The sequence below is a fragment of the Gardnerella sp. KA00771 genome (genome assembly GCF_049244045.1).
Classification (GTDB): Bacteria; Actinomycetota; Actinomycetes; order Actinomycetales; family Bifidobacteriaceae; genus Bifidobacterium; species Bifidobacterium swidsinskii.
The window spans coordinates 346,028-403,698 of the sequence record NZ_CP058368.1 but is presented as its reverse complement, the minus strand read 5'-3'; the positions used below and the strand labels follow the sequence as shown (position 1 = coordinate 403,698).

49 protein-coding genes and 3 tRNA genes (2 of these 52 running past the window's edge) are annotated in these 57,671 nt (G+C 47.2%); 12 read left to right on the top strand and 40 right to left on the bottom strand.

All coding sequences use genetic code 11. The features are described 5' to 3' along the window. The 9 genes from HXT57_RS01860 to HXT57_RS01820 form a co-directional block, all read right to left on the bottom strand. A tRNA-Arg gene (locus HXT57_RS01860) sits at nt 1–38 on the bottom strand (it extends 35 nt beyond the left edge of the window). Nucleotides 39–532: 494 nt separating this feature from the next. Continuing rightward, nucleotides 533–3,220, bottom strand: coding sequence for an ATP-binding cassette domain-containing protein (locus tag HXT57_RS01855; protein ID WP_102703394.1), 2,688 nt, complete (start codon nt 3,218–3,220; stop codon nt 533–535). 54 nt (nt 3,221–3,274) lie between these two features. Beyond that, the gene (locus HXT57_RS01850; protein ID WP_004105192.1) at nt 3,275–3,883 is read right to left on the bottom strand and encodes an ECF transporter S component; all 609 of its coding nucleotides are present in this window, start codon (nt 3,881–3,883) and stop codon (nt 3,275–3,277) included. A 442-nt stretch (nt 3,884–4,325) separates the two neighbouring features. After that, on the bottom strand, nt 4,326–5,099 hold the full coding sequence (locus HXT57_RS01845; RefSeq protein WP_076003139.1) for a DUF4191 domain-containing protein: 774 nt from the start codon (nt 5,097–5,099) through the stop codon (nt 4,326–4,328). Between the two features lie 189 nt (nt 5,100–5,288). Continuing rightward, on the bottom strand, nt 5,289–5,927 hold the full coding sequence (locus HXT57_RS01840; protein WP_004105197.1) for a DUF3043 domain-containing protein: 639 nt from the start codon (nt 5,925–5,927) through the stop codon (nt 5,289–5,291). Nucleotides 5,928–6,135: 208 nt separating this feature from the next. Next, a complete protein-coding gene (locus HXT57_RS01835) occupies nt 6,136–7,503 on the bottom strand; it encodes a dipeptidase (protein WP_421783643.1) in 1,368 nt (455 codons plus the stop codon). A gap of 151 nt (nt 7,504–7,654) precedes the next feature. Next, nucleotides 7,655–8,206: a low molecular weight protein-tyrosine-phosphatase gene (locus HXT57_RS01830; RefSeq protein WP_050770725.1), complete on the bottom strand. Its 552-nt coding sequence runs from the start codon at nt 8,204–8,206 to the stop codon at nt 7,655–7,657. A 45-nt stretch (nt 8,207–8,251) separates the two neighbouring features. Then, nucleotides 8,252–8,899 carry a dihydrofolate reductase gene (locus tag HXT57_RS01825; protein ID WP_119504570.1) on the bottom strand — a complete coding sequence of 216 codons (648 nt, stop codon included), beginning with the start codon at nt 8,897–8,899 and terminating at the stop codon, nt 8,252–8,254. A gap of 82 nt (nt 8,900–8,981) precedes the next feature. Further along, nucleotides 8,982–9,854 carry a thymidylate synthase gene (locus tag HXT57_RS01820; protein WP_119504571.1) on the bottom strand — a complete coding sequence of 291 codons (873 nt, stop codon included), beginning with the start codon at nt 9,852–9,854 and terminating at the stop codon, nt 8,982–8,984. Nucleotides 9,855–10,005: 151 nt separating this feature from the next. Here HXT57_RS01820 and HXT57_RS01815 point away from each other — a divergent pair, with 151 nt between their 5' ends. Together HXT57_RS01815 and HXT57_RS01810 are read left to right on the top strand one after the other, a co-directional pair. Continuing rightward, nucleotides 10,006–10,425, top strand: a complete 420-nt coding sequence (locus tag HXT57_RS01815) for an OsmC family protein (protein ID WP_004119211.1) — start codon at nt 10,006–10,008, stop codon at nt 10,423–10,425. A 112-nt stretch (nt 10,426–10,537) separates the two neighbouring features. Continuing rightward, nucleotides 10,538–11,839 carry a glycosyltransferase gene (locus HXT57_RS01810; protein ID WP_421783641.1) on the top strand — a complete coding sequence of 434 codons (1,302 nt, stop codon included), beginning with the start codon at nt 10,538–10,540 and terminating at the stop codon, nt 11,837–11,839. Between the two features lie 668 nt (nt 11,840–12,507). Here HXT57_RS01810 and HXT57_RS01805 read toward each other — a convergent pair. From HXT57_RS01805 to HXT57_RS01795, 3 genes are all read right to left on the bottom strand, one after another. Further along, the gene (locus HXT57_RS01805) at nt 12,508–13,533 is read right to left on the bottom strand and encodes a universal stress protein (protein WP_004105206.1); all 1,026 of its coding nucleotides are present in this window, start codon (nt 13,531–13,533) and stop codon (nt 12,508–12,510) included. Nucleotides 13,534–13,674: 141 nt separating this feature from the next. Further along, nucleotides 13,675–14,397 (bottom strand): C40 family peptidase, encoded by a 723-nt coding sequence (locus HXT57_RS01800; RefSeq protein WP_012913909.1) that lies wholly within the window; start codon nt 14,395–14,397, stop codon nt 13,675–13,677. Nucleotides 14,398–14,510: 113 nt separating this feature from the next. Further along, a complete protein-coding gene (locus tag HXT57_RS01795) occupies nt 14,511–15,656 on the bottom strand; it encodes a CHAP domain-containing protein (RefSeq protein WP_004110625.1) in 1,146 nt (381 codons plus the stop codon). Between the two features lie 186 nt (nt 15,657–15,842). Between HXT57_RS01795 and HXT57_RS01790 the strand changes: the two genes are divergently transcribed. Next, entirely contained in the window at nt 15,843–16,109 is a 267-nt protein-coding gene (locus HXT57_RS01790) for a DUF2530 domain-containing protein (protein ID WP_103013927.1), read from the top strand. Nucleotides 16,110–16,160: 51 nt separating this feature from the next. Here the strand turns inward: HXT57_RS01790 and HXT57_RS01785 are convergent, their stop codons facing one another. Next, the gene (locus HXT57_RS01785) at nt 16,161–17,429 is read right to left on the bottom strand and encodes a sensor histidine kinase (protein ID WP_116440380.1); all 1,269 of its coding nucleotides are present in this window, start codon (nt 17,427–17,429) and stop codon (nt 16,161–16,163) included. Between the two features lie 189 nt (nt 17,430–17,618). On the opposite strand from HXT57_RS01785, the gene phoU reads away from it, so the two are divergent. Then, nucleotides 17,619–18,299, top strand: coding sequence for a phosphate signaling complex protein PhoU (phoU, locus tag HXT57_RS01780; protein ID WP_103013925.1), 681 nt, complete (start codon nt 17,619–17,621; stop codon nt 18,297–18,299). Nucleotides 18,300–18,451: 152 nt separating this feature from the next. Here phoU and HXT57_RS01775 read toward each other — a convergent pair whose 3' ends face one another. Continuing rightward, nucleotides 18,452–19,192, bottom strand: coding sequence for a phosphoglyceromutase (locus HXT57_RS01775; RefSeq protein ID WP_004112459.1), 741 nt, complete (start codon nt 19,190–19,192; stop codon nt 18,452–18,454). Nucleotides 19,193–19,347: 155 nt separating this feature from the next. Then, entirely contained in the window at nt 19,348–21,045 is a 1,698-nt protein-coding gene (gene lysS / locus HXT57_RS01770; RefSeq protein ID WP_004110641.1) for a lysine--tRNA ligase, read from the bottom strand. 238 nt (nt 21,046–21,283) lie between these two features. On the opposite strand from lysS, the gene HXT57_RS01765 reads away from it, so the two are divergent. From HXT57_RS01765 to HXT57_RS01755, 3 genes are all read left to right on the top strand, one after another. After that, nucleotides 21,284–21,357 (top strand) — tRNA-Pro (locus HXT57_RS01765). Between the two features lie 221 nt (nt 21,358–21,578). Further along, a complete protein-coding gene (locus HXT57_RS01760; RefSeq protein ID WP_415697948.1) occupies nt 21,579–23,591 on the top strand; it encodes a DUF4037 domain-containing protein in 2,013 nt (670 codons plus the stop codon). Continuing rightward, nucleotides 23,588–24,256, top strand: coding sequence for a DUF4125 family protein (locus tag HXT57_RS01755; protein WP_415697947.1), 669 nt, complete (start codon nt 23,588–23,590; stop codon nt 24,254–24,256). The genes HXT57_RS01760 and HXT57_RS01755 overlap by 4 nt, the downstream gene beginning before the upstream one ends. Here HXT57_RS01755 and HXT57_RS01750 read toward each other — a convergent pair. The 23 genes from HXT57_RS01750 to HXT57_RS01640 form a co-directional block, all read right to left on the bottom strand. Further along, nucleotides 24,253–24,897 carry an alpha/beta hydrolase gene (locus tag HXT57_RS01750; RefSeq protein WP_196768820.1) on the bottom strand — a complete coding sequence of 215 codons (645 nt, stop codon included), beginning with the start codon at nt 24,895–24,897 and terminating at the stop codon, nt 24,253–24,255. The genes HXT57_RS01755 and HXT57_RS01750 overlap by 4 nt on opposite strands. Nucleotides 24,898–24,954: 57 nt before the next feature. Further along, nucleotides 24,955–25,428, bottom strand: coding sequence for a metal-sulfur cluster assembly factor (locus HXT57_RS01745; protein ID WP_076002660.1), 474 nt, complete (start codon nt 25,426–25,428; stop codon nt 24,955–24,957). 35 nt (nt 25,429–25,463) lie between these two features. Next, the gene (sufU, locus tag HXT57_RS01740) at nt 25,464–26,132 is read right to left on the bottom strand and encodes a Fe-S cluster assembly sulfur transfer protein SufU (RefSeq protein ID WP_415697946.1); all 669 of its coding nucleotides are present in this window, start codon (nt 26,130–26,132) and stop codon (nt 25,464–25,466) included. An 86-nt stretch (nt 26,133–26,218) separates the two neighbouring features. Next, nucleotides 26,219–27,550: a SufS family cysteine desulfurase gene (locus HXT57_RS01735; RefSeq protein ID WP_415693370.1), complete on the bottom strand. Its 1,332-nt coding sequence runs from the start codon at nt 27,548–27,550 to the stop codon at nt 26,219–26,221. Between the two features lie 103 nt (nt 27,551–27,653). After that, complete coding sequence (sufC, locus tag HXT57_RS01730; RefSeq protein ID WP_004110671.1) at nt 27,654–28,430, bottom strand: Fe-S cluster assembly ATPase SufC; 777 nt, start codon at nt 28,428–28,430, stop codon at nt 27,654–27,656. A 9-nt stretch (nt 28,431–28,439) separates the two neighbouring features. Continuing rightward, a complete protein-coding gene (gene sufD, locus HXT57_RS01725; RefSeq protein WP_421783636.1) occupies nt 28,440–29,687 on the bottom strand; it encodes a Fe-S cluster assembly protein SufD in 1,248 nt (415 codons plus the stop codon). Next, on the bottom strand, nt 29,687–31,225 hold the full coding sequence (sufB, locus tag HXT57_RS01720; protein ID WP_049762345.1) for a Fe-S cluster assembly protein SufB: 1,539 nt from the start codon (nt 31,223–31,225) through the stop codon (nt 29,687–29,689). The genes sufD and sufB overlap by 1 nt, the downstream gene beginning before the upstream one ends. A 332-nt stretch (nt 31,226–31,557) precedes the next feature. Continuing rightward, complete coding sequence (locus tag HXT57_RS01715; RefSeq protein ID WP_012913898.1) at nt 31,558–33,240, bottom strand: CTP synthase; 1,683 nt, start codon at nt 33,238–33,240, stop codon at nt 31,558–31,560. Nucleotides 33,241–33,302: 62 nt separating this feature from the next. Beyond that, nucleotides 33,303–33,758, bottom strand: a complete 456-nt coding sequence (locus HXT57_RS01710; RefSeq protein ID WP_004110700.1) for a type II 3-dehydroquinate dehydratase — start codon at nt 33,756–33,758, stop codon at nt 33,303–33,305. A gap of 19 nt (nt 33,759–33,777) precedes the next feature. After that, nucleotides 33,778–35,460, bottom strand: a complete 1,683-nt coding sequence (locus HXT57_RS01705; protein ID WP_410310202.1) for a bifunctional shikimate kinase/3-dehydroquinate synthase — start codon at nt 35,458–35,460, stop codon at nt 33,778–33,780. Further along, nucleotides 35,457–36,644: a chorismate synthase gene (gene aroC, locus HXT57_RS01700; protein ID WP_033888589.1), complete on the bottom strand. Its 1,188-nt coding sequence runs from the start codon at nt 36,642–36,644 to the stop codon at nt 35,457–35,459. The genes HXT57_RS01705 and aroC overlap by 4 nt, the downstream gene beginning before the upstream one ends. A 49-nt stretch (nt 36,645–36,693) precedes the next feature. Beyond that, nucleotides 36,694–37,110: a peptidase A24 gene (locus tag HXT57_RS01695; RefSeq protein WP_102155782.1), complete on the bottom strand. Its 417-nt coding sequence runs from the start codon at nt 37,108–37,110 to the stop codon at nt 36,694–36,696. 172 nt (nt 37,111–37,282) lie between these two features. Beyond that, the gene (mltG, locus tag HXT57_RS01690) at nt 37,283–38,473 is read right to left on the bottom strand and encodes an endolytic transglycosylase MltG (RefSeq protein WP_116431892.1); all 1,191 of its coding nucleotides are present in this window, start codon (nt 38,471–38,473) and stop codon (nt 37,283–37,285) included. Nucleotides 38,474–38,518: 45 nt separating this feature from the next. Next, nucleotides 38,519–38,977, bottom strand: a complete 459-nt coding sequence (gene ruvX / locus HXT57_RS01685) for a Holliday junction resolvase RuvX (protein WP_004110340.1) — start codon at nt 38,975–38,977, stop codon at nt 38,519–38,521. 54 nt (nt 38,978–39,031) lie between these two features. Then, on the bottom strand, nt 39,032–41,716 hold the full coding sequence (gene alaS, locus HXT57_RS01680) for an alanine--tRNA ligase (protein ID WP_116440371.1): 2,685 nt from the start codon (nt 41,714–41,716) through the stop codon (nt 39,032–39,034). Between the two features lie 206 nt (nt 41,717–41,922). Further along, nucleotides 41,923–42,168 (bottom strand): hypothetical protein, encoded by a 246-nt coding sequence (locus HXT57_RS01675; protein WP_116431894.1) that lies wholly within the window; start codon nt 42,166–42,168, stop codon nt 41,923–41,925. After that, nucleotides 42,168–42,614 carry a DUF948 domain-containing protein gene (locus HXT57_RS01670; protein ID WP_116431895.1) on the bottom strand — a complete coding sequence of 149 codons (447 nt, stop codon included), beginning with the start codon at nt 42,612–42,614 and terminating at the stop codon, nt 42,168–42,170. Before HXT57_RS01670 ends, HXT57_RS01675 begins: the two co-directional genes overlap by 1 nt. 150 nt (nt 42,615–42,764) lie before the next feature. Beyond that, a complete protein-coding gene (locus HXT57_RS01665; RefSeq protein ID WP_076002649.1) occupies nt 42,765–43,439 on the bottom strand; it encodes a histidine phosphatase family protein in 675 nt (224 codons plus the stop codon). A 141-nt stretch (nt 43,440–43,580) separates the two neighbouring features. After that, complete coding sequence (gene rpsD / locus HXT57_RS01660) at nt 43,581–44,207, bottom strand: 30S ribosomal protein S4 (protein WP_004105277.1); 627 nt, start codon at nt 44,205–44,207, stop codon at nt 43,581–43,583. Between the two features lie 436 nt (nt 44,208–44,643). Beyond that, entirely contained in the window at nt 44,644–45,426 is a 783-nt protein-coding gene (locus HXT57_RS01655) for an ABC transporter ATP-binding protein (RefSeq protein WP_004110329.1), read from the bottom strand. Between the two features lie 2 nt (nt 45,427–45,428). Further along, nucleotides 45,429–46,640, bottom strand: a complete 1,212-nt coding sequence (locus tag HXT57_RS01650) for an FtsX-like permease family protein (protein ID WP_421783633.1) — start codon at nt 46,638–46,640, stop codon at nt 45,429–45,431. A 38-nt stretch (nt 46,641–46,678) separates the two neighbouring features. Then, nucleotides 46,679–47,092, bottom strand: coding sequence for a DUF4418 family protein (locus HXT57_RS01645; protein WP_064621548.1), 414 nt, complete (start codon nt 47,090–47,092; stop codon nt 46,679–46,681). Nucleotides 47,093–47,234: 142 nt separating this feature from the next. Continuing rightward, the gene (locus tag HXT57_RS01640) at nt 47,235–50,195 is read right to left on the bottom strand and encodes an ATP-dependent helicase (protein WP_064621547.1); all 2,961 of its coding nucleotides are present in this window, start codon (nt 50,193–50,195) and stop codon (nt 47,235–47,237) included. A gap of 189 nt (nt 50,196–50,384) precedes the next feature. Between HXT57_RS01640 and HXT57_RS01635 the strand changes: the two genes are divergently transcribed. From HXT57_RS01635 to HXT57_RS01620, 4 genes are all read left to right on the top strand, one after another. Continuing rightward, complete coding sequence (locus tag HXT57_RS01635; RefSeq protein ID WP_004110321.1) at nt 50,385–50,966, top strand: xanthine phosphoribosyltransferase; 582 nt, start codon at nt 50,385–50,387, stop codon at nt 50,964–50,966. Nucleotides 50,967–51,532: 566 nt separating this feature from the next. Then, complete coding sequence (locus HXT57_RS01630; RefSeq protein ID WP_064621546.1) at nt 51,533–52,780, top strand: acetyl-CoA C-acyltransferase; 1,248 nt, start codon at nt 51,533–51,535, stop codon at nt 52,778–52,780. Nucleotides 52,781–52,846: 66 nt separating this feature from the next. Further along, nucleotides 52,847–54,181 (top strand): hydroxymethylglutaryl-CoA reductase, degradative, encoded by a 1,335-nt coding sequence (locus tag HXT57_RS01625; RefSeq protein ID WP_102703378.1) that lies wholly within the window; start codon nt 52,847–52,849, stop codon nt 54,179–54,181. Nucleotides 54,182–54,204: 23 nt separating this feature from the next. Further along, on the top strand, nt 54,205–55,518 hold the full coding sequence (locus HXT57_RS01620; protein WP_415697942.1) for a hydroxymethylglutaryl-CoA synthase: 1,314 nt from the start codon (nt 54,205–54,207) through the stop codon (nt 55,516–55,518). 366 nt (nt 55,519–55,884) lie between these two features. Here HXT57_RS01620 and HXT57_RS01615 read toward each other — a convergent pair. Continuing rightward, nucleotides 55,885–55,969: transfer RNA gene (locus tag HXT57_RS01615), tRNA-Ser, on the bottom strand. A gap of 196 nt (nt 55,970–56,165) precedes the next feature. After that, nucleotides 56,166–57,452 (bottom strand): serine--tRNA ligase, encoded by a 1,287-nt coding sequence (gene serS, locus HXT57_RS01610; RefSeq protein WP_119522418.1) that lies wholly within the window; start codon nt 57,450–57,452, stop codon nt 56,166–56,168. A 106-nt stretch (nt 57,453–57,558) separates the two neighbouring features. Between serS and trxA the strand changes: the two genes are divergently transcribed. Next, a protein-coding gene (trxA, locus tag HXT57_RS01605) for a thioredoxin (RefSeq protein ID WP_012913881.1) crosses the window boundary here: on the top strand, nt 57,559–57,671 show its 5' end (the start). The gene runs 229 nt beyond the window's last position; 113 of the gene's 342 nt are visible here — the first part of the coding sequence; its start codon is at nt 57,559–57,561; its stop codon lies off the right edge, out of view.

Genomic DNA, 57,671 nt, shown 5'->3' with positions numbered 1-57,671 from the left:
TCCGGAGGCAGACGCTCTATCCACTGAGCTACAAGCCCGCAACTCGAGAAAGTATACACGCTAGTGAGGATGCGCGACGACCTGCCTGAGCGCAGCATTGCGCGCGCGAAGGCAATTCGGAGCGCCGAGCTTGCTTAGGGTTGAAAGCACAGTGTGCTTTCAACGCAAGCGAGGTCTGCCTGCGGCTTTATTGACGCAGGCAGGGCAGGTTAGTGTGGTTGTTCATTGTGAATTCGGTTGTGTTTTGCGTGCGCTGACGACCTGCTTGAGCGCAGCACAGGGCGCGCGAAAGCAACTCAGAGCGCCGAGCTTGCTTAGGGTTGAAAGCACAGTGTACTTTCAACGCAAGCGAGGTCTGCCTGCGGCTTTATTGACGCAGGCAGGGCAGGTTAGTGTGGTTGTGCTTTAGAAACTAGATTGTGACTGGGGATGCGAAGCAAAAAGCGACAGAAACTTTACAGCGGCGTAAAGGAAATAACGCGCCGCTAGCAAAAGCCGCTATCAAAAGCAGCCATCGCGCGCATAGAAAAACTCACGCGCCGCCAAGGAAGGCGAAGGTGCCGAAGTAAAGCGCAGCCACAACAGCAACCGACGGCACAATCGCGCACACAGCAAAAATCCACCAGTCGCGCGCACGCACACGACTCACGCGAGCGTGCGAACGCGCACCAATTCCCCCAAAACCGCGCGCTTCCATAGCCGTGGCGAGCGTCGTCGAGCGTCGAATCGAAAGCACAAGCAGCGCAAACGACTGCGGGAAGAACGCCCTCACGCGATGCTCATCACCCAAACCGCGCGAACGCCTCGACGCAGTCAGCGCCGCCCAATCATCCTGCAGCACGCCAAACAGCCTAATTCCAGCCAAACCGCCGTACACGAATCGATCCGGCAAATGCAGCACCTGGCTGAAAGCATCAGCCAAATCCGTAGCATCAAGCCCAATCACCATCACAATCGACGGCACGCCAATCGCCAAAATCCTAAGCGAAGTTGCAACAGCCAACATAGCCGAACGATCCGTAGCATGCATCAGCCACCACTGGAACCAAGTATTTCCGCCACTTTTGCCGTATAGCAACACAGTGAGCGCGGAAGTCGGCGCACCCACCCACACAGGCCACGAAAGGCGAATCACACGCCATGGCGGAAGCTTAATGCACGCAAAAATCACAAATTCCAACAGCAACGCGACCGAAGCAGAAACGCAATCAAGCGTAAAAAATAGCGGAATCGAAGCCGCGAACGCTCCAAAAATGCGAAATACTGGATTAATTGACGCGAGAAGCGGCGATTTGCTTGAAAGTTTCGCTTCCTCGTCGCGATTGTTTACAGCGCTCACTTTGATACGCGAAATGTCTGTTGCGCCGGTAGTTGCGGAAAGCGCTTCGGAAGATTTCACTTCGGAAGCACTCACTTCAGCAGCACTCATTTCAGCAGCTTCAGCTTTCGCATCCGGCACAAGCTCAACCAAGCGCGCACCCAACGCCTCAACCAGCTCACGGTCGTGCGTCACCACAATAATGCTCACACCCTCGCTACGAAGGCTTGCAATCAAGCGAATAATTTGCAACCAAGTTTTGCGATCCTGCCCAAAAGTCGGCTCGTCCAAAATCAGCACACGCGGAGCCGCAGCAAGCGACGCCGCCACAGTCAGACGACGCTTTTCACCTCCCGAAAGCGTGTACGGATTCGCCTTCGCGTAACGAGCCAGACGGAATCGCTTCAGCAACTCCTGAGCCTTCGCGCGCGCCTCATCCGCCGAAACACCCGTGCGAAGCGGCCCCAACATAACCTCATCCAACACCGAACCACACGCAAACTGATGCTCCGGATTCTGAAAAACGTACGAAATGCGCTTCGCCAAATCAGGCGACTTCCACTTCATTGGATCCGTACCATTCGCGCCTTGAGCAAGAGCATCACTCGCCACAACCTCGCCGCTTACTGCCGGCAAAAGACCAGCCAAAGTGAGCGAAAGCGTTGATTTTCCAGCACCGTTCGCGCCGACCAAAGCCGTAATCTGTCCGGCTTTAAACTCAAGATTGATGTGACGCGCAATCGGCTCGCTATTATGGCTGATTGCGAGGTCCTTCGTGAAAAGTAGCACTTCTCCGTAGCCTTCTGCTGGATCGCAGTTTTCGTAATATTTTTCAGAAGATTCTGCATTTGCGGAAGAATTACTTACGGAAGATTCATTTGCAGAAGATTTTACGTTTTTCTTGTAGCGTTCCGGAAGCCAAATACCCAGATCCTCAAAGTCCAAATCGGTGCGATTAAACACCTCGTCTGGCGTGCCGTCCGCCACAATCACTGTGCGCGAAGAAGCCACGCGCGCAATATCGTCATCGTGAACGGTTTCGTTGTTCGCAGCTTTTCCGTTCGCAGCTTCATCATTCTCAAGCCCAAGCACAACCACGCGGTCAATCATGTCAATCCACGGCTCCGCGTGATGCTCCACAAGCACCATCGTGGCGTGCGTCAAATCCAAAACCGCGCGCACAGCACCAACAATCTGCTGCGTGCCATCCGGATCCAAATTCGCAGTCGGCTCGTCCAAAAGCAGCACACTCGGCTGCATAGCGAGCGCGCCAGCAAGCGCCAAACGCTGCATCTGACCGCCGCTTAAATGCGAAGTTGAGCGATGCAATTGCAAGCCATCCAACCCAACTTCTTTAAGACTTTTGCGCACGCGATCCCAAATTTCGTTGCGCGGAACGTTCATATTTTCCGGACCAAACGCAACGTTATCCCCCAAACGCTGGAAAATCGCCTGTGCATCCGGATCTTGCAAAACCAAACCAACGCGACCGCGCGCACGTCGAACCGGCACGCCGTCAACCAAAACACAACCCTCGCTCACACCACCATCGGCATCTTCGACGAGAGTGGTTTGCTGGGATTTTGCGCTATTTTTCGCCACAAAATCATTGCCAATAAGACCTGCCGCGCCGCTTAAAATCGTGGATTTACCGATGCCTGATGCACCAAGCAGCAACACGCGCTGCCCCGCCTTAATCGTGAGGTCCAACCCGCGCACAGCAAAAGCGCGACGGGAAGCATGACGATAACCCCAATTCTCAAAACGAAGTTCAGCGTTACTTGCGTTAGAAGCGTTATCACTAGCTCTACTTGCGTCACTAGCGTTGCTGATACTCTTGCGATCACTTAAATCTGTTGGAAGGAAAGTTTCAGATTCTTGCGATTGAGTAGCATCAGGCATAGTAAATCCTTTATGGCAATGATAGATTTTAGTTATTTCTTAATACGTTATTCGCTATTTTTCGCGTATTTCGCGACCGGACGCAAACTGATCCAACGCGCCGGTCTTAGCGATTCCCACATACAAGAACCACATTAAAACACCAGCAAACACAATTCCGGAAACCACTGTGCTGGCGAAGTATGGAAGACCATACTTGCCGAATACGCTAACAGCCTGTAACTTACCGAGGAAGGTGTAACCCCAGCAACCAATGCCAGTCAATGCGCCGGAAAGAATCATTGTGTTCAAATTCCACTTCTTGTAAGCGAAAATAATGAACGCAATTTCAGCAAACAGACCCTGAACCACTGCAATAGCGAAGGTTTCAGCACCACCCCACTGATTGCCCATCAAAGCTTCGAGCACGCCAGCTACGACTTCAGCGTAAATAGCAGCACCCGGCTTACGCACGATTACTGCGGCCAAAGGAGCAGCGAAGAGCCAAAGACCGTTAATAAGACCTGCAAAACCTGGAAGAATGCTGTTTAGCGCAGTCCATGGAACCTCACTAAAAATGGCAACAACCCAATAAATAAAAGCAGAAACAACGCCAATTACGGAAGCAACTGCGATGTCTGCAACACGCCACTGCATGTTGGACTGATAATTTTCTTCTGACATAAAAATGTGCCTTTCTTGTTACGTGTTGCAATGCGTTACATTGTGCGCAATGCAATATTTTGCGTTACATGTGTACATTACGATGTTGTGCGTCAAACGCGTTACATCGTGATGCGTTACATGCAATACTTTGCGTTACAAAGAAACCTTGCAACACCTCTCCAGGCACGGGAAAAACAGACCTCCGTGCGCCGGTATTACCCGGATTCACGTTCAAGCGGTTTTCTCTCAGCTCTGAATGTTCACGCTTGCATAAGCGAGATAACACAGAGCACCCGTGTCGATTGACGATTGTACGGCACTGCGTCGACGCCAACCCTCCAAACGCGCGCGCTGTGCTGCGCTCAAGCAGGTCGTCGCATCAATAAAAATGTGCGCAAGCGACGAACAAACGCCACTTACGCACGCAACAATAAGGCTAAAACACTAAAATTTACTTAATTTACTTACCGCGCATTGCACGACGGCTGATGCGCTGAGGACGCGTTGGATCGATGCCCTTCGGAATGCCAAATCCACTCTTGCTTTGCAACGTGCGCAAACGCTCATTCAAAATCGCAAGCTCTGTCTTAGTAAGGAAGAATCGGCGGTTCGGATGAATTTTATCGAACAACGCAAACTTGTGCTTCACAGGCTGTAGCGTCTTCGAGCGCAACACCTTTCCGCGCAATTCTTTAAGCTTCACCTGATTTTCGCCATTACCAACAGCAATACGGTATACAGGTATATTAGATCCGGCAGTAACGCTTTTAATAGCGTGCTCCTGTCGATCCATAGCATGCATTAAACGCTCGTAATTACCCTCACCAACGAGGAAAATTCCGTTAAAACCAGTGCCTCGCCAAAGCGCATCCTTCGTGCGCGCGTCCACCCACACAGGCTGCTGCGGAAAAGTAAAACCGCCCTTATTAATCGCAGAAATAATGCCAGCAGCCGCACCCGGGCGACCTTCCAACTTTGCGTAACCAACTTTATCTGCGCGCTTCGTAAGTACAACAGTAAACAGCAGCAAACCAAGCATCGCCGCTGTAATAAGCATCATAATCCACATCAAAATGGACCAACGAGATACAATTCCAAGAATTACAGCAACCAAAATCGGTGCAGCAAACGCGCAAGACAACCACAAAGGCAGCTGCTTATCGTCAGAATGCGTGTACTTATAAATACGTATAATCTGCGAGAACATGCCCTGCTTTTTCTTAGGCTTCTTCATACCTTGCGTCGCGCCCTGAGACGCGCCTTGCGATTTGCTTTGTGCTTTATCTTGTGCCATGCGTTTACCCCATGATATTCGCGTTATTTTGAGTATCTCAAATAATAATAGTAGCTTGTGCAAATATTAATAAATTTGCACTTACTTGTGCACTTACTTTTACACTTACTTTTACACTTACTTTTACACTTACTTCGGCCAGTTACCACGCTTTGCGCTACTCGGCTTAGGCAAACGCCAGCGACGAAGCTGCATAGCGCGGCTGAATGCGTACATGCCGGAACGCGATTTGCGCGACACAGCCACATCACCAAAACGACGAATCAGCTCCTTACGCAACTTACGCCACATAACAAACATGTCAATTACAGATGCAAACAAATACGCGTACAAGAACACTGCAAAAACAAAATAAACAATCACAAATTTAGATAGCGCAAACAAGCAAATCATAATCAACACTGCAACTGGTATGAAAAACTCGCCAATATTAATTCGAGCATCCACGTAATCGCGAATATACACACGCCACGGAAGCTGCTCAATTTTTGGCATATGCGCCAAATCGCCAGTGCGCATTGCGTTGTATTGCAAATTCTCAGATTCGCGAAGACGAGCGCGCGCGCGTTTTGCACTTTCCTTGCGATCTGCCGGCACTAGTGGACGAAGCTTTTGCGCCTGAGCAGCGTTGCGCTTAGGAGTTGGCGCGTTTTTTTCGCGAGATTTCGTCGCTACGGACGATTCTGCATCCGCTACTTTCTTTTGCAACGAAGGAGTAGACGCGCCCTCATTATTGGCAGTTTTCTTTGCAAATGGATTCCATGTCATGTTTGCAGATTACTCAACAGACTAGACGCATGCAGACGCGGCGGAAACGGCAGAAAATTTACAGTAACGTAAAATTTCGGTCGAGAATCGCCACAAAAACGGCAGAAACTTTACGCGCATGTAAAGAAAAAGGGGTACATATCAAAAAACGGCAGAAACTTTACAGCGTTGCAAAGTTTATGCCGCCTTCGCGCAAAATTAGCCAGAATTACTCGCCCAATCGATCCAAAAGCAGCGCTTCCGTCACAATATTTCCGCGCAAACCAGAAAGCGAAATCGACTCGTTCGGGCTGTGTGCATTAGACTTAGGGTCTTCCGGACCCGTCACCAGCACCTGCGCCTTCGGGAAGATGCGCTGAAGCTCAGGAATAAACGGAATCGAGCCGCCCTCGCCCTTGTTTACCGGCTCCACGCCGAAAGCATCGCGCATAGAAGCGAGCGCATCCTTCGTTGCAACAGCATCCGGATCCATTGCCCAACCCATGCCGTTATCAATCGGCTCTGCAGTAACTTCCGCACCAAAAGGCGCGTGAGATACCAAGAAGTCACACAACGCTTTTTGCGCTTCTTCCGGACGCTGCGAAGGCGCGGTACGAAGCGAAAGACGCAACTTAGTTTCGTGCGCAATCACATTAAAACTGCCCTCAACAGGATGTGCGTCCATGCCGATTACCGTCAGGCTTGGCTTAGTCCACATGCGCGCGGCGAGAGAACCGGTGCCTGCAAGCTTATAAGAATCGACCACGGAAGCGTCGGCGCGCACTTGTGCTTCGTCCAAATCGCGCTGCAAACCGCCAACCGGTTCCTGTGCTTCAATTCCAGGAACTGCCAAGTCGCCAGCTTCGTTGTAAAGCGAGGCAATAAGCATGGAAGCGAGCGTGTAAGCGTCCAAAATCGGACCGCCAAACTGTCCAGAATGCACTTGATGACCAAGTACTTTAACCCTTACATCCACGTCGGTATTTCCACGCAAACTCGTTGTAAGACTTGGGATTTCGGCGGACCAATTGCCGGAGTCGGCAACGATAATTACGTCGGATTCGAACTCGTCTTTATGCGATTCAATGAACGGGATGAAGCTTGGCGAGCCCATTTCTTCTTCGCCTTCGATGAAAACCTTAATATTTACGCGCAAATCGTCGCTTAGTGCGCGCAAAGCTCCGTAGTGAATTGCGATTCCGCCGCCGTCGTCAGCTGAGCCGCGTCCGTAGAGGCGACCGTCGCGCTCTGTGCCTTCAAATGGGTTTGTGTTCCACTCGGATGGGTCCGGAACAGGCTGCACATCGTGATGCGCGTACAGCAAAACCGTTGGCGCACTTGGGTTTACGATACGAGAGCCGACCACTTCAAAAGCCCCCGGAGTGCCGTCCGGATTCGTGGACTGCTCAACGCGCGCGTCAATACCAACCTCACGCAATACCCCAGCCACGTATTGCGCGGACTTTTGCATATGCTCGCCGGCAATACCCTTAGCAGAAACCGCAGCCAGCGAAATCTTCTTATTCAACACGGAAACTACATCATTCCAGGCGTTTTGCACGCGAGCGCGCACGTCTTCGACAGCCAAATCTGCCATAAATCCTCCCAACTAAAAGCAACAGAGCGGTAATTGATGCCTGTAAAACTATACCTACAAATTTAAACTATATTCGCAAACGTGAGAAAACGCTCGCACTATAAGTGCTCGCTTATAGCGCGAGCGTTACCTCACATTTGGAGCGTTTAGTTTAGTCAGCCCTCTCAATGCGCGCGGCAACCCAATCGACGATATAAGGCGCGCACTGCTCAACCTGATCCATCGCAACCTCAAATTCGCGAGGACCTCCGTACCACGGATCAGCCAAGTCGAGCAACATCTCGCGACCAGGCTGCGGCTTAGGAAGCGACGGATCAAACGCGCGATACATATGCACAAGTTCGCGCTTTTGCACAGGCAACAAACGCAAAAGCGAGCGCATATGCGAAGCCGTCATAGGCAAAAACAGGTTCGTTTCCGCAATCTCATCCGCTTCAATTCGATGCGCAAAATGCGAAGCAGGAAGCCTGTATCCGCGCTTAGTTAATTCCCTTTGCGCGCGGCGATCAATCGGATTGCCATACTCTTCGTCGCTTACACCACTGGAACGCACAGCAACGACGTCGCCCAATCCCCTCAATTGAAACTCGTTGCGCAACACGATTTCCGCCATTGGCGAGCGACAAATATTGCCTGTGCAAACCGTCATGACGGTATATGGGTGACGCGCGTCTACCTTGATTTTGCTTGATTCTTCAGTCATGCTTCCTCGTTTATTTTGCTGTCTCGTTTACTTTGCGATTCTCGTTTACCGCGCAGGCTCATATACCATAGACCGGTATCGTGCAGGATTGCTTTCGCTACCAACCTTAAGCAGCGCTTCCTCAAACTCACCTTCGCGCGCAACATGCCATTTTCCTGCATCAACTAATGCATGAATGTTCGGAGCAAACGTGTCCGCTGCAACTTTCGCATCGATTTGCGTTACGTAAGCTGCGTCCGCGTGATAATTCGCGAGCATCTCGCGCAAAATCGCAGCACCGCCAATAACCCAGATTGCGGAGCCGTCTTGCGGCAAGTCTTGCGGCAAGTCTTGAGATGCGCTTTCCTGATTTTCCAGCGCTTCCCTATTTTCCAGCCATTCGCGCGCATAATCCAAAGCCGCGTCAATGCTAGTAAAACTACGCGCTCCATCCGCCACAAAATCCGAATTATGCGTAACAACAATATTTTCACGCCCAGGCAACGGACGGAATTTCGGCGGCATCGCATCCCACGTGCCACGACCCATAATCACAGGGCAACCGATAGTCATCGCCTTAAAATAGCGCAAATCCGGCGAAAGTCGCCACGGCATACCTCCGTTTACACCCATCGCGCCTGGCTTGCCGTCCAAACCAAAAGCCTCGCCCCAAATCAGTCGCACAGGGAAATTATGCGACACGCTGTTTGCCATATACGCACCTCACACGCTAAATCAAGCTAAAAATTAAACTAAATCAAGCAAAATAATTCGCAACCAATCAAACCGCAATCAATCACACCGCAACCGGCGCTTTAATCGTCGGATGATGCTTGTACTCAACCACCTTAAAATCGCTGTAATCGTAGTCAAAAATCGAATCCGCCTTACGAATTTCAAGCTGCGGATACGGGTATGGCTCGCGCGAAAGCTGCTCAAGCACCTGCTCAACGTGATTGTCGTAAATATGGCAGTCGCCGCCCGTCCACACGAACTCACCCGGCTCCAAACCTGCCTGCTGAGCCATCATCATCGTCAAAAGCGAGTAGGACGCAATGTTAAACGGCACGCCGAGGAACATATCGCAAGAACGCTGGTAAAGCTGGCACGAAAGCTTGCCGTCGGCAACGTAGAACTGGAAAAGCGAGTGGCATGGCGGCAACGCCATATGCTCAACTTCCGCAGGATTCCAAGCGCTAACAATCATGCGGCGAGAATCTGGGTGATTCTTCATAAGATCCAGAACGTTTGCGATTTGGTCGATTGTGCGGTTTGGATTTTCCGCTGTCGAAGCCGGCCAACTCCTCCACTGCACGCCGTAAACAGGGCCCAAATCGCCGTTTTCGTCCGCCCACTCGTCCCAAATATGAACGCCGTTTTCTTGCAACCAACGCACATTACTCGAGCCTTTAAGGAACCAAAGCAGCTCGTACGCAAGTCCTTTGAAAAACACGGTTTTCGTGGTGATAAGCGGGAAGTATTTGCTAATATCGAAACGAATTTGCTGGCCAAAAAGTGAGATTGTGCCAGTGCCGGTGCGATCTGATTTTAAAGTGCCTTCCGTAAGGATTTTTCGCACTAAATCCTCGTAAGGAGTTGGGATGCTGGAAAGCGGTTTTTGTGGTACGCGCGCGCGAATTGCGGCAAGTTCTTCTTCTGTTAAAGCCATGCTGCCATGTTAACAAAGTGCTAATAAATTTAAAGAATCGCGCTCGTAAAACCATATGCCTACCGCGCAAAACGCTAACTTCTGCAATTGAACGCAAAGTTACAATCCTTACGATAACATGAACAAATACGACTACAGCAAAGGAGCAAAAATGTCTAGAAGATTATGGGTAGAGCGCAACGAAGACGGCACTTGGGAAGCACACAGCGACGACGGTGTGAGCTTGAAGTTTGGTCACGGCGAAGGCATGTTCAACCCGGTTGAATTAATGCAAATCGCTTTAGCTGGTTGCACAGCTCTTAGCAGCCAGTACGCTGCAGAACACGCTATTGGAGAGGGTGCTGGAGCGCGAGTTGTAGTAAACGGCACGTACGACGCGGAAGAAGGCACATACTTGCGTTTTCAAGAAGACGTCACTCTTGACGCAACTTGCGCAAAACCTGCACTCAGCCAGGAAGATGCGTCCGCACTAAAAGAGCGCATGGAACGCCACATTTCCAGGGGTTGTACTGTTAAACATACGCTCGAAAAAGGCGCGCAAGTTAGCGTAAACGTTACGGTTCGCAGCTAGAATAAGCCAAAAGTCGCACCAAAAGTCGCGAAAAATCACACTAAAATTCACCACGTGTGGCACAATTGAGTACACAAGATATTTGCGCAATAATGACGCTACGCATGCATGTATGCAACCGGAGGAAACTTTGAAAATCGCTATTTTTACCGAAACGTATCCACCGTACATAAATGGCGTCGCAACACAGTCTTATATGCTCAAAAAGATGTATGAAGAGCTTGGGCATGAAGTGCTAGTAGTCACGGTCGGCTCCAAAAAACAGCGCAAAACCAAGCTTGAAGATGGAGTTGTTTACGTTCCGGGCATATTGCTTAAAAAGCTTTACAAATACCGCGTTGCGCTTCCGATTGGTCACATGCGAAAGCAACTTCCTCTTAAATTTAAGCCGGATGTCATTCATATTCAAAACGAATTTGGCATTGGCGAAATCGGCTTGGAAGTAGCAAAAAAAGAGCATATTCCCGTTATTTACACGCTTCATACAGAATACGATAAATTCCTGTTTTACATTGGCTTAAAGCATTTTACTGAGTTCTCTCGCAATATTTCGGCGAAATATTTTATGCGATTCTCGAAAAATGCCACAATTATTACGAGCATGTCTCCTAAAGCACAGGCATATATTGACCGTCAGAAGGTTGATAAAAAAGTAATTGTGCTGAATAATGCTGTGGAATATAAAAAGTTCCTACCAACGCCTGAGCGACTTGCATTCCGCAAAGCTTTCCGCGAAAAATATGGCGTTTCTGACTCTACTAAGCTGTTTGTTTTCGTTGGTAGAATCGGCGCTGAAAAAAATATTTCAGAATTAATTGACAACTTTATGTATTGCGATTTTCCTCGCGAAAAAGCGCGCTTATTTGTTATTGGCGGCGGTCCTGATTTGGAATCGTTGCGCAAGCGCGTGGCAGATAATGGTTTTGACGACAGAATTTGCTTGCTTGGGCCTATTGCTCACACGGAAATTCCAAAGTATTTGCACGCAATGGACTACTACACAACCGCATCACTTTCCGAAATGCACTCACTTTCGATGTTAGAAGCAATGGCTTCCGGTCTGTTTGCGCTTGTAAAGCATGATGTACCGAATGAGAAGCAGATTATCAGCGGTCAAAACGGGTATCAGTGGGATACTAAGGAAGATTTTAAAACTGTTTTTAGTAAAGTTTTGAATATGAGCGAGGCTGAGCAGGCTCAGCTTAAGGCGAACGTGCTCGAGTATTCGAAAAATAACGATTTTAAGAGCCAAGCGCGTGAGCTGCTTAAGATTTACAAGCGCGCAATCGAGATGAATAAAGAAAAGCTCGCTGAAAAGAAAGCTAAGCGAGATGCCAGGCGCGCGCGTTTTATGCTGAAAAAGCGCGAGAATACTGAAGCGGAGTCGCAAGAGCCGCAAAAGCCGCAAGACTAGATGACCTGCGCGCTCCAAATGTGGGATAAAATCCCCGGCAAATGTGGTCAGCTTCGGCAAAACCAACAACAAACGCCAGTAAAAACTCCGGCAAATGTTTCACTACGCCGGTCTTCAGACACGCGCGCAGCGCGACGACCTGCTTTCGCGCTGCGATTTTAGCGCGCGAAGGCAATTTGGAGCGGAAACTCGCTTAAGTTGGAAGTCCAGTGGACTTCCAACGCGAGTTTCGCGCGCGAGCGTAATCAGCGCGAGCGCAATCTGCACGAATGTCTCAAAACAAGCAAAATGAGACCCTAATGCAGTACGCAATCTGCACTAATGTCCGAAAACAACCAAACAGAGACAATAACGCAGTAACTCATCTGCACCAGTGTCTCAAAATGGGCAAAATGAGACACGCGCGCAGAAAGCAAGTCAACGCTAGTAATTCAATGCTCAAGCAGGTCGTCAGCGCACACAAAACACAACCTAGTTTCTAAAGCATAACCACACTAACCTGCCCTGCCTTCGTCAATCGAGACGAAGGCAGACCTCGCTTGCGTTGAAAGCACACCGTGCTTTCAACCCTAAGCAAGCTCGGCGCTCCGAGTTGCTTTCGCGCGCGCTGTGCTGCGCTCAAGCAGGTCGTCGCAGCAACGCGAGCGTTATCCCAAGCAGTCGTTGCATTATCGCAGCGGATCGATTGTTTGTTCAATCTCCTTAGCAGCTTCTTTACCAGCCTTCGGCACATCAACCTCATGCACTCCGGAAATATCGTCAATAGACGCTTCAGAATGCTGCTTTTGCGCTGCCGCAACCTGAGCTGCACTAAATTCCACATACTTGCGCGGCACAACGTACACAGGCCTCGAAGAATGCTGCAACAATCCCTGGCTAATCGAGCCAAGCAGCAAACCGGTAAAGCCACCGCGACCGCGAGAACCAACAACCACAAGATCATGATTCAAACTAGCTTGAGTCAAAGCTTCAACAGCAGAACCAGGCACAACAGTTCGATGAATTTGCAAATCCGGCAAACGCTGCAAAATTGGCTTCACGCGCTCCTCAAGATCCTCCATGTACGAGCCCATAACAGCGGTATCGCCCTCAGCACCTTGCACTCTTGGCACTGCAGAAATAACATCAAGCTCAGCATGCCAGCTATCCGCCAAATCAGCCGCAATTTCAAGAGCTTTAAGCCCCCACTTCGACTCGTCAGAGCCAACAGCCACACGCGTAATCGTATTATTCAAATGAATACGCTGACCGTCATCGTCAGTGTAAGGCACAACCACAATTGGGCAATACGCATAAGCTGGAAGCGAAGAACTAGTTGTGCCGAGCAAACGCTCTGCCAAGCCACCTTTGCCGCGATTGCCAATCACAATAAGCTGATAGTTACGAGAAAGCTCCACGAAAACCGAAGAAGGATCGCCCGTAACAATTAGCGTAGTCGCGTCAACACCCTGCTCAAGAGCAACAGCTTTTGCTTTAGATAGAATTTCTTGTGCATCGTGATGAGCTGCATTATCGTCACCAATCGCAGTGTAAGTGGCATCAAAAGAAACAGCAGCATAACTCGGCAACGAATAAGCGCAAACAATTTGCAATTGCAACCCAGCATGCTTTGCGTAATTTGCAGCCCACCAAACCGCTTTATAGCTCGCGTGCGAGCCGTCAACTCCAACCAATACAGCTTTTTCTGGGATCATTGCCAACCTCCTCATACTTGCACTTGCGACAGCAGCGTCACTCGCGCACAACTTGTAAATACTATTGTAGCGTAATTTTAGATTGAGTGTTGGCCAGTTTTGCGATATATGACTACAGAAACTCTACAGAAGCTATAGAAACTACAGAACGCGACGAATAGAGTATCCGCCTGGGAACACGCAGCGGATAGGATCGTACTTAGTGCCAGCAAGCTGCGAATTAATTACCATGCCGTTACCAACATAAATAGAAGCATGCTGCGCATTCGCGATAATATCTCCAGGCTGCGCTTGAGCCAAACTTGGGATTGGGGTTCCAACAGTTGCCTGCGCTCCAGAAGTACGAGGCAACGAAACACCAACACTAGCAAAAACATACTGCACAAAACCGGAGCAATCCCATCCAGCAGGAGTATTGCCACCGCTACGATATGGAACTTTGCCTAAGAATTGAGTAGCAAAATTCAAAAGAGAAGCAACAGACTTATCGTCAGGAGGAACTACAGAAGCAAGAGGAACCTGCTCAACACCACTGCGGAAACCAGAACGGCTTGCAGCAGCATTTCCAGCAAAAGCACGGCGTGCCACTTCAGCAGCTTGTTCGCTAGGAGTCTTAGTTTGAGGTACATTCAAGCTTTCTATGCCACCCCAATGAGAATTTGTATCGACATCAGTAGAAGTAGATTCAGTTAAAATATCGCGAGGCACATTCGTCACCTTTGGAAATGCGCGCGTAGAAGTGACAGCTGACTCGGAAAGCTCATGCGAAGACTCTGCCATGGCGAATGGCGCCATAACAGTAAGCATTGAAGCTGCAGCGGCAGCTGATACAAAAACTGAGAAAATTCTACTTTGTTTTAGCATACTTTCCGTAGTGTATCATCTGGGTATTACATACGAGAAAAATAGCAACGCCAGTAATAAGCAAACTAATTTTAGCAAACCAGCTCTAGTAACGAAACTTCAGTAATGCAGCTTTAGTAATGAATAAACTGATATTGAGAAACTTCCTTAGCGTCAAACTTGCGCGAGAAAGTTCGTCCTTGGTAAGAAGCGCCACATTCAGAAGTTTCAATAGAACCGTCTGAATTAATTTTTTCAACAACTGCAACGTGCCCATAGAATGGATCAGAACCAGCCTGACCCGAGCGGAACACCATGATATCGCCAACATGACGAGCGGAATTATCTACCCAATAGCCAAGACTGCGCGCAGAATCAGCCCACATATTTCCGTTGCCAAAATGCGAGCCAACAGGCAAACCTAACTGATGGCGGCGAATATACACCCACCACGTGCACTGGCTGAACTCATACGCGTTACCGGTATCCCCAGTTGCGTGATTTGGATTAAAGCCCTTCGGCAAAACGTCAAAGTCTTTATCTATCAACAAAGCAACCTTAGGATTATTCGCAGCAGAACGCGACATTTCCGCAATATTAAAGCCTGAATCAGAACCTAAATTCCACGAATCAGACTTCGAAGATATAGTAGAAAAAGTGCCAGGTTGTACTGAATTAGCAACCTTATTGGCTAAGTTTCCATGCTTCGAATCCGAGCGAGCAGAACTATCTTCATTCGCGCTATTTGCAGCATCAGCAGAGCCCACATTATGCGATTTTTTAGCAGCATTCTCAATAGAGTCAACAGCATTATTAATAGTCGCCATAGGATCAAGAGACTCGCGCTGGCTAGAACGCGAAACTGTTGAAGATGCGTCGCCAACTGCAGTCATAGACGGCTCAAATTCGGAAGCGCGAGCATCAAAACTATTAACCTTAGTTAAAGCCATAGTAGCTGCAACAGTACCAACCATTGCAACAAGAGAAGCCGAAAGTATTACATTGTGACGACGCTCATTAGCAAGCTTAGACAACCTAAGCGCGCGCCTGCTTTGAGGAACAAGCTCCTGCAAACGCTCAGAAACAGCTTCTGGAAGCTCTACAACAGCACCATTGCTAGTAGCAACCGCAGCCAAACGCTCACTAACACGATTAGCCTGAACAGAACGCATACCGCGCACACTATGCGCACCATGCGCGCCATGCTGAGCTACAAACAGCGAAAGCGGCGAATCACCACGCCTCTTTGCTTTTGTGGCACCATGTGCAGCATGTCTCATACTAATCACTTTCTTATGTTAAACGTGGAACGCAGCGCACAAACGCTACACCCCCCAACTGATTTTCTTCCAATCTTCTATGTGAAAGGTTACAACGTGGTTAGGATGTAAGAAACGCACACAACCTAAATCCGCCAATTTTCGCGCTTAAGCTGCACTTGTCACACTTAGACTTCGGTAAGTTGTATGGTTGGAAGTATGAAATTTGCACCTATAGTTAATCCTGATGCACGAAAAGCAGTACCAAAACCGCTGCGCGTTGATTTGCGAAAGGTTTTTGCTATAGGAACGATCGCGTGGTTAGTCGCAACAATGATTGCGCTTATCGTTGCGTTATTGCATATTACGACTTGGTTTCCTGTGTTGTTTTGCGTATCGGGAACAATTATTGGCGTTCTGCTATTAATCTGGGAACATTTTGACCGCTGGGATTACAGGCGCTTAGGAAAATAGTTTATTGCTGATTTGCTAACTTGCTGATTTGCTAACTTGCTAACTTGCTGCTTATTTATTTGCAATTGGTAGCGCAAAACTTACGGTAGTACCCTGCCCCGGCATACTCCAAAGCGTAATATTTCCGTGGTGCGTAAGTGCCACATGCTTAGCAATTGCAAGCCCTAAACCTACACCATCCTGGCTTTGACTATTTTGATTATTCGCACGATAGAATCGTTCAAAAATTCGCGACTGATCTTGCAAATCAATGCCAACTCCGCGATCTACAACACGAATCACAGCGTATTGACCATCTGTTGAAAGTGACGCAGATAGCGAAACTGTAGAATTTTTTGGAGAATACGTAATTGCATTCTCAACTAATTTCCGCACTGCAGCTTGAATTTGCGAAATTTCACCGCGCACGCATAAGTGCGAATCGACTTTTGACACGACGCGTACGCAACAATCCTTAGCAAACGCAGCAACTTGATTTTGCACATACGACAAAACATCATTCAAAGAAAATACTTGCGCAGAATCTAAATCAATAGGATTTTGAGCGCGAACCAGCCATAACAAATCTTCAAGCATGTGCTCAAGTTTCTTGGAAGATTTACCGGCAATTTGCGCAATATCTTTAATTTTTTGCGCAGATACCTGTTCGTTTTGCAAAACTTTCGTAAGCTGAGTTAAGTTGCGAGTAGATCGCATTAACTGCTCAGAAACGTTGGAAATAAAGTCGTCGCGAGTTTGCGCAAAACGGTGAGCTGCACTCGTATCCTCAATAATTACAACTACAATACCGCCTCCAATGCTTCCAGCCGTAACAGTAAGCCAATTAGGGCGCGAAACAGTGGTTGACTCTTGAGGATTTGCGGTTATTGACACATAACGCTCAGGGGTCGAAGTAACCAAAGAGAAGCGCTCGAATCCGCCAGAAGCGCGTACGGAATTAACAGCTTGAAGAACGCGAGGCTGACATAGCGAATCATCGCTAACAACACCTAGCAAATAAGCTTCAGAACTTGCGCGAATTACGTCATTGTTGGCATCAATGACAACAGTTGGCATGTCGAGCATTGCCAAAACTTGGGACGCGTCGTCGCTGATGTCGTCGCTTGCGTTGTCGCTGATGTCGTCGGTTATGTCGTCGCTTTCGTCATACTTTGCGCCATACCTTGCGCCACGAATATAATTAAACGCTCGCTTAAAAAGACGCAAAACTGTAGAAAACCAATCCGACATCAACACACACAACGAAAGCACAACGCACAACGCAAGCACGCCGAAAGCAACAAATACAACAATCACAACCGCAGAAGAACCTTGAGGCATACTCCTATAATCTCATATTTTGCGCGCTTTTGTAACTATGCAACTAAAAAGCGGCAGAAACTTTACACGGCTGTAAAGTTTCGGTCGCTTCGTTACCAGCGTCGTCTATAATTACATAGGATGCCTGACTTATAGCGACGTGCAAACTAGGCGTTCAAATAAACTCACAGCACTGAGAAAGGACGCACCATGCGAGTAATTTTCAACGAAGAAATGAAGGCGATTGCTTCAAACCTTGAACGCATGGCAGAACTTGTAGCAAAAGCTATGAACGATGCTGGAAGCGCGCTTTTAAACGCGGATTTGGAAGCTGCTCAAACTGTTATCGATAAAGACGCAGACTTAGACGCTTTAGAAGCAAGCACTATTGACCAATGCTTGACTTTGCTTGCTCGCCAAAACCCTGTGGCAACAGACTTGCGCGAAGTTGTAGCTACAATGCGATTAGCTGCAACGTTTGAACGCATGGGAGATTTAACAAGTCATATCGCTCAAATTACTAGACGAACCTGGCCTGAATCTGCTATTGCGCAAGAAGGACGCGAAACTATTGTTGCAATGGTTGATTTCTTGCACGAACTGTCAGGCCGCTTAACGACCATGGTTGCAAATCGCGATGTGCAAATGGCGGAAACTATTATTGCTGGCGACGATGCGCTCGACAAATTGCACGAAAAGATTTTTGAGCTGGTAGAAGGCGAAAATTGGAAGGGTACACGCAGGCAGTTAATTGATGTCGTTCTGCTTAGCCGCTTTATTGAGCGAATTGGAGACCATTGCGTTGCCGTCGCAAGGCAAATTGTGTTTATTGTTTCCGGATTCGATCCGTCCAAGAAGCCGGAGCCAGATAAAGACACGGTTGTAGCGTAAAGCGGTTACAGCGAAACGCGCTACGCACTTTCAAGTTACTCAAAGTGCGCATGAAAATAAAAGTAAACAAAAAGTAGGTTTGCAAATTAATTGCAAACCTACTTTTATTTTAAAAACTAACTTAAGCGCTCCAAAGCCAGCGAATCAGAATCTCACTTCTGACCCTGAGCAGCCACAGCAGCAGCGCCGGCAGCAGCAGCTTCTGGATCCAAATACTCACCGCGAGGCTTGATTGGCTTGAAGTTCTCATCCAACTCGTAAAGCAGAGGAATAGCGGTTGGAATGTTCACCTTGGAAATCTCTTCCTCGCTCAAGTTATCGAGCATCTTAACGATTGCGCGCAAGCTGTTGCCGTGAGCAGCAATCATTACAGTCTTGCCGGACTTAAGCTCTGGAATAATATCCGACTCCCAATAAGGAGTTACGCGAGTCACAACGTTTGCCAAAGCTTCAGTTTCTGGAACTGGATCGCCTGCGTAACGAGGATCATTCGTCTGAGAATACTCATCGTTTGGATCAATCTCAGGAGGTGGAGTTGCGTAAGAACGACGCCAAATCATGAACTTCTCATCGCCATATTCCTGACGAATCTCAGACTTGTTCTTACCTTGCAAAGCACCATAATGACGCTCGTTTAAACGCCAGCTGCGACGAACTGGAATCCACAAGCGGTCGGCTGCATCAAGCGCGTAATTCGCGGTATTGATAGCGCGGCGAAGCAAAGAAGTGAACACGATGTCTGGAAGAACGTTCTTCTCTTTAAGAAGCTCGCCACCATGCTTAGCTTCCTCAACACCCTGCTCAGTCAGCGGTACATCAACCCAACCAGTGAACTGATTGGTCTTATTCCATGCGCTCTGACCATGTCGGAGCAATACTAATTTGTATGTCATAGTTACCTAGTCTATTCGTTTCGTACGACTACTTACAAAAAGTAAACAAACACGAAAAATTTAATCAAAAAAGTCGCCGAACACTAAAATAGCATTCAACGACTTTTAAGATTAATTCAACTGATTATAACTAATACAACTAGCGATAATCACAACTAGCGAAGAGGCTTCACGAGTGGGAACGTAATTGTCTCGCGAATAGTTGCGCCAGTAAGAGCGATCAGCAAGCGATCAATACCCATTCCCATGCCGCCAGCAGGAGGCATACCGACGCCGAGAGCCTCAATGAAGTCCTCGTCAATATCCATTGCCTCAACATCGCCAGCCAAAGCATCCTTAGCTTGAGCAACAAAGCGCTCGCGCTGCACAACAGGATCGTTAAGCTCGGAGTAGCCGGTTGCAAGCTCAAAGCCACGCACGTACAAATCCCACTTTTCGACCATTCCAGGCTTCGTACGATGACCTTTAACAAGCGGGCTCGTCTCAACTGGGAAGTCGCGCACAAACGTTGGCGCGTAAAGCTTATCCTCGTAGAAGTGCTCCCACAAGTGCTCAACCAATTTGCCGTGATTCTCCACTTCGTCGCGCTCAACACCAAGCTTGTCTGCAATCGCACCCAAATGCTCAACGGAAGTTTCCGGCGTAATCTCCTCGCCCAAAGCCTCGGAAAGCGAGCCGTACATGGTAATCTGCTTCCACTCGCCGCCAAAATCGTACTCTTCGCCATTAAGCAAAGTCACCTTAGTGGAACCGAAAGCATCGACAGCAGCCTTCTGAATCAGCTCCTTGGTAAGAGCAGCAATCGTATCGTAAGTGCCGTAAGCTTGGTAAGCCTCAAGCATTGTAAACTCTGGAGCGTGAGTTGCATCCACGCCTTCGTTGCGGAAATCGCGGTTGATTTCGAACACGCGCTCAATGCCACCAACCAAGCAACGCTTCAAGAAAAGCTCAGGCGCAATGCGCAAATAAAGATCAATGTCGAAAGCGTTCATGTGAGTTGTAAATGGACGAGCAGCAGCACCGCCATGAACCGTTTGCAACATTGGAGTTTCGACTTCCAAGAAGTCATGACTGTCGAAAGTGCGGCGAAGCGAAGCCACAGCGCGCGAACGCCTGCGAACCATATCGCGAATCTTCTCGTCCGCAATCATGCCAATATAAGGCTTGCGCGTACGAGTGTCGTCGCTTAATTCCTTATGCAAAGCCGGAAGCGGCTGCAAAGCCTTAGCCGCAATCGCCCACTCGGTTGCAAATACAGAAAGCTCGCCAGTCTTAGAAGAAATCACGCGACCACGAACGTACAAGTGGTCACCCAAATCCACCATCTGCTTAAAACTTTTAATGGACTCCTCACCAATTTCCTTCTTGGAAACCATCGCCTGAATCGTAGTACCGTCACCGGCAGAAAGCTTAACAAAGCACAAGCCGCCAGCGTTACGCAAGAAAAGCACGCGACCTGCAATACCAACCTCGGTATCGGTTTCTTCGCCAGCTTCAAGCTTGCCATCGAAATCAGCACGCACCTTTTCGATTGTGTCAGTAACGTTAAGATGCACAGGATAAGGCTGCACACCCTCCTTAAGCATCATTGCGCGCTTAGCAACGCGCATCTGTACCTGCTCAGGATGAGCTTGTGGCCCAAATTCTTTATTGCTTGGGTCGATTGCTTCATCCAAGGTTGCGCCTTCGTTTACGCGCTTGGCGATTGCCTCGTCTTGAGCGAGTAACATTTCGGCATGTTCAACAGTGTCAATTTCATTGACGGTATCTGTTGCTTCGTTTTCTGCTGCATTTTTAGCGGCAGATTCTGCGGCACTTTGCGCGGCAGACATTGCAGTATTGGTGTCAGTCATAAACGCTAATTGTAGCCAGTAGGTAATACAGGTTTTATACGCGACTTGCAGTGATAATTTGCGATATGTTTACAAAGAAATTCCGCAGCCTGTAGCAATATGCTTACGCGGGACTTACTTTGCGTGACTTGCTTTGCGCGACTTGCACACGCTTTACAATAATTTGTATTAGCCAACCTGTAACATTACGGACGTTGTTGGAACTTTTATGCGCATATGCTTTCGCTAGTTTCAGCATCGGGCTGTAGCGCAGTTTGGTAGCGCGCTTCGTTCGGGACGAAGAGGCCGCGGGTTCAAATCCCGCCAGCCCGACTTTTGATTTCTAGAATCACCCTCCACCCACGCACACGCAATTCCGACATTTCCTATACGCGGCTGTAAAATTTCTGCCGAATTAAGGCGCGTAGGCGATATTTCCTTTACACGTGCGTAAAGTTTCTGCCGCAATTTGGCGTGAAAGCGGCAGTTTCTTTACATGGCTGTAAAATTGAAGTCGATTGATTGTGAACAAGCGCAATAGCAAGGGGGCTTTGATGGAGGACGCTGCGCAATTTTATAACGAGCTTGACGAAATGTTCGCGAATCACGCGAGCGCAGACGCGATTGAAACGTATCTTTTGCGAAAACTTACCGAAGCCAATCCCCTGCAACTGTCTATTCTCAACGAACTCATGGGCTTTTACCGTTCGCGCGGAGAGCACACAAAAAATCAGCCAATCATCAATCGCGCTCTAAATCTTGCAAACAAAATGCAGCTAGCTGGCACGGAAGCTGGCACAACTACGCTAATTAACGCCGCCACAAGCCTTCGCGCGGCAGGCAGCTACGATCGCGCCGAAAAAATTTACACTCAAGCTCTTAACGAATCCACCGAAACGCTCGGCACTAAAAACCGCAAGCTTGCCGCGCTTCACAACAATCTTTCGATGCTTTACAGCGAAACCGGTCGCACGCATGATGCAATTGAGGAGCTTAATCAGGCGCTTGAAATTTTGCAAAATACGAGCACGGATCCTGAGTGCGACATCGATATTGCCGCCACGCACACGAATCTTGCGCTTTCGATGCTGCAGGAGTGTACGAAGGAGCATACGAAGGAGTGCTCGCATCCCAACACCAGCACAAACAGCAAATCCGCAACTCTTGAATCCGCTTTTGAACACGCTTCGACCAGCGTTCGCATGTATATTGCGGGGAATAACGAAAATCAGCCGCACTACGCTTCTGCATTGGCAGGCTTTGCGCAAGTACAGTGCGCGCGCGGAGAGTACGCTCAGGCTGAGGAAAGTTACAGTAAGGCACTTGATTTGATTGCGAGATGCTACGGAAAAGATAGCGAATCTTACGCGATTACGGCAGAAAATTTGCGACAAACGCGCAAGTTGGCAGAAAAAGTTACGAAAATATCCGAAAAAGTATCTGCAAAATTATCTACAAAAATTCAAGAATCATCAAGCCAACAAACAGAAAGCCAACAAACAGAAAACCAACACACAGCAAACAATAACATAAAAACCGGCATGCAATTAGCGCAATCATACTGGCAAACTTACGGAAAGCCGTTACTTGATCAGCCAAAATTCGCGAGGTACAAAAATCGCATTGCAGCAGGATTAGTTGGTCACGGTTCGGAATGCTACGGTTTTGACGACGAAATTTCGCGCGACCACGATTTTGGTCCCGGATTCTGCTTGTGGCTTACTGACGAAGATTACGCGGAAATTGGCGCGGATTTGCAAAACGCTTACAACGCACTTCCGCAAAAATACGCCGGTTTTGAATCTCGCAACGAAACGCAGCGCGCCAAATCATGCGAAAGCAGCAAGCGAGTCGGAGTGTTCAGCATAAGCGAATTTTTCGAAAATCTAACCGGCTTCCCCACTGCCCCGGCCGCAAACGAGCCGCACTTATGGCTCTCATTAAGCGAGTCAACGCTTGCAGCAGCGACGAACGGAAAAATTTTCGCAGATCCTCTTGGCGAGTTCTCAAAAGCGCGCCAAAGCTTCAAACTCATGCCGAACGACGTGCGAATCTCACTAATCTCGCGCAGACTTGGCATGATTTCGCAAGCCGGCCAATACAATTTCCCACGCATGATTGCGCGCAAAGACGCATCCGCAGCATGGCTTTCTATCAACGAATTCGTGCGCGCAACTGCTTCCCTCGTTTTTCTGCTCAACAATCCTGTAACCGCAGGCTACTTGCCTTACTACAAGTGGCAGTTTGCGGCATTGCGCAAGCTCAGCAATCGCATGGCATCTAGGCTTCCGGAAGTATGCAGCAAACTTGAGTCGGTAATGCGACTTTCTTCCGCTGCTTGTTTTGGCGGCGACGGTTCCGGCGGCGACGGTTTTGGCGAAGGCGGCAAAGGAGCGGGAATTGCGCAAAAGCAAGTTACGCAAATAATTGACAGCATTTGCGAAGATATTGTGCGAGAATTGCAATATCAAGGCTTAAGCGATTGCGACGAAACTTTTTTGGAATGGCAGCGGCCGTACGTTGAAGCGCATATTAATTCGCGCGCTGCGTGCTTAAGGAGCTTATGATGTGCGATTCATCAGTAAATTCGAAAGCGCAAAAGCTTGCGAAAGCAGAAAATCTTGCGGAAGAAATCACTAAACTCGAGTGGGATCAGTTTCAGCTTACAGAAAACGAAGGCGGACGCGCGAATTGCCAAGGAAACTGGCCAACTTTTCGCATTATGCGCATGAGTCAGTTTTTGGCGTGGCCGCTGGATTTGCAGGAGTCTTATAAGCAGGATCTTGAGCGCGCAAACAGCAACGGCGGCAATTTGATTACGGAAAAGTATGCGCGAATGATGGAGTCGACTGCGCCGGAAATTTTTGAGCGCACGATTAAGCCTTATATTAAGCCAATTTTGGAGCCTAGAAAAAGCGCGCAGGAGCAGATTATTTTAACGCAAGTTGAGTGGGCTGCGGATTTTCGCGAGCACTACCCGCATTTGGGTTTTGCGATGCGCGTGCTTAAAACTAGCGAGGATACGGCAGAAAATACATCTTTTGAAACGTATTTGCGAGGCGAATTAAGCACGTATTCTGACGCAACTTTCGCAAAATACCAGCGTTTTGTACATAACTTGCGCGCGGAAAATATAAATCTTACGCAAATGATTATTGCGAATACTGTGCGAATGTATGGATACGATTCGCTCGAAGCGGCCGAGCGTGCGCAGATTAGAAATGCAGCTTAAGAATAAAGCAGCGACGCTGCAGAAGCTGCGCGAGAGTCACTTTCGAGAAAAAGCGCGGAAGCAGCGGAAAGACCGGTTTGTTGCAAAAACGTGCGGTAAAGCATTACGTCGGGTTTGCGCAAATGCGATTCGTAAGATGCACAAACGCCGTTAAGCTCGCCGAGTATTGGGCAAGTTTTGCGCGCGCAATTTAACCAATCGCAAGAAGCGTTACCAAGTGCCCACACGCGCACGCCGCTCGCAATCAACTCACGCGCCACAGCCGAAGCATCCGCAAGCTCGCCTGCAAAACCGCGCTCGAAACGCTCAAAATACAAGCGATATAGCCATGTAACTGCCGGCCCGTGATGCTCATCAAACGAATCCAGCGCTTGCTTGCAACTCCACCCAGCCTCGCGCAATGACTCGTGAAACTCAAATCCCCACTCAGGCTCGAAACTAAAAAGCACTTCCCCAATAAAATCCGGATAATCCGCAGCCAGAGTGCGGCGCGCATCCCAATCCACCAGCAATTGCAAGTCGAAAACAACGTCAGTTATTTTGCGCAAAGCATACTTGCGAATACTATTTTCGCGCACATCACTTATTTCGCGAATATCACAGATACCGCTTGCACTAACTGCCTTTATTTCAGCGCCCATAATTCTCACTTGTGCAATACGTTGCTCTCAAAACAAAACAGCACACCAACCAAATACTCACACAGTTGGCGGAATACCAGCACTCATCGACGCAGCGCCAACTACGCCAGAACCGTACATTCCTGCAGCAAAATTCGCTTGCAAACTGTTGAGATTGTAGCCAAGCGCCTCAAGCTGCGCGCGACCGTCCTCATTAATGTTTTCAACGCTCCAACGCGGCTTCCACGTCCAATCAATACGAAACTCTTCCACCAAGCCTGCGAGCGCATTCGCACACTCATCCTCAATCAATTCAGTTAACGGACATGCAGGCGTGGTAAGCGTCATAGTAATAATTGCGCGCCCAAGCTCATCAATTTCAATGCCATAAACCAAGCCTAAATCAACCACGTCAATGCCAAGCTCAGGATCCACAACATCGTGTAAAGCGTCTAAAATATCATCTTCTGTAACTCGGCCAATGTCATTCGCGCTTAAATTCGCAGGATGCGTTTCATACATCACCTCAGATGCCGATTGATTTTCTTCCATAATATTCCTTGCTTTGCTTGTACCAAATTTCGATTTTACAAGCTGCCAAGAATTTGCGGATTCAAGTTTTGTGAAGCTTTTGCGATGCTGTCTTTTAGGCCTTCCCACGCCAAAAGCGCGCACTTAATTCGCATTGGGTAGCGCGATACGCCTTGCAAAACCATTGCATCTTCCAGCGCATCTTCGTCCTCTTCGCTTTGCAAACCTTCTCCGCGAGATTCCATAAGCTTGTGGAAAAGCGCGTCTAATTGTAAGGCTTCGTCAACTGATTTTCCTTCGACTAGATCAACCATCATTGAAAGGCTTGCTTGCGAAATTGAGCAGCCGTGACCGTCCCACTTAATACTTGATACTATTGGTGTTTCGTCATTATTTGCGCTGCGCGAAAGCTCCACGCGCATGGTAACTTCGTCGCCGCAAGTTGGATTGAATTGGTGCGATTGACCTAAAGCAGAGTTTTCGTCAGATATAACAGCGCAACTTTCGTGAGTATTATTTAGGGTGATTTCGGCAGATTCTGTATTTTTTGCAGATTCAGTAGATTCTTGAGTTTCTTCCTGCAGCTCCGCTTTTGCGAGCGCGTCCGTGCTTTCGAAATGAGTTTTGCCATGCGGATTTCGCGCAGCATCCAAAATCACTTCTTGGTACATGCTTTCTAAGCCGTCACCAGCCGCATCACCTGTACCAAAACCCATATCAAACATACGCTCTCCTTACCTACTCGCTAATTCGCTAACTCGCCAATTCGCTTTGCTAACACGCTAACTCTCCAACTCGCTCGCTAACAATATTATGCGCCAAAGTAGGCGCGAACGTGTGAGACTGCTTCAACAAACGCGCGAGCCTCGTCAACTGTGTTGTAAACGCCAACAGAAGCGCGATTCGAAGCATACACGCCAAAATGACGGTGAATCGGCTGAGCACAATGGTGTCCGACGCGAATCGCAATGCCCTGCGCGTCCAAAAACTGTCCAACATCGTGCGGATGCACACCTTCAACTTCAAAAGCAACCGTGCCAATTCGATTCTCTAAATCAGCCGGCCCCAAAATGCGAACTCCCGGAACGTCTTGCAATTTTAGCAATTCTGCAGCAATTTCCCGCTCATGCTCTGCAACTTTATTCATGCCCACCGCGCGCAACCAATCCGCTGCAACGCCAGCCGCAACCATTTGCGCAACCGGCTGAGTTCCAGCCTCAAAACGGTAAGGCGCATCCATGTATTGCGCCGGCTTGTTAAGCCACGCAAGCTCTACCATTGAGCCGCCAAAATTGGCAGGTGGAAGCGCGTTCAAAAGCTCGCGGCGACCATACAAGAATCCAACTCCTGTAGGACCATACATTTTATGCGCACTAAATGCCGCAAAATCAACGTTTAAAGTGTGAAAATCAACCGGAATATGAGACACTGACTGGCATGCGTCGAGCACAAAAATCGCACCAACTTCGTGAGCGCGCTTGCAAATCGACGAAACATCCGTAATCGCGCCAGTAACGTTGCTAATATGCGTAACTGCAACGATTTTCGTGCGCTCGTCAATAATTGTTCGCAAATAATCCGCGTCCGTGCGCACGCGGCCGTCCTCTGTTACGTCAATCCAACGAAGCTCCGCTCCAGTGCGAAGAGCCAGCTCTTGAAATGGTAGCAAAACAGAGTGATGATCTGCGCGAGATACGACTATTACATCGCCTTCTCGAAGCACAAAATTTTGGCGGAAATCAGCAGAATCATCGCTGTCTTTTTTGCAAATTCTCGCCTTCGCACTAGCGTTACCAATAGCAGTTGCGAAAAGATTAAACGCGCCGGTCGCGCCCGGAGTAACAATAATTTCCTCGCTGCCAGCATCCGCGCAAGCTCCAACGAGACGCGCAACTTTCGCACGCGCTTCTTCGAACGCAACCGTGGAAAGTGCCGCCAACTCGTGCGCTCCCCTGTGCACACCAGCGTTAATTGTTTCGTAAAACTCTTTTTCGGCGTCGATTACAACTTGCGGCTTTTGCGAAGTAGCTGCAGAATCCAAGTAAATCAAGGGTTTTCCGTGCACAGTATCGTGAAGCGAAGTGCCGTGAACCGTGCGACTTAAAATCGGAAACTGCGAGCGCAAATCACTAAATTCTCGCATAATATTTTCTGTAGTCACTGTAGTCATATTAAACCGTTTTTTACGCTATTTTGACGCTATTTTTACGAATATACAGATAGATTAAACTGTATTTGAACCGCGCTTAAGCCAGTGCCGACTCAGTTGCACCTTCCGGCAAATACTTGTCGTAGCCTTCTTCTTCCAGCTCGTCCGCAAGCTCCGGTCCTGCAGTCTTTACAAAGTGACCTTGCGCAAAAACGTGCACAATATCCGGCTTAATATACTTGAGGATTCGCGTGTAATGCGTGACCATCATAATGCCCAAACCGGTGTTCTCTTTGGCGCGATTCACGCCTTCAGACACAATTCGAAGCGCGTCAACGTCTAGACCAGAATCAGTTTCATCCAAAATTGCAAACTTTGGTTTCAAAAGCTCTAATTGCAAAACTTCCGCACGCTTCTTTTCGCCGCCGGAGAAGCCTTCGTTTACAGAACGCGACGCAAATTTTGGATCCATTCGAAGCTTTTTCATAGCCTCGCTAAGTTCTTTCACCCAGCTTCTTAAAGATGGAGCTTTGCCTTCGACTTCAGTTTTTGCAGTACGAAGGAAGTTCGTCATAGATACGCCCGGTACCTCTACTGGATATTGCATTGCGAGGAATAATCCAGCTTTTGCGCGCTCATCAGGAGTCATTTTCAAAATATCTTCGCCGTCGAGAAGAACTTGACCCGAATCGACTTCATACTTTGGGTGTCCTGCCAAAGTGTAGGCAAGAGTAGACTTTCCAGATCCGTTAGGACCCATGATTGCGTGAGTTTCGCCAGAATTAACTGTAAGATTTACGCCTTTTAAGATTTGCTTGCGACCTTCTTTTGTTTCTACAGAAGCGTACAAATCCTTAATTTCCAAAGTTGACATAATGTTCTCCTATTCTTCCGTTCTTGCAAGACGGCGCTCAATCGCCTTCATTAAGTGATCAACAATTTCCGGAACGCCAATTTCCTCAATCAGCTCGTTAAAGAATCCGCGCACAACAAGCTTTCGAGACTCAACCTCACTAACTCCGCGCGACTGCAAGTAGAAAAGCTCTTCGTCGTCAAATCTGCCGACTGAACTTGCGTGACCGGCACCAATAATATTTCCGTTTTCAATTTCCAAATTCGGCTCAGAATCGGCGATTGCTCCAGGAGTGAGCACCAAATTACGGTTCAACTCGTACGAATCTGTGCCAGGAGCTTCCGGCTTAATAAGCGCGTTTCCAACCCAAGTTGAATGCGCACCCTTTCCTTCCAAGGCACCCTTGTACACTACTCGCGACTTGCATTCTGGATAGTTGTGCACAACCATCGTGCGGTGCTCAACATGCTCGCCTGGATCCACAAAATACATGCCGAGCATGTTCAAATCACCCTGTTCGCCACCAAAATCCTGATCCATGCGAATACGCACAACATCTCCGCCAAGAGTGACCATCGTGTGGCGAAGCGAAGCTCCCTCACCAACGTGAATACGCTGATTTCCAACGTGTTTACTGCCCGAATCCCACTCTTGAATAAAGGTAGTAGAAACGTGCGCGTGCTTTCCGAGGATGATTTCCACACCTTCAGCAAGTTTTGCGCAGCCGGTATGTTCGATAATAATGTCAGCATTCGAGCGAGAATCCGCTTCGATTACTAAGTGCAATGCGTCAAGCGTATTAACATTATCACCCTGAATTTTCAGTACGATTGGCTTTTTGATTTCGCCAGATACGTGAAGCACGTATGCAGATTTCGCTGTATTCCACGCGACTGCAGCTACGCGATCAGACGGCTTCATATCGGTATGAGGAGCCTCGTTTTTCGGCTTTACTTGCAAACTTACGGAACCGTCGCTACCAACGTAAGAATCATCCAATGCAGCTCCACCAACACCTTCAAGAGTTACTTGAATACTATTAGATGGTTCAAAACGCTCGAAAAACTCGGAAATTCGCTCAACTGGAGTATATCGCCAATCTTCCTGCTTTCTAGTTGGAATCGCAAAATCTTCCACATTAAACGAGCGCACGGATTTATCTGCGCTAGAAGGCATTGCTGCAGGAACCGCATACGGATCATTAGGGTCTGCTATAGGAATATTAATTTCTTTTTCCGTCATTTTATTGCCTAAATTCTCTTTTAAATCTTCGCTCATCAGCCCACGGATCCTTCCATTTGCAACTCAACTAAGCGATTCAACTCAAGCGCGTACTCCATTGGCAGCTCGCGGCTAATCGGCTCCACGAAGCCGCGAACAATCATGCCCATAGCCTCTTTTTCTTCAAGCCCTCGACTCATCAAATAGAAAAGCTGATCCTCCGAAACCTTGGAAACAGTGGCCTCGTGAGCCATCGAAACGTCATCTTCGCGCACGTCAACATGCGGATAAGTATCGGACCTGGAAAAATCGTCAACAAGCAAAGCATCGCACACAACAGACGAACTAGAGCCCTTCGCACCCTTAATAATCTTCACAAGACCGCGGTAAGCTGAACGTCCGCCGCCGCGCGAAATCGACTTAGCAACAATCGTAGAACTCGTGTGAGGAGCTAAATGAATCATCTTCGCACCAGTATCTTGATATTGTCCGCGGCCAGCAAAACTCAAAGACATAGTCTCCGCTTTTGCGTAAGGCTCGGCAAGAATACAAGCAGGATACTTCATAGTAGCTTTGGAGCCGATGTTTCCGTCAACCCACTCCATTGTGCCGCCCTCGCGCACGTAAGCTCGCTGAGTTACCAAGTTATACACGTTATTTGACCAGTTTTGCACTGTTGTGTAACGCACACGCGCATGCTTTTCCACAACAATTTCAACGTTTGCAGCGTGAAGCGAATCCGTGGAATAAATTGGAGCCGTGCAACCTTCAACGTAATGCACATAAGAGCCTTCGTCCGCAATAATAAGCGTTCGCTCAAACTGACCCATGTTCGGCGTATTAATTCTAAAGTAAGCTTGAAGCGGAATATCCACGTGCACGCCTTTTGGAACATACACGAACGAGCCGCCACTCCAAGCCGCGGTGTTAAGAGCTGCAAACTTGTTGTCGTCAACAGGGATCACGGTTGCGAAATACTTTTTTACAAGCTCCGGATACTTTTGCACTGCCGTATCCGTGTCAACAAAAATCACGCCTTGAGCTGCCAAGTCTTCGCGAATCGAATTGTAAATAACTTCCGACTCGTACTGTGCTGCAACGCCTGAAACTAAGCGCTTTTTCTCCGCTTCCGGAATGCCTAAGCGATCGTAAGTTTTGCGAATATCTTCCGGCAAATCGTCCCAAGTTTTTGCTTGATCGTGAACCGGGCGCACGTAGTATTTAAAATCGTCAGCGTCAAAACCGCTTAAATCCACGCCCCAATCCGGCATTGGCTTTTGCAAAAACGCGCGGTAGCCTTGCAAGCGAAGATCTAGCATCCACTCCGGCTCGTTTTTATCGGCAGAAATTGCGCGAACAACCGACTCGTCAATACCTTTTTTTGCAGCCTCGCCTGCAGCGTCCGAATCGTGCCAGCCGTAATTGTAATCACCAAATTCAGCAACAATTTGCTCATCTTGGCGGATTTTCTCTTCGTTTACGCGAGCGCGATCTGCCACATACTGGCTCATTTCAACGTCTGCAGCTTTATTTTTTGCTAGATTACCATCGCTTGCTGCAACGCTTGTATCGCCAGTAACGCCAGTATCATTCATATTGCCAGTATCGCTCATAAAGCCTGTAACACCTCCATACTTAACGCACACCTGCGCGCGGTACGTATCAATTGGCAAAAGCTGCTCCCCAAGCGCTACTTTTGCACTCTCCCCACTCAATTATCACCTATCTAAGGTTACCTCGTAATGCGATTTCTTGGTATAGCCGTGTTACGCGCAAAACGTAATGTTTATCACAATCTAATAAAACAAAAACGGCAGAAACTTTACGCGCGTGTAAAGAAAAGATCGGTTGCGAATGAAAAAGCGGCAAAACTTAGGAAAACCCAGTCTTACCGCTTATTTCTATTTACTTAATTCTTACTTAAGCCTTACTTATCAGCCTTACTACTAGCAGCAGCTTCCTGATGTTCCAGTGCTGCCGCAACCAATCCAGCAAACAGTGGATGAGGCTTAGTTGGACGAGACTTAAACTCTGGATGAGCTTGAGTTGCTACGTAGAATGGGTGAGCTTCCTTTGGAAGCTCCACAAACTCAGTCAAATTACCATCTGGGCTTTGGCCGCTAATACGCAAGCCAGCTTCGCGCAAACGATCCTTATATGCCACGTTCACTTCGTAACGGTGACGATGACGCTCAGTAACATGCGTAGTGCCGTAAAGCTCAGCAACAATAGAACCTTCTTCAAGCATTGCAGGGTAAGAGCCAAGTCGCATTGTGTGACCCATATCTCCCTTACCAGCCACGATATCCTTCTGCTCTTCCATAGTCGCAATTACTGGATCGCCACAATCCTTCTCGAACTCAGTGGAATTAGCATCCTCAAGCCCAAGCACGTGACGAGCGTACTCAATAACCATAGATTGCAAGCCAAGGCAAAGACCAAGCGTTGGCAAACCATGCTCGCGAGCGTAACGAAGTGCGCCAATCTTACCTTCAATACCGCGAATGCCGAAGCCGCCTGGAATAACCATGCCGTCCATTTGGTCAAGAGCCGCAGCTGCACCTTCTTGAGTTTCGCACTTGTCGGCAGCAACCCAGCGCACATTCACCTTAGCCCAGTTTGCAAAACCGCCAGCTTTAATAGCCTCGGTAACAGAAAGGTAAGCATCCGGCAAATCAATATACTTTCCAACGATTGCAATGTTTAGCTCATGCTTTGGATGATGCACGCGCTCAAGCAAATCTTCCCACTCGTTCCAATCAACATCGTGGAATGGAAGCTCAAGCTCGCGAACAACGTAAGCGTCCAAGCCCTCGTTGAACAAAATCTTCGGCACATCGTAAATGCTTGGAGCGTCGACGCAGTTCACAACGCCTTCAGCATCGACATCGCACATAAGCGAAATCTTGTCTTTAATAGCCTGATTAAGCGGACGATCGGAGCGCAAAACAAGCGCGTCTGGAGAAATACCAAGCTGACGCAGCATCATCACAGAATGCTGAGTTGGCTTAGTCTTCAACTCGTGCGCTGCAGCAATATAAGGTACCAAAGAAACGTGCACAAACATGCAGTTTTCAGGACCTAAATCGCGACGAACTTCGCGAGCAGCCTCCAAGAATGGCTGGGATTCAATATCGCCAACTGTGCCGCCGATTTCCGTAATAATCACGTCTACATCGTCGGAAGCTTGCGCGCGCATACGCGACTTAATCTCGCCAGTAATATGCGGAATAACTTGCACGCACTGACCCAAATATTCGCCAGCGCGCTCCTTACGAAGCACAGATTGATAAATCTGACCTGTAGTTACATTCGCTTTCTGGCTTAAGAAAACATCGAGGAATCGCTCGTAATGACCAATATCGAGATCTGTTTCTGCACCATCTTCCGTAACATAGACTTCGCCATGCTGGAATGGGTTCATTGTACCCGGGTCAACATTGATATAAGGGTCAAGTTTTTGTTGTAATACATGCAATCCGCGACTGCGTAAAAGTCGACCTAAAGATGATGCTGTAAGGCCTTTTCCGAGGGACGAAACTACGCCACCTGTGACAAAAATATGCTTTGTAATATGCTCCTGAGAGTTACCATGTTGTCTTCTAACCATGGAACTCCATGGTATCTTCGAGCCTCGACGCTGGGTGTTGATTCGCAAAAAATCGAACAAAATCAAACAAGATGCGCAACAGCTTCCAAAGCGAGCTTATAGCCGTATAATCCCATGCCTGTAATAGTGCCGGTTGCAACAGGACTAATTACACTAATTTTACGAAAAGCATCGCGCGCAGCAGGATTAGAAATATGCACTTCCATGAGCGGAACTCCAGCATCCAAAACCATGTGAGCAGCGTCCGCGAGCGCGTAACTGTAGTGTGTAAAAGCGGCAGGATTCATAACAACAGGCGTATGAGTATCGGCAGCTTCGTGCATCCAGTGAACCATTTGCGCTTCGTCGTCACTTTGGCGCACTTCTACTTCAAACCCAAGTTCCGCACCCCACTTTTCGCATTTCTCGCGCAAAGTTTCAAAGTTCTCACTACCGTACACGTCCGGCTGACGCACGCCTAAACGACCTAAATTCGGTCCGCTTACAACAAGCACTTTTTTTGTATGCTGATTTTCCATTTTTACCTCGCAAGATTAATTATTTTTGCTTATAAACGCGCTCAAAAGCTTCACGAACAGCTTCAATAGGCGGATTGTCTAAATGCATAGGATTAGAAATACCATCCAAAATTACGAAACGTAGCATGTTGCCGCGCGCTTTCTTGTCGCGATGCATAAGGTTAAGCACACACTCAAAAGCAGCATCCGCATCTTTGGCACACTGCCACGAAGTTGGCAATCCAAGCGAATCCAAAAGCGAACGATGATACGCAACGTCTCCCGCATCCAAATATCCTAAAATTTGCGCAAGCTCCGCCGCAAAAACCATGCCAACAGCTACAGCGTTTCCATGACGCCAACGGAAGTGCTCAATCTGCTCAATAGTGTGACCAAGCGTATGCCCGTAGTTCAAAAACTCGCGCAAACCCTGCTCTTTTAAATCGCTCGATACGTGATACGCCTTTACTTTAACTGTACGTTCAATAAGCTCCACGAGCAGTTCATGAAGTTCGTTATTATTTTCTAAATCATCCCCATTAAATTCACGCAAAAGCCTTGCGTTATTGGCATCGCTAAGAATCTTCAAAATTTCGCCGTCGCGAATAAAACCAGATTTTGCAACCTCGCCCAAGCCTTCAATAAGAATATCGTTTGGAAGAGTTGCAAGCGTAGAAGTATCTGCTAAAACGCCAGCTGGAGTGTAAAAGCTGCCGACTAGATTCTTTCCAGCATCCGTATTAATACCAGTTTTACCGCCCGTAGACGCGTCAACCATCGCAAGAAGCGAAGTAGGGCAGTTTACATAGCGAATTCCACGCATCCAAGTTGCAGCAACAAATCCAGCGACATCCGTTGCTGCTCCTCCGCCTAAACCAACAATTGCATCCGAACGAGTAAAACCAGCTTCTGCCAGGTTAGCCCACAATCCACTTGCAACTTTAATAGTTTTTCCAGCTTCTGCATCCGGAATTAACATGTCGAAAACTTCGTAACCAGATTGGCGCAAAATAGTTCGAGCTTTGTCGCTATGACGCTGAACAGGTTGCGTGTGAACTAACGCCACTTTAACTGGCTTAGTTCCAAGCATTTGCGGCAGAAGTTGCATTGCACCGTCACCAATTCGCACATCGTATGGTTCAATTCCTTCACCTGTTACGTGCACAATACGTTGCATAATCATGCTCCTTAATTTTTCTGCAGCCATATACGGAGTCGAACCTTTTGTTTGCATGTGGATATTCGATACCGCTCTAAAAACAGGGTCTCTCTGCTCAAATAATTCCATCCAACGCTTTTGCGCATCTTCTCCAGAAAACATAGGACGATTATTATTCCAGCTTGCGCGCTCAATAGCCTCTTTAGCATTGACTTGCAAATACACAACGCGACCGCCACAGCGCATATACTCACGCAAAACTTTTTGAGTTTCTTCACGCATAGGCGCACCTCCACCAAGCGAAACTATTCCCTTTGTAGAATCTTCTATAGGTGTATCTCCCAAAATTGCCTCTCGCACTATGCGAGCTTCTATTTTACGAAAAGCATCCTGGCCATATTCCTCGAAATATTGCGGTATTGACATATCAATATCGCACTCGATCATGTCATCTGTATCATAAAAAGGCAGATTCATAAGATGCGCAACTTCGCGGCCAACACGCGTTTTTCCAGCAGCAGGCATGCCAATAATAACAGCTAGCGGAAGTTTAGTGTTGCTCATTTCATATTCTCCGGCCAGGAAGCTACGTAAGACTCCACATTTCGGCGCGTTTCTTGCAAAGAATCTCCGCCGAATTTTTCCAAAGCATACTTAGCTAAAGTAAGCCTTACCATCGCTTCTGCAACTACAGAAGCAGCTGGCACAGCAGTGAAATCGGAGCGCTGATTAATAGCTTGAGCAGCTTCGCCAGTAAGCACATCCACTGTGCGCAAAGCGCGTGGAATAGACGGAATTGGCTTCATTGCAGCGCGCACGCGAATAATTTCGCCGTTCGACATTCCGCCTTCAATTCCTCCAGCTCGATTAGTAAGACGCTTAATTTTCCCATTTTCGTCTGTTACCATTTCGTCGTGCGCGGCCGATCCGGGGCGATCTGCTTCTGCAAAACCGTCACCAATTTCCACGCCTTTAATAGCCTGAATTCCCATAAGCGCGCTCGCGAGAGCCGCATCCAAGCGACGATCCGACTCAACGTATGTGCCAACTCCTGCAGGCATGCCGTAAGCAAGCACTTCCACTACTCCACCGAGCGTATCTGCATTTGCTTTTGCTTCGTCGATGCGAGCCATCATTCGCGCTTGCGCATCTTTGTCAAGAGTGCGAACTGGAGAAGCATCCAAAGCAGCAACATCATCTGGTGTTGGTAAAGCTAAACTTTTGTTAGTGTATTCGCCGCCGATGCCGATAACATGCGCAACTGTGCGCACGCCTAAAGCTTGCTGTAAAAACGCATCAGCAATAGCACCCAAAGCAACGCGCGAAGCTGTTTCCCTAGCGCTCGAACGCTCTAAAACTTCGCGAGCATCATTAAAACCATACTTGCGCATACCAGTTAAATCCGCATGCCCTGGACGAGGGCGGCTCAAAGGAGCATTTCTGCCAACTTGCTCAACCTCGTGATCCAAAGGATCTGCACTCATTACTTCGGTCCACTTTGGCCACTCTGTATTCGCGATTTCTACAGCAATCGGAGAACCAAGCGTTACGCCGTGGCGAACTCCAGTTAAAAGACGCACTTTGTCTTGCTCAAACTTCATACGCGCGCCACGACCATAACCAAGGCGACGGCGAGCAAGTGCCGAAACTACATCATCGCTAGTAATATGCACGCCAGCCGGCAAACCTTCAATCATGGCCACTAACGCTTCACCGTGCGACTCCCCTGCCGTTTGCCATCTAAGCATGCCATTTCTCCTTTCTCAAGCAATTTACGCGTCTAAATACTCTACTCTACTAACTACCAAGTATTGAGCTGGTTGTTATTGACAGCAATGCTGCGAGTATTGCAGATATTGCTTCTACTGGTACGAATGGTATTGATGCGTTGATTGGCGAGCAGATTTTGCAGTAAATTTTCCATAGCAAAAGCCAAAGTAAGCCAACTGCTCCAACTAAAGCGAACCAGTAAATTAAGCAGTAAAAGCCGAATAATACCAAGGCTTGCGCAATCATCGACGCGCTCGTAACATCTCCGAAGCCAATAGCATTTTTTGCGGAAATTTTTCGCATACTCCAGTAAATTACAAAAATAATTACGCAAGAAATCCAGCCGAAAATAAGCACGCTAATATTTCTAAACAAAATAACCGAATATATGAGATTCGCAAAAGATTGAAAAATTCCTGCAATAACAACCCAAAGTCTTGGCACTACGCGACTTTTTATGTCTGTTGCGCAAACTGAAATTAAACATGTGAGCGTTGGCAGCACCGATAGTATCGTAATAATTAATTGCTTCATTAAAGCAGATTACGAAAACTTGCGAAACTGTTACAACCTCAAAACATATATGTGGTTAAAAGCTATATTTTTATTTAACAGTTTAGTTACCTTCGGGATTGTTGCGCTTGTACTCGTCGCGGAACTTCAAAAAGTCGTCTTTGTTATCCGCAAACTTCGTTTCGCCAGTTTTCAAATTCGTGGTGACGAAGTAAAGCCACGGACCGTCTTGAGGCTTAATAGTGGCAAGAAGAGCGTTGTCTCCAGCAATGCCAATAGGCGTAGGAGTCAAACCCTTATGAATACGTGTATTATACGGATTATTTGCATCGTCAAGCATTGCTTGCGTGAGTTTAATAGGTTTTACTCCCGCGCCGTAACCAACAGTAGAATCCATTCCTAACGACATATCTTTTGCCAAACGGTTCAGTATTACGCGAATAACTTTGCCATAATATTCGCGATTATTCACTTCAGCTTCGGCAATAGATGCCATAATTAAGGCTTTTTCTCTATCTTTACCTTTAGGAATTCCAAGAGAATCAAGTTTTTCAATACGCTTTTTTACCATTGCGGAAAGAATAGCATCCGCACTTTTCATAGCTTTTACGTTATAAGCTCCAGGCTCTAGCCAGCCTTCAACACTACCGTTTGCTTCAGCAGGCAGAATTCCTGCAGCACCATCAGCTAACGCAGCCTTGAATTTATCTAAACTTATTCCAGATAATGTTGAAGCTTTTTGCAAAACGTCTGCTGCGTGATCCCCTGCACGAACTTCAAGGAATCCGCCTGCTTTTGTTTGATCTGAAAGAATATCAACTACATCAATAGCAGCCATATGTTTTTTCAGTGAGTAAACGCCAGGATACAAAATTTTATTATTTGCAGAAACAGCTGAAGTAAAAGCTGATTGAGATTTAACAACATTTGCCTTAACTAATTTGTTGGCAACGCTAATAGCACCCTCGCCGGTGTCAATAGTAAACTCAACCGTTCCAAAGCCTGGGCCTGGCCAATCTGCAACAGACTCGCTATTTTGAGATAATTTCCACGCGCGAACCGCACTGTATCCAAAATATCCAACAACAGCTAATACGAATACGAGCAGAATAGATAAAACGACTTTTGCTCTACGCCTGCGTTTTTTTGCTTCAAGACGAGCTTTAGCACGTTTTCTGGAGCTAACAGTCGAAGACTTGTATTTAGAAGAATTAGATGATTCTGACGACGGCTCGCCATCATGCTCAGTCCACTTTGCATGTTTGTCAAAAAATTCATCAAAATTGTCAGACACGCTATTCTCCTCTTCGCTATTTCTGCTTTTATTCGATTTTCAAAACTACTCTGCATTATTTGCGTCAAGCGCAGACTGCAAAATCAACACTGCCGACTGCTGATCTACCATTGGACGATGCTTTTTAGTAGAAAGATCCGCTTGCAAAAGCTGACGATGAGCACTTACTGTTGTCAAACGCTCATCTTTCCAAACTACTTCTGGCATATAATCCAACGCCCAATCTTTTTCGTCATGCAATATTTGCATGCGTTTTATTAGATTCTTCCCCCAGCGCAGAGCTTTTTTAGCAGATTTTCCTTCAGTGCCATCAAGTTGCAAAGGCAAGCCTATAACAACTTTTTCTACATTGTTATCTTCAATAACTTCAAGCACTTCATCTATAGCATGGAAGGAATCTCCAAACACTTGCACATTACCAATAGGATGTGCAAAGGTGAGACCAGGGTCGGAAAGTGCAAGTCCGACCCTTGCGTCACCTAAATCAATACCTAACCACACCATATTTCGTGTTGCTTTTGGTATAGATTCGTAAATTTTTAAGCTGTAAAACACGCACTAGGCGAGCTTAGCTACTTCTGATTTCGCAGCTTCGAGAGCTTCATCAAGCTTAGAAGCATCTGTACCACCGCCCTGAGCGAAGTCTGGCTTGCCGCCACCGCCGCCACCAAGCACCTTGGAAGCAGTACGAACCAAGTCGCCAGCCTTAGCACCAAGACCGCGAGCAGCTTCGTTTGTAGCTACTGCAATCATTGGTCGATCGTCTTCATTAACACCAGCAAGTGCAACAACCACTGGAGCATCTTCACCTAAACGAGCACGAATATCTAGGACTGTCTTGCGCAAAGCATCGAATGAGCCAAAGTTGCCAACATTCTTAAGAGCCAACTTAACTTTTTCGTTACTATTCTTTACTTCATCAACTAATGTTGGTACAGCTTCATTTAATTGAGCTTCGTAAACAGAAGCAAGCTTACGATCAGAATCCTTCATCTTGTTAAGCAAAGATTCCAAACGTTCAACCAACTCGTCTGGGCGAGCATTAACCATGTCTGCTAATTGCGCAACCAAAGTGTGCTCGCGGGCGCCATACTCGTACGCTGCCTCGCCGCAAAGAGCGTCGATTCTGCGCACACCAGAGCCAATAGAAGACTCGGAAAGGATTGTAACCATACCAATCTTTCCGGTGCTCTTAGCGTGAGTGCCACCGCAAAGCTCGCGGCTCCAACCGTCGCCGATTTCAACAACGCGCACAACATCGCCGTACTTTTCGCCGAACAAGTGCATTGCTCCAAGCTTAAAAGCGTCGTCGATTGGCATTTCCTTAGGAACAACCTGCAAATCGTCGCGAATACGCTCGTTTACGCGAGCTTCAACGCGAGAAAGCGCATCCTTATCAACAGCCTTTGGCCACTGGAAGTCGAAGCGCAAGCGGTCTGGATCAACCACGGAACCGCGCTGAGTTGCCTGTGGACCAAGCTCTTCTCGCAAAGCCTTGTGAAGGGTATGCGTAGCAGTGTGGCTTCGAGCCAAAGCAGCTCTACGAACCTGGTCAATATTGGTGTTTACAGGAGCACCAACGCTAAGAGTTCCTTCGGTAAGTCGGCAGCTGTGAACAATCAAATCCTTGATTGGTCGCTGAACATCGTCAACTTCCAAAATCGCGCCGTCATCGGAAATAATCTCGCCCTGGTCAGCAATCTGGCCGCCGCGCTCAGCGTAGAATGGCGTGCGGTCGAGAATAATCTCAACGTTTGCAGGAGCAGTAACGCTTTTAACAGAGCCTTTACCTGCTTCAACAATTGCCAAAACGTTAGAACGGCTGGAGAAGTCAGTGTAACCGAGGAAGTCGATTGGCTTTTCGAGCGACTTCTTAATATCGTCGTAAACGCTAACGTCCACATTGTGACGCTTCTTCAAAGCGTCAGCGCGAGCGCGACCTTTCTGCTCGCTCATAAGCTCGCGGAACTTAGCTTCGTCCACTTTAACACCCTGCTCAGCTGCCATCTCCAAAGTCAACTCGATTGGGAAGCCGTAAGTATCGTGCAAAGTAAACGCGTCGGAGCCGCCAACCATAGGGTCATCCTTGTGCTCTTTCTTAGCTTTTTCAACAGCCAAATCGAGAATAGTCGTGCCCTTTTCAAGAGTGCGACGGAACGCGTCTTCCTCACCGTAAGCAGCTTCGCTAACCTCATGGAAAGTATCATTAAGCTCTGGATAGCTTGGTTCCATAGCAGCTTTAGAAACTGGGAAAAGCGTTGGCAAAACTGGATCTTGCACACCAAGCATACGCATTGCGCGAACAGTTCTGCGAAGAAGACGACGAAGCACATAGCCGCGGCCAACATTACTTGGGCGCACGCCATCGCTCATAATCATCAAAGCGGAACGCACGTGATCTGCTACAACGCGGAAACGCACGTCAGCATCATTATTATCGCCGTACTTTACGCCACTAAGCTTTTCTGCAGCTTCAATAACTGGGTAAACTTCGTCAGTTTCGTAAATATTTTCCTTACCTTGCATAAGGTAAGCCAAACGCTCCAAACCAGCGCCAGTATCAATATTCTTTTGATCGAGTTCGCCAGCAATATGCAAATCAGTCTTAGATTTGACGTTATCTACCTGGTAGTTTTCAAAAACCAAATCCCAAATCTCAATAAAACGAGATTCGTCAGCAGCCGGACCTCCATCGCGACCATACTTAGGACCGCGATCCACGTAGATTTCGGAGCATGGACCGCCAGGACCAGGACCGCCGGTAGTCCAGAAGTTATCTTCCATACCGAAAACTTGCATATGCTCTGGGTCGAAGCCTTCGTTCTTCCAAATTGCGCGGGCTTCATCGTCGTCAGTATAAGTAGTAACCCAAAGCTTTTCAGGGTCAAAACCGTAGCCGCCCTTATCTTGAGGAGTTGTCAAAAGCTCCCAAGCGTAGTGAATAGCTTCCTCTTTAAAATAATCGCCAAACGAGAAGTTACCAACCATCTGGAAGAAAGTGCCGTGACGAGTAGTCTTACCAACTTCGTCAATATCTAGAGTGCGAACGCACTTCTGATTCGAAGCCATACGACGCGAAGGAGGCGTCTGCTCTCCGAGCAAGTAAGGAATAAACGGCACCATGCCTGCGATAGTAAATAACGTAGTTGGGTTCGGCGAAATAAGAGAAGCCGAAGGAACAACCATATGACCATTCTTAGCAAAATAGTCAAGATAACGCTTTGCAATTTCTGCTGTGCGCATACGTACGAACTCCTTGTGTAATTTTTAGCAAGACCCACGCAAACCGTCACAAATAACCGTCACAAACAAAAGCCACATGCAACGCCCACACGAAATCGTGCCGCATGACGCACGACGCAATCATGCAAACATTCAATATAGTACTTCAATACTTAACTTAACTAAACTTAGCAAAGTAACGAAATTATGAAAAACTTGTTTTTTATTTAAAATTCCCTATTTCTACGATTAGCATAACGAGAATTAAGCTCAGCTTCATGCTCTTTACGGCTAGTATTGAAATCTTTAAACAATCCCATTACTGTGCGCAATGTGATATTTTTCGGTTCCTCATCAAAAATAAAACGACTAGCAGAAGACGGCATTTTTGCTTTAACATATGCACGAGCCTTCGTAACTGTAAGAACACCAATTACAATGCCAATAAACATCCAAAATAAACGCTTGAACATTACTCTCCCCTGCCTGCATTATTAGTTGCATTCTTATCAGAGGATTCTTTTGAAACGTTACGATTGGCACTATTCTTGTCTGTTGGCACAGTCGGCTTATTGAAGAAAGAAGAAACAGTATCTTTTAGAGCGTAACCAGCAGCTGCAATTTTTACGAGCGGTTTTCCAAGGAAAGCACCATACAAATCAGTAAGAGCACCAATATTCGTAACAGTTGTGCGCGTAGCTCCTGAAACAGCGTTTACATCGTCAAGAGTCTTATTAACTTGCTTAATCGTCGTCACAGACTCGTCAATTGCAGGCATCGCATGCTCACCCGACTCTTTGACAGTTTTCGCAATCTGATCGAACAACTTGCCCAATCTAATTAGCGGATAAATCAAAAAACCCGAAAGCACAGTAAACGCAATCGCGGCAATAAGAGCAGCTATGTCTCCAACGCTCATCGTAACCTCTTTCTGTACCATTTTTGCTTAAGACTTCACCGCGCTGAAAGCTAATACAACAGCAAATCAGACTACAGTTAAAACCATTCGCAATGACTTAAGACTAACGAACGGTAACGACGCATACGTTAAGAAAGCTGTAGCAAAAAGCTACTCGTTGTAGCCTTGAATAGTAATAGCGTTATCAATAGGTTTAGTAGTGTCAAAATCGAGCCTAGTTACGCTTCCGTTTTGAGGGCGTTCGCTTAAATCGTAGCCTGCAGGCGCAAAACGGTGCATAAGACTTAGCAAAGTGTTGCCATGCGAAATTTGCAAAACATTATCTCCATCGTTAAGCAAAGAATTTGAAGCGATTAACGCAAAACCTTCTTCTACGCGAGTCCAATATTCGATATCTGACTCGGCATCGTGGAAAGGATCCGCTTCTTTAAGCATGTCACGAGTGGCTGCAAGCCCAAATTTTTCAACAATTTCGTTATAAGTGTGCGCTCCGTGAGGCGCTCCTGCAGCCCACCAAGCCATTTGCATATCTTGACCTTCAAAATAGCCGTAGCATTGCTCACGAAAATGCATATCGCTTACAAGCTTTGGACGCGCGTTACCGGCAGCTTCATTTACGTCGAGAATACACTGAGCCGTGATTTGCGCACGCGTAGTATCCGAGCAGTAAGCTGCAGCAAAAGTAATATTTTGCAGCTTTTTTGCGGCAGTATCCGCATCTTTCAAACCTTTTTCAGTAAGCGGAGAATTTGACCAGCCTTGCAGTCGATTATAGCGATTAAATAGCGTCTGTCCGTGACGCACTAAATAAAGATGCAGCAACATAGCTCCATTATTGCACTAAGCGGTACATAACTGTCGAAAACACCAAACAAACCGATGAAATCGACAAAAACGCATTGACCCCTGCCACGCGAATGCGCAACAGGGGTCAAGCGGTATGTCCTTAAGAATTAAATCGGCGAATTAACGAGCGTAGTATTCGACGACGTACTGAATGTTGACTTCAACTGGAATCTGATCGACTTCCGGCTTACGAGTCAAAGTAGCCTTCAAAGAGGCAAGATTCACATCGAGGTAACCAGGAACTGCTGGCAAAACGTCGCGATGAACGCCTTCTGCAGCCATCTGGAATGGAACCATGGTCTGGCTCTTGGCACGAACCTGAATGGTCTGACCTGGCTTCACACGGTAAGATGGGCGATCGACAAGATTGCCATCAACCAAAATATGACGATGCACAACAAACTGACGAGCCTGGGCGGTGGTGCGAGCAAAGCCTGCACGCAAAACCAAAGCATCAAGACGAGTTTCCAAATCGGTGAGCATTGCGTCACCGGTCTGGCCTGCAGTGTGCGTACCCTTCTCGTAAGCAGCACGAAGCTGCTTCTCGGAGATGCCGTACTGAGCGCGAAGACGCTGCTTCTCGCGAAGACGTACTGCGTAATCGGACTCGGTGCGACGACGAGTGCGACCGTGCTCACCTGGAGCATATGGACGCTTCTCGAAGATACGCTGAGCCTTTGGGGTTAAAGCGATGCCGAGGGCGCGAGAAAGACGCACCTGACGGCGAGAACGCTGAATATTAGTCATAACTAATCCTTTAATTCTGTCGTTATCTGAACGGAACGTGAACCAAGTTTTTAGTCAATCGCAAAATCGCCTAAAAATTATTCACGCTGAGCCGGCCTCTCCAGTGCTTCTTCGTGCTAACACACGAACGCGCAAGTATTAAAACGTTGAAATAACGCCATAACTACCGCGCGCCGACCCACTGATGGGCTAAGGCTCCAGATGATGCTTACACAAAATAGGCATCGTTTCTGATTCTACACACCACTAAGAATAATTGTTGATATTTTTCGTACTGAGCGCGAAACTCACGTTGTAAGTTCCTCGGCAAATGTTCCACAAACCAGCCAAAACGCTCGCGCGAGTAACGCGCTCGCTTGCGAAACTCGCGTTGGAAGTCCACTGGACTTCCAACTTTAGCGAGTTTCCGGATTGAAGTGCCTTCGCGCGCTACGCTTCAAGCGCTCCGGCAAGTCAATCCGCAATCCATTGTGTATGTGCGATCCGCACAGCGAGCAGCCTCAACATCGTGAGTTACCATGAGCACTGCCACACCATTTTTTGCAGCCTCGCGCAACATTTTCACAACTATGCGAGTATGCTCTACATCCAAATCGCCAGTAGGCTCGTCAAGAATAAGAAGCTTTGGATTGTTTATTAGCGCGCGCACAATCATTACGCGACGCATTTCACCACCCGAAAGCTCATTTGGGTAGCACCACAGTAAATCTTCAATATGCAATTGCTTGCAAAGTTCTAACGCGCGAGTCTCGTTTAAATCTTCGCTTACTTCAGACTTACTTACTTCAGCCTTACTTATTCCAGACTTACTTACTTCACAAGCACTAGCTGCAATTTGCACAGGTAAAAGTATGTTGTCATGCACAGTAAGATTTTGTAAAAGCGTCTGCGATTGCGTCACAAAACCTATATCACATGCGCGCAAACGAGACATTTTTGCATCACTAAAAGTGCGTTCAGAAATCTCTTCGCCGCAAACTTTTACACTTCCATGCGTTGGCTTCAATAACCCAGCAATCAAATTTAGTAAAGTAGATTTTCCGTTACCTGACTTTCCAACGATTGCCACAAAATCGCCGCTATTTAGCGCAAAACTCACGTTATTTACTGCAAAAAATTTGTGTTTTCTGCGCATAAATTCGCGAGTTACACGAGTAAGCTCAACAACAGGTAAAATATCAAACTCATTACTTGGCAGTTTTTGACTCTTATCTTCCATACTTACTCACCTGATCTAAGTGTCAAATACGTTTCGCGCATAGCAATGCGCAATGTGGTAAGTGCTGAAGCTACAACAACTGCAACAAGCGCAAGTAGCACAGACGCTAACATAAGCACTGCTACTGGTAGCGCAGTCACTTCCAAATACGGAAGCTGCAATTGTTCAGAAATAAGAGAACTGTAAGGGAACAATATAAGACTTGCAGACGCAACACCCAATACTCCACCAACTAAGCCAAGTATCGCAGATTCCCTAACGACAACGCCTAAAAGCATATTTCTTGTTGTGCCAAGTATGCGAAGAGAAGCAAACTCTTTTTTGCGCTCGTTTACAGATGTTGAAAACACTGCAACTAAAACTAGCAATCCAACTAGCCAGCACGCAGCAATTATAAAAGTCAACGTGCGAGTAAAAACACCAAGATTAGCTTGCGTAGTTGCTGTAATTCCGCCCGGAAAAACTATGCCAATGCTTGAAAGACCAGTTGTTTTGCGAATATTTTTTGCAACTTCTTGCGCGCTGTAACCCTTTTGTACTTTTACAAGTACTGCAGAAACTGCTTTTTTAGCATATTCCTTTGGAATAGCAGTGTGCCCTACTTTCGTTGAATACTCAACTACTTGCGGCACACTTTTGCGTCGCACAAACACTGAATTATCAATGCTTGTGCCGGTTTTTGCAAGCTGTGCAGCTACAGGCCATTGGTGTCCAAAAAGACGAACAGTATTCATATAAGACACGATTACATTTGCGCCAGCAATCATCTCGCCTTTTTGTAACTTCTGCTTATGTTGAGAATAAATCCAAGGACCTATAACAAAATCAGAATCGGGATCAAAACCAATAATTTGCAATTTTTCAGCGCAACATCCTGCAGAAAGCGAAGAAATATACGTTTGTACACTCGCCTTTTGCACACCCGGAGAGCGTCTTACTAAATTCTCAATATCGTTAGTGAAATAAAAAGTGCTTGAACCACTGTTTGTAAGCAACGCTTCTGCTTTAGTGTGCGTACCTTGAGGGATAACCATAATATCAGCTCCCATGCGTTCTCGCATACTGTTCAAACCGCGTTCAAGATTCATAGAAATCAGCGAGCCGCCGAAAAATATTGCAGACAAGCACGCAGATACAACAATAAGTGCAGCAGTGCGCAATGGCTTGCGTCTAAGATTTTCCAGCGGCAATCGCTTTAGCGTAATAGTGCGCATAATTTTGCTTTATTAAGCTTTTCGAACTATTTGAACTATTAATCTTCTTTATTATCCAAATACACGGAAGCAGCCGCGAACACCAATGCGAGCACAGACAGAACAATCAGCGTTGGGCGCATAACTGATGCACAATGCATCATTGGGCTCTTGCACACGCCAATAAGGAATGTTGTAACAGCAATCATAAGTAAAGCGTTCACAACTACAGCAATATTTAAACCAATGCGAACATTTTCTTTAACAAATAACGCAATAATTCCAAGTACTGCAATAACTAAGCCGATTCCAACAGCTGCACGACCTGTGTAGTAGCATGCCATAGGTTGCATCATCATATGCATTTTGTGCATGCCTCCGGTTGAGCATGGCTTTGCAAACGTCAATGGTGCAATGGCAATAAGCAAGCCGAAAATAATTGCAGGAATTGATGCGAATAATTTGTTTTTCATAATTTATACCTCATTAAATGTATGTTTTTATTTTTTAGTGTCACATTTTCGTTAATGCAACACGCTTCTCAGCGCTCACACCAGCAAACGCCACGTCCTTGTTAAAAATTTATCTTACATTAAAGTGCATAAATAAAAGATTTTACAATTTTTCGATTGGTGCAACTCTAAGCATTAGTCGCTTTACTCCATCGGAGCCGAAATCGACTGTAATAATTGAGTTTCTGCCCTTATCTTGCGTTGCTAACACGGTTCCTAAGCCGTAAGTATCGTGAGTAATTTTGTCGCCAACTTGGAAGTCTTGAATATTTAGATGATTGTCTTTATTCATAACTGCAGAAGTTGAACCAACTTTTGTTGCGCTTGTTGAAGTCGCAGTTTTTGCAGTAACTTTGCGCGTTTTTACTGCACTTGACTTAGACCAATTCGATTTAGAATAAGACGAGCCGTAAGAAGAACCGTAAGACGAGCCGTAAGACTTGCTATAAGACTTTTCGTAAGAGGAGCTGTAAGAACTCGAGCCATACGATTTATTTCTTCCGTAAGACTTAGAGCCATGCGATTTTTCAGAACCGTAAATGCTTCCACCATAAGTTGTTTTTTCACTAAACGCATCGCTATAATCGTCATCCCAGCCGCCAAAATCACTATCAAAATCGCTATCGAAATCATCGCCACGCCTAGACGAAGCGCCCCAACGCTCAACATCAGACTCTCTGCGCTTCCAATCAATCAAATTATCTGGAATCTCATCCAAAAACTGGCTTGGAAGCATATCTTGAGCCTGCCCCCATTGCGCACGAACAGCAGCACGAGTAACATACAAACGCTGCTTAGCTCGAGTAATACCAACATAAGCAAGACGACGCTCCTCGCAAAGCTCGCCATCGTCTTCCAAAGCGCGAGAATGCGGAAAAGTTCCCTGCTCCATGCCAGTTAGGAACACAACCGGATACTCCAAGCCCTTAGCCGTGTGAAGCGTCATCAACGTAACTTTACCAGTGTCCTCATTTTCATCCGGCAATTGATCCGAATCAGCCACAAGCGCTGTCGTTTCAAGGAATCCAGCAACACTAGCATCCGGCGTATTCTGCTCATACTCAGCTGCAACCGACTGCAATTGCGACAAATTATCCACGCGAGCGGCATCTTGAGGATCTTCAGAACGTTGCAAATCCTCCAGCAAACCACTGTCGTTCAGTATGCTGTCAATAACTTTAGAAGGTTTCGAGTCATCGTTTTGCATACAAGTAATTAAATTGTGCATAAGCTCGCGGAACTCTTTAAGCTTGGTTGCAGTGCGAGTTGGCATGCCTTCGATTGACTCCAAATGCTCCAAAGCTTGCCAGAAGCTAACTCCTTGTGTTTGAGCGTAAAGCGTTAGCAAAGCCTCCGCACGCGCTCCAAGCCCACGCTTAGGCACATTCAAAATTCGGCGCATATTCACATCGTCATCTGGGTTTGCCATAGATTGCAAGTATGCGAGCGCATCTTTTACTTCGCGACGCTCGTAAAACTTCGTGCCGCCAACAAGTTGATACGGAAGACCTGCTTTAACGAGCGCATCTTCCAGCGAACGAGACTGTGCATTAGCGCGATACATAATCGCCATATCCGAATAAGCAACGCCCTCTTCACCTGCTAATCGCGCTATTTCTTGCGCAACCCAAGCTGCTTCCTGTTGAGCACTGTCTGCTGCATAACCAGTAATTGGAGTGCCCTTACCTAATGCCGTCCACAATTTTTTAGGCTTTCGTCCTTGATTATGCGAAATAACTGCATTTGCAGCATCCAAAATAGTTTGCGTAGAGCGATAATTTTGCTCAAGCATAATAGTTGTAGCGTTTGGGAAATCTTTTTCAAAGTCTTGAATATTGCGAATATCTGCTCCGCGGAAAGCGTAAATCGACTGGTCGGAGTCGCCTACAACTGTGATTGATGCAGGAGTGTTATTTTGCTGAGATGGATTTGCACTATTTTGCTTTACATCCACTCCAGCAAGCTCGCGAATAAGCTCGTATTGAGCGTGATTCGTATCCTGATACTCGTCTATAAGAATATAGCGGAACTTACGTCGGTAATATTGCGCAGCTTCTGGTACTTCGCGCATGAGTTGCACAGTTCGCATAATTAAATCGTCAAAATCAACCGCATTTGCTTGAGATAAACGATGCTGATATTCCGCATAAATAGTTGCGTAGACAGCTTCAGAATTGCCAGCGTGCGCAATTTGTTGACCTGCAACACCAGGCTTGTAATCGTTAGCATACATGTCTAGTTGCTCACGCCAAGTGATTAAACTATTTTTGCAATCCGAAATCTTGCCCAAAATGCTGCGTGGCGTAAAACGCTTAATATCAACGTTAAGCTCTGTTGCAATAATTTTTACTAATCGCTCGCAATCGGAAGTATCGTAAATAGAAAAGCCTGATTTTAAGCCAATATACTGTCCTGATCTGCGAAGTATTTTCACACATGCAGAGTGGAACGTCGAAACCCACATAGTATTTGCTTCGCTACCAATAAGTTTGCTTAAACGTTCACGCATTTCGGCAGCTGCTTTGTTTGTAAAAGTGATGGCAAGAATTTGGCTTGGCCAGGCACCTTTTTGGCTTAATATCCAAGCTATTCTTCGCGTAAGAACTCGCGTTTTGCCGCTTCCAGCTCCTGCTCCAATAAGCAGTGCCGGTCCGTCGTATTGGACTGCTTGAGATTGTTGCGGATTTAAGCCGTCGAGTAGTTTTTGCGCGTCAACTGCAACTCTAGAATGTGCGGAATTTTGAGAATATTCTTGAGATTCTTGAGGAAGCAGTTCTTGTTGGGCAAGAGCTTCTTGTTGGGAAGGCACTGATTCTTGAGGAGGCACTGATTCTTGATCAGACGCATATTCTTGCTGCGTAAAATCAGGCTCTTTAGCATAAGCGTCAGCATACTCGTCGTAACTGTAGTTGGCATAATCATTCACATCCGCAACATTCTCGTAAAAACTATCGTCAGAATCGAACGAATCAACTGGATTCCCCAACAAATCACTTACATATCCGTAATCGCTATCTTTTGCACTCATATTTGCATTCATACTTGCGCCCATACTTACGCTCATACTTGTACTCCATTAATTCCGCCAATTACCTACGTTTTAGCTTCAGCAATAAAACGCCCCCACGTTTTAATTGCGCACGTATTTAATCAGGTTTACCACATGCTGCAGTCGTTTTTACTCGTATTGTGTCACGAACTTGGGTATGCTTGAGCGTACTGCAATGTAATTGTTCGTAAGAAGGGGCGCATCGTGCAAGAACTGGAAGAACGCATTCTCCAAGATGGTATCGTAAAACCAGGCAATGTATTAAAAGTAGACGCTTTTTTGAACCACCAGTGCGATGTGAATTTATTTGATCATATGGGAGCCGCTTGGGCTGAGCATTTCCGCGACGCAAATATTACTAAGATTCTTACGATTGAGGCTTCTGGTATTGGAATCGCATGTGTTGCAGCACGCCATTTTGGTGGAGTTCCTGTGGTTTTTGCAAAGAAAGCTCAGTCGATTAATCTCGATGGCGACCAATACGTATCTACGGTATTTTCTTTTACAAAGCAGCGCGAGTTTCCGGTGATTGTGTCACGTAAGTATTTAAGTGCGGAAGATCGCGTGCTTATTTTGGATGATTTTTTGGCGAACGGCAAAGCTTTGCAAGGATTAATCGACATTTGCAATCATGCTGGAGCTAGCGTTGCAGGCATTGGAATCGCTATCGAAAAGGGCTTCCAAGGTGGTGGAGATGCGCTTCGTGAAGCCGGATATGACTTGGATTCGCTGGCAATTGTTGATGCGATGGATCCTGTTGACGGCTCGATTTCGTTCCGTAAGTAGCGCTCCGACCTGCTTTCGCGCTTAGAGCGTAGCGCGCGAAAGTAACTCGGAGCGGAAACTCGCTAAAGTTGGAAGTCCAGTGGACTTCCAACGCGAGTTTCGTAGCGAGCTTATTCCTCACGGCTATTGGTAGCCGTTCGGCTGATTTGGCATGTGAAGCACACCGTGCTTCACAATTGAGCCAAATCACGCTTTGAAGGAGCTTGAAATCCCAATGATTTCAAGCTCGGTCAAAGCGCTGCGCGAGCGTCCTTCGCTCAGTGCGAAAAATCTCAAATCTCTACCACACTGGTATTCGTGCAACTAAAGTCACGAAATTAAGCTGCGGTTTGGTGTGTGATATGTATGCCCGGTGTGGTGTGTGCAGCAGCATTAATGATAGCGTTCGCTAATCAACAAGTAATCACTTTTCACAAAAACATAAACTCACTGAAGTAAGTCTAATTGTGAAGGAAACGAGAAAAATTTTTCGCAAATGGTAATTTTGTCGAAAAATACGATAAAGTAGTCCGGTTGGTATACTTCAACACGTATTGCAACAAACAATTGATTAGGTGGCTAAACATATGACTGAAGTGGTGATTGCAAGCGCTGTACGTACGCCTATTGGCAAATTCGGCGGCAGCTTATCTTCGCTTTCCTCAGTTGATTTAGGAACAATCGCAGCAAAAGCAGCAATAGAACGCGCTGGAATTAGCTCACACGACGTGGATCAAGCTATTTTTGGAAACGTATTACAAGCAGGCAGCGGACAAAACGTTGCTCGCCAAATTGCGTTAAAAGCAGGATTAGATACTTCTAGCTGCGCAATGACAATTAACGAAGTATGCGGATCCGGCTTAAAAGCAGTGCGCTTAGCACAATCCGCAATCGTTATGGGAGATGCGCAAGTTGTTGTTGCAGGCGGCACTGAAAGCATGAGCAACGTACCGTTTTACGCAACTAATTCGCGATTTAGCGGACACAAATACGGGAATTTTGCGCTTATTGACGGTTTGCAACGAGACGGTTTAAACGATGCTTTTACTGGCGACGCAATGGGCGTTACTGCAGAAAATGTTGCAGCAAAATTTGGTATCACTCGCGAAGCACAAGATATTTTTGCACTTAAATCTCACCAAAAAGCTGTTGCCGCTATTAAAAGAGGCGATTTTGCTTCTGAAATTGTGCCAGTAACGCTTGCAAACGGAACTGTTATAACTCGCGACGAGCATCCTCGCGAAGATACGTCTTTAGAGCAGTTGTCGAAATTGCGCACGCTTTTTAAAGCGTCGGAAGAAACTGCGGACGCAACTTGCGAAGTTGGCGAGAACGAAGTTTGCAAGCACGAATCGACTGTAACTGCAGGAAACGCAAGCGGAATTAACGACGGAGCTGCAGCTCTAGTGCTTATGAGCAAAGATTACGCGCAAGCGTACGGAATTGAATATCTTGCGCAAATTGTGGGATTCGCAGAAGGCGGAATCGACCCAGATTTAATGGGATACGCTCCAAAACATGTGATGGAACGCATGCTAAATGCGACCGGTAGCAACGTTGACAACATTGATTTATTCGAAATAAACGAAGCGTTTGCAGCGCAAAGCATTGCCGTTGCGGAGCAACTTCATATTGACGAGTCAAAACTAAACGTACGCGGTGGAGCAATTGCACTCGGACATCCGCTTGGCGCTAGCGGAGCGAGGATTTTGACGACGCTTATATACGCTTTGCGAGATAGCAATAAGTTAAATGGAGTTGCTGCGCTGTGCGTCGGCGGCGGAATCGGCGTTTCTATGCAAATTAGAATGCGAAACAATCAAGTCAGAATGTAAAACAATAAAGTCAGAATGCAAAGCGATCAGAAGCATTCGTAGTCTACAAATCATGAGGTTATTTCGATGGCTGCTTTTCGTGAATTAAGCGTGGAAAATCGCATAAAAACCTTGCAAAATGAGGGCGCAATTAACGATACCGAGGCAGCATTTTTGCTTAAACAGTTTGCGGAAAGTTCCGATACTACAATTTCTGCAGACGTTGCAAATCATATGATTGAGCATCAAATTGGAAAGTATACGCTGCCGGTTGGCGTTGTGCGTGGGCTGATTGTGAACGGCGAAGTGTGTGACGTGCTGGTTGCAACTGAGGAGCCATCCGTGATTGCAGCTGCGTGCAATGGGGCGCGAATTGCTGCAGCGACTGACGTTGGATACGGAATTATTGCGCGCTCCCCACAATACGTGACTACAGCACAAATAGCTTTTGAGGACGCAGACGGAAGCGTGGCGGCGCGCTTGAGCAGAATCGTTGAAGATAAAGAAAAGGTTGCAGAACTGTTGCGCATTGCAAACGCGTCACACCCATCAATAAGTAAAAGGGGTGGCGGCGCGCGAAAATGCCGCGCTTCAGCTTTGCACGGCTTCGCAAAGCTCGAGATTGACGTAGACACATGCGACGCAATGGGCGCAAACACAGTGAACACTATGGGCGAAGCCGTCAAAGCCCAGCTGGAAAGCTGGCTCGGCGTGCAGGCGCTAGTTGCAATACTCACGAACACCAGCCGCGTTGCCAGCACAGCAGAAGTGCATATACCGGTTGAAGCACTAGCATCCAGGCGGCTGGAAGACTCTGAACGAGAGCGCGAGGGAAAGTGCCTTGCGCGCCGAATCGCGGCATTGAGCGCGCTTGCCGCCAGCGACCCTGCACGCGCCGCCACGCACAACAAAGGAATCCTAAACGGAATCGCAGGAGCCGCGCTCGCGTCCGGGAATGATACGCGAGCACTAGAATCGGCAGCACACGCGTGGGCGGCGCGCTCCGGTCGCTACCTACCACTGTCAAAGTGGAACACCGAAACTTTAAACGGAAAAACCATACTCCACGGCAGGATTGAAATTCCGCTACAGATCGGCATTGTCGGCGGCTCAATCTCATCGCTTCCAATGGCAAAACTCGCGATCAAAATCGGCAAATACAAAAACGCAAACGACTTTAGAAATACGCTTGCCGCGCTCGGTTTGGTGCAAAATCTTGCGGCTCTTCGCGCACTAGCAGGCCCTGGAATTCAAGCAGGTCACATGGCATTGCAGTCTTCAAACCTGGCAATTGCAGCAGGTGCCAAAGGTGCGGAAATCGCAGAAATCACGCATAATATTTTGCAACTTAGCCCTGCAGAAAGAACTACAGAAAAAGTTACGCAATTACTTCAAAAGTTACGAGAATCAAGTAAAAATTAAGAAAATTTAAGGGTTTAGGACAAATGAGCACACAAAATATCAAAATATCAGCAACCGCAGCAGCCAACACAACCACAACCTCCGCAACCACTCCCCTTACCGTCGGCATTGACCGCATCTCCTTCGCAACGCCGCACTATTACCTAAACCTCGAAGAATTGGCGGAACACCGCGGAATCGACCCTAACAAATTCACAATCGGAATCGGTCAAAGCGAACAATCCGTGCCACCAAATCACCAAGACATCGTCACTCTCGCCGCGCAAGCCGCATTCCCACTACTACCATACATCGATAGCAATCGCCTCAAAATGCTCATCGTCGGCACAGAAAGCGGAGTCGACGCAAGTAAATCCAGCGCGCTATACGTTCAAAATCTGCTAAAACTCACGCCGTGGGTGCGCTCTATTGAAGTAAAAGAGGCTTGCTACGGCGGAACGGCAGCTTTGATGATGGCATGCGATTACGTGCGCGCGCACGCAGAAAAAAATCCGCAAGTGCTTGTTATTGCAGCCGATATTGCGCGCTACGGGCTTGCTACCCCTGGCGAAGTTACGCAAGGCGCTGGGGCTGTGGCAATGCTTGTGAGCGCGAATCCGCACGTGCTTAAAATTAACGACGACAGCGTTGTAAAATCCGCGGATATTCAGGACTTTTGGCGACCTGTTTACCAAGACACCGCTCTTGCTCGCGGCAAGTTTTCAACCGAGCAATACATACAATTTTTCTGCGAAGTTTGGCAAAAGTATTGCGCGCAAAACGATTGCAATTTCAACGATTTCGCCGGATTGTGCTTCCATTTGCCATATACGAAAATGGGTTTGAAAGCACTTAAGGCTGCGATGGATTCTTGCGCAAATTCTTGCTCTGATTCTTGCGATAATAGCAACCTAAGCGAGTCGTCGCGCAATCGCTTACTTTCGCGCTACGAAACCAGCACGAAGTACAGCCGTCGTGTAGGCAACATCTATACGGGTTCCCTGTATTTGGGATTGCTGTCTTTACTTGAGTTAGACGAATTTACTTGCGAAAATAGTGATCTTACTGCACTTAAAAGCGGCGATAAGATTGGACTATTTTCTTATGGTTCCGGCGCTGTTGGTGAATTTTTCAGCGGCACGATTGCGCCAGGATTTAGAGATGCGCTGTTTGCGCGCGAGCATGCGGATATGCTTGATTCGCGCGTGCATTTAAGCGTTGCTGATTACGAGGAGATGTTTGAAAGCGTTGCGCCTTACGCTCCGGAAGATTTCGAAAGCAGCACGTCTTGCCGCGAAGGTGCAAGCTTCTTCCTGGATGACATCACATCGCAAGAGCGTCACTACTCCGCGCGCTAAAATCTAGCGAGCGCACGTTTCGATCGGATTCTCGCTCGCAAACGACCCTTCCTTTACACGACTGCAAACTTTCCGCCACCTTCACGCCCTTTCCCGTCAATCGAGACGAAGACAGACCGAGCTTTCACTAAAAGTGCAGCGCACTTTCAGTGAAAGCTCGGCAGAATAAAAAAGCTTCAAGCGCGAAATGCAGCAACACAAACCTGACACACTGCGTTAAACACACTAGCCCACACTTTCTGCGTCTTTATTGACACAGAAAGACCTCGCTTGCGTTGGAAGCACACTGTGCTTCCAACCCTGAGCAAGCTCAGCGAATTAAAAAAGCCTAAAGCAATTTCACATGCTTTAGGCTTAGTTAATTCGCGGATGAGGCGAGATTCGAACTCGCGGTAGGTTTCCCTACAACGGTTTTCAAGACCGTCTCCTTAGACCGCTCGGACACCCATCCATTTGCGCACGAAAGCAATCAAATTGCCGCTTTCAACGCACAAGTGGTAAGCATATCATCACGTATAGAACACAACACACAACACCCAGATTCAAAAAGCTTATCAACTAAAAAATAAAGCCCAGGCAATTTCCCGGGCTTTGTAGCTAATTAAACGGTTTTTTGAAACAAACGCCGTGTTTGTGCACGAGTAAACTCACGCTTCCCACTTAGTTGGCTCAATGACTTCCTTGCCACCCATATAAGCCTGCATTGCCTTTGGAATATCAATCGAACCATCTTCATGCTGATGATTTTCCAAAATAGCCACAAGCCAGCGAGTAGTAGCCAAAGTGCCGTTAAGCGTACTAACTGGGCGAGTTCCGCCATCTTCCATACGTTCGCGCACATTCAATCGGCGAGCCTGATACTCAGTGCAGTTAGAAGTAGAAGTAAGCTCACGGTAACGTCCTTGCGTTGGAACCCAAGCTTCACAATCAAACTTACGAGCGGCAGAAGAACCAAGGTCACCTGCAGCAGTATCAATAATGCGGTAAGGCACTTCCACCTTAGCAAGCATTTCCTGCTCCATACCGAGCAACTTTTGATGCTCAGCGCGAGAATCTTCCTGCTTGCAATAAACGAACATCTCAACCTTATCGAACTGATGCACACGAATAATACCAGAAGTATCCTTTCCAGCAGCACCAGCTTCACGACGGTAGCAGCTCGACCAACCGCAATAACGCAAAGCACCATTGCTTAAGTCAAGAATCTCATCCTCGTGCATGCCAGCCAAAGCAACCTCGGAAGTACCGACCAAATACTGATCATCTGGTTCGCGCAAACGGTAAATCTCGTCCGCGTGAGAATTCAAGAAGCCAGTTCCGCGCATTACTTCTGGACGAACAAGCGTTGGCGTAATCGCAAGCGTAAAACCGTGCTCTTCGGCTTGATCAACAGCCATAGTAAGCATTGCGATTTGCAAGCGAGCCACAGCACCGCGCAAGAAGTAGAAGCGAGATCCTGCAACCTTCACGCCGCGACGCATATCAATTCCAGCAACGCCAGTTCCAAGAGTCAAATGATCCTTTGGCTCAAAACCTTCAGCTGCAAAATCGCGAGGCGTACCAACCTTCTTAACTACAACATAGTCGTCTTCTCCGCCTTCTGGAGCTTCATCTTCAACGATGTTAGAAAGCTTCCACATTGCCGTAGTGTAGTCGGCAGTAGCTTTTTCGGATTCAGCTTTGTATTCCGCAACTTTCGAAGCTAATTCTTTAGTTTCGGCAATAAGCGCAGTCTTTTCCTCCGCGCTAGCTGTTGCAACCTTCTTACCAATAGCTTTTTGCTCGGCGCGAGCTTCTTCAAAAGCCTTAAGAGCGGTTCGGCGCAAATCATCGCTGCGCAATACTTCATCGACGAGCCCAACGGATTCACCGCGCTTGCGCTGCGATTCCTTAACTACGTCGGCATGTTCACGAATAAATTGGATATCAAGCATGACTCCTAGCCTAGTGCCGCAAGACGACAGATAAGCGCACTATCGGCAACTTTATGCAAGGCGGCACGTACAATAAAGCAAATACGCAAAATATCGAGGGGGTAATATGGCAGCAATACATGCTACTACAGAAAATTTTGAGAAGATTGCTTCGACAAATGAAATAGTTGTTGTTGATTTTTGGGCAACATGGTGCGGTCCATGCAGATCTTTTGGTCC

What these genes read in the sequence shown, in the direction of transcription:
- HXT57_RS01855 (WP_102703394.1), bottom strand. Translation starts at nt 3,220, where the DNA reads ATGCCTGATGCTACTCAATCGCAAGAATCTGAAACTTTCCTTCCAACA.
- HXT57_RS01850 (WP_004105192.1), bottom strand. Translation starts at nt 3,883, where the DNA reads ATGTCAGAAGAAAATTATCAGTCCAACATGCAGTGGCGTGTTGCAGAC.
- HXT57_RS01845 (WP_076003139.1), bottom strand. Translation starts at nt 5,099, where the DNA reads ATGAAGAAGCCTAAGAAAAAGCAGGGCATGTTCTCGCAGATTATACGT.
- HXT57_RS01840 (WP_004105197.1), bottom strand. Translation starts at nt 5,927, where the DNA reads ATGACATGGAATCCATTTGCAAAGAAAACTGCCAATAATGAGGGCGCG.
- HXT57_RS01835 (WP_421783643.1), bottom strand. Translation starts at nt 7,503, where the DNA reads ATGGCAGATTTGGCTGTCGAAGACGTGCGCGCTCGCGTGCAAAACGCC.
- HXT57_RS01830 (WP_050770725.1), bottom strand. Translation starts at nt 8,206, where the DNA reads ATGACTGAAGAATCAAGCAAAATCAAGGTAGACGCGCGTCACCCATAT.
- HXT57_RS01825 (WP_119504570.1), bottom strand. Translation starts at nt 8,899, where the DNA reads ATGGCAAACAGCGTGTCGCATAATTTCCCTGTGCGACTGATTTGGGGC.
- HXT57_RS01820 (WP_119504571.1), bottom strand. Translation starts at nt 9,854, where the DNA reads ATGGCTTTAACAGAAGAAGAACTTGCCGCAATTCGCGCGCGCGTACCA.
- HXT57_RS01815 (WP_004119211.1), top strand. Translation starts at nt 10,006, where the DNA reads ATGTCTAGAAGATTATGGGTAGAGCGCAACGAAGACGGCACTTGGGAA.
- HXT57_RS01810 (WP_421783641.1), top strand. Translation starts at nt 10,538, where the DNA reads ATGCAACCGGAGGAAACTTTGAAAATCGCTATTTTTACCGAAACGTAT.
- HXT57_RS01805 (WP_004105206.1), bottom strand. Translation starts at nt 13,533, where the DNA reads ATGATCCCAGAAAAAGCTGTATTGGTTGGAGTTGACGGCTCGCACGCG.
- HXT57_RS01800 (WP_012913909.1), bottom strand. Translation starts at nt 14,397, where the DNA reads ATGCTAAAACAAAGTAGAATTTTCTCAGTTTTTGTATCAGCTGCCGCT.
- HXT57_RS01795 (WP_004110625.1), bottom strand. Translation starts at nt 15,656, where the DNA reads ATGAGACATGCTGCACATGGTGCCACAAAAGCAAAGAGGCGTGGTGAT.
- HXT57_RS01790 (WP_103013927.1), top strand. Translation starts at nt 15,843, where the DNA reads ATGGTTGGAAGTATGAAATTTGCACCTATAGTTAATCCTGATGCACGA.
- HXT57_RS01785 (WP_116440380.1), bottom strand. Translation starts at nt 17,429, where the DNA reads ATGCCTCAAGGTTCTTCTGCGGTTGTGATTGTTGTATTTGTTGCTTTC.
- phoU (WP_103013925.1), top strand. Translation starts at nt 17,619, where the DNA reads ATGCGAGTAATTTTCAACGAAGAAATGAAGGCGATTGCTTCAAACCTT.
- HXT57_RS01775 (WP_004112459.1), bottom strand. Translation starts at nt 19,192, where the DNA reads ATGACATACAAATTAGTATTGCTCCGACATGGTCAGAGCGCATGGAAT.
- lysS (WP_004110641.1), bottom strand. Translation starts at nt 21,045, where the DNA reads ATGACTGACACCAATACTGCAATGTCTGCCGCGCAAAGTGCCGCAGAA.
- HXT57_RS01760 (WP_415697948.1), top strand. Translation starts at nt 21,579, where the DNA reads ATGGAGGACGCTGCGCAATTTTATAACGAGCTTGACGAAATGTTCGCG.
- HXT57_RS01755 (WP_415697947.1), top strand. Translation starts at nt 23,588, where the DNA reads ATGATGTGCGATTCATCAGTAAATTCGAAAGCGCAAAAGCTTGCGAAA.
- HXT57_RS01750 (WP_196768820.1), bottom strand. Translation starts at nt 24,897, where the DNA reads ATGGGCGCTGAAATAAAGGCAGTTAGTGCAAGCGGTATCTGTGATATT.
- HXT57_RS01745 (WP_076002660.1), bottom strand. Translation starts at nt 25,428, where the DNA reads ATGGAAGAAAATCAATCGGCATCTGAGGTGATGTATGAAACGCATCCT.
- sufU (WP_415697946.1), bottom strand. Translation starts at nt 26,132, where the DNA reads ATGTTTGATATGGGTTTTGGTACAGGTGATGCGGCTGGTGACGGCTTA.
- HXT57_RS01735 (WP_415693370.1), bottom strand. Translation starts at nt 27,550, where the DNA reads ATGCGAGAATTTAGTGATTTGCGCTCGCAGTTTCCGATTTTAAGTCGC.
- sufC (WP_004110671.1), bottom strand. Translation starts at nt 28,430, where the DNA reads ATGTCAACTTTGGAAATTAAGGATTTGTACGCTTCTGTAGAAACAAAA.
- sufD (WP_421783636.1), bottom strand. Translation starts at nt 29,687, where the DNA reads ATGAGCGAAGATTTAAAAGAGAATTTAGGCAATAAAATGACGGAAAAA.
- sufB (WP_049762345.1), bottom strand. Translation starts at nt 31,225, where the DNA reads ATGAATGATACTGGCGTTACTGGCGATACAAGCGTTGCAGCAAGCGAT.
- HXT57_RS01715 (WP_012913898.1), bottom strand. Translation starts at nt 33,240, where the DNA reads ATGGTTAGAAGACAACATGGTAACTCTCAGGAGCATATTACAAAGCAT.
- HXT57_RS01710 (WP_004110700.1), bottom strand. Translation starts at nt 33,758, where the DNA reads ATGGAAAATCAGCATACAAAAAAAGTGCTTGTTGTAAGCGGACCGAAT.
- HXT57_RS01705 (WP_410310202.1), bottom strand. Translation starts at nt 35,460, where the DNA reads ATGAGCAACACTAAACTTCCGCTAGCTGTTATTATTGGCATGCCTGCT.
- aroC (WP_033888589.1), bottom strand. Translation starts at nt 36,644, where the DNA reads ATGCTTAGATGGCAAACGGCAGGGGAGTCGCACGGTGAAGCGTTAGTG.
- ruvX (WP_004110340.1), bottom strand. Translation starts at nt 38,977, where the DNA reads ATGGTGTGGTTAGGTATTGATTTAGGTGACGCAAGGGTCGGACTTGCA.
- alaS (WP_116440371.1), bottom strand. Translation starts at nt 41,716, where the DNA reads ATGCGCACAGCAGAAATTGCAAAGCGTTATCTTGACTATTTTGCTAAG.
- HXT57_RS01675 (WP_116431894.1), bottom strand. Translation starts at nt 42,168, where the DNA reads ATGTTCAAGCGTTTATTTTGGATGTTTATTGGCATTGTAATTGGTGTT.
- HXT57_RS01670 (WP_116431895.1), bottom strand. Translation starts at nt 42,614, where the DNA reads ATGAGCGTTGGAGACATAGCTGCTCTTATTGCCGCGATTGCGTTTACT.
- HXT57_RS01665 (WP_076002649.1), bottom strand. Translation starts at nt 43,439, where the DNA reads ATGTTGCTGCATCTTTATTTAGTGCGTCACGGACAGACGCTATTTAAT.
- rpsD (WP_004105277.1), bottom strand. Translation starts at nt 44,207, where the DNA reads ATGACTAATATTCAGCGTTCTCGCCGTCAGGTGCGTCTTTCTCGCGCC.
- HXT57_RS01655 (WP_004110329.1), bottom strand. Translation starts at nt 45,426, where the DNA reads ATGGAAGATAAGAGTCAAAAACTGCCAAGTAATGAGTTTGATATTTTA.
- HXT57_RS01650 (WP_421783633.1), bottom strand. Translation starts at nt 46,640, where the DNA reads ATGCGCACTATTACGCTAAAGCGATTGCCGCTGGAAAATCTTAGACGC.
- HXT57_RS01645 (WP_064621548.1), bottom strand. Translation starts at nt 47,092, where the DNA reads ATGAAAAACAAATTATTCGCATCAATTCCTGCAATTATTTTCGGCTTG.
- HXT57_RS01640 (WP_064621547.1), bottom strand. Translation starts at nt 50,195, where the DNA reads ATGAGCGTAAGTATGGGCGCAAGTATGAATGCAAATATGAGTGCAAAA.
- HXT57_RS01630 (WP_064621546.1), top strand. Translation starts at nt 51,533, where the DNA reads ATGACTGAAGTGGTGATTGCAAGCGCTGTACGTACGCCTATTGGCAAA.
- HXT57_RS01625 (WP_102703378.1), top strand. Translation starts at nt 52,847, where the DNA reads ATGGCTGCTTTTCGTGAATTAAGCGTGGAAAATCGCATAAAAACCTTG.
- HXT57_RS01620 (WP_415697942.1), top strand. Translation starts at nt 54,205, where the DNA reads ATGAGCACACAAAATATCAAAATATCAGCAACCGCAGCAGCCAACACA.
- serS (WP_119522418.1), bottom strand. Translation starts at nt 57,452, where the DNA reads ATGCTTGATATCCAATTTATTCGTGAACATGCCGACGTAGTTAAGGAA.